Source organism: Streptomyces sp. STR69, assembly GCF_024519455.1.
Taxonomy (GTDB): Bacteria; Actinomycetota; Actinomycetes; order Streptomycetales; family Streptomycetaceae; genus Streptomyces.
Genome location: NZ_JALJRY010000009.1, coordinates 217168 through 274838 on the forward strand (window position 1 = coordinate 217168; position 57671 = coordinate 274838).

Below are 57671 nucleotides of genomic sequence, written 5' to 3' on the forward strand. Positions count from 1 at the left end.
CGACGGGGCATCCGCGTCACCCACCCGCGCCGCGACCGCCGCACCGTCCCCGGTGGCGAGCGCCACCCGGGTGCCGACCCCGGTCCCCAGCGCCACCACCGACCCGCGCGCGAGCGCCGAGCCCTCCGCCGAACCGACCGTGGCGCCGAGCCAGGTCGCCACCGTCCCCCGCGGCGCCCCGGACACCGGTGTCGCGCCGGCGTCGAAGTCGTCGGGCGACCTGTCGACCACCCTGATCGGCGGGGCAGCCGCCGCGGCCGTCGTCGGTGGCGGCGCCTTCGTCGTCGTACGGCGCCGGAGGGCGACCGGGGCATGACCTCGCTCTCCAGGCGCGCCTTCGTCACGGCATCGGCGGCGGCCCTGCTCACCGGCTGCGGCGGCGGACACGGGACCGCCCCGACCACGAACTCCGCCGCGAAGCAAGGGAGTTCGGGGCAGGGTGGTTCGCAGCCGGGGAGTCAGACGTCCTCGGCGCGGACCGGCACCAAGGCGGTGCACGCCCTCGCGCGGTCCGTCCCGGTCACCCTGCGCGTCCCGGCCATCGGGGTCGACACCCCGGTCATGCAGCTGGGGCTGGCCGCGGACGGCACCGTGCAGGTGCCGCCGATCACGGCGCACGACCGGGCGGGCTGGTACCGGTACTCGCCGACCCCCGGCCGGACCGGGCCGTCGGTGATTCTCGGGCATGTGACGGTCGGCGCGTACGGGGACGGGGTCTTCCGCCACCTCGCGCTGCTGCGCGTGGGGGAGCGGATCGACGCGGTCCTGGAGAACGGTACGACGGCCACGTTCACCGTCACCGCCGTACGGACGGTCGCCAAGGCCGACTTCCCGTCGGACGAGGTGTACGGGAACGTGGACCGCCCCGAACTGCGGCTCATCACCTGCGGCGGGACCCGTACCGGTACGGGATATCTCGACAACGTGATCGTCTTCGCGGCACTGACCTCCGCGAGCCCCTGACCCGGTCCGGATCCCGGACCGCCGGAACCCGTGCCGGCGGTCCGGGGTCTTCCCCGGTGAACCTCACCACCCCCCTACGGAGCATGTTGAAACGGTCCCGCGAGACGGCAGCGTCCGAACTGTTCGCCGCCGTCTACCCGCGCCTCGCCGGCTGGTGCCGCCGGCTCGTCGACGACGACGAGACGGCCCACGAGATCGCCTCCGAGGCCTTCACCCGGCTCTGGGCCCGCTGGACGAAGGTGGCGGAACCGCGCGGTTTCCTCTACGTCACCGCGGCCAACCTGGTCCGGGACCACTGGCGCAAACTGGAGCGCGAACGCCGGGCCGTGCGCCGCGCCACCACCGAGGAAGCGGTACGACCGCCCGCCGAACAGGCCGACCCGTCCGTACGGCTGCTCGTGCAGTCGCTGCCGGAACGACTGCGCGTCCCGATCCTCCTGCACTACTACGCTGACATGCCGATCCGGGAGGTGTCCGTGTTGACCGGGCGCAAGGAAGGAACCATCAAGGCCGACCTCCACGCGGCCCGCGAACTGCTCCGAGCCCATCTGAGGAGAAGCCTTGACCACACACTTTGACGAGGAGGACGAGGGGCGGGAGCCCGACTTCGCCCTCGACGACCCCCTCACGGTCATCCTGCGGCCCTCCTCCGCCGAGTACCTGGGCCCGCCCCCCGGCCGCTACGAGTCGATCCGCCGCGGCGCGCACCGCCGCCGCCTGCTCCGCGCGGCGGCCGGCGCCGGCGCGACCTGCGCGGTCCTCGTCCTCGCCGCCCTCCCGTTGCGCCTGGCCCACCACGACGCACCGGTGACCCCCACGGTCCCCCTCGCCCCACCCCCCGCGAGCAGCACTCCCACGACTCCGGCCCCCCTGCCCGCCACCAAGGCGCCCAGCGCCAGCGTGGACCCGAGTCGCACGAGCGCCCCCACCACGGAACCGTCCAGGACCCCCACGGCATCGGCCTCCGCCACGTCCCGAACCGTCGCCCCCTCGGCCGTACCGACCCGCACGCGGTAACTCCCGCACTCCTGACCCCTCGCAGCAGGCATTGCGCTGGGACGCGTGGTGACGGAGGACAGAGCCGCCGATTGTTTTGAACGTGTTCAATTATGGGCGTAGGCTGCCGCCATGAACGACAGAGCCGCCCTCCTGAAGGGCATCCGCGTCTGGCTTGGCCTGTTCGTCGTCTGTCTGGTGCTCAGCGGCGCCACCGCCTTCCCGCTGGTCCACGAACTCCGCTGGACCGAGGGCGTGTTGACGTCCCTGTCCGTACCGCACCACCTGCCCGCCCTCGCGGACTGGATCGAGCGCGTACGCCAGGGACTCGACACCGCCGACACCGACTACCCCTTCCTCCTCTACGGCACGGACTGGCTGGCCTTCGCCCACCTCGTCATCGCGGTCGCCTTCTACGGCCCCTACCGCGACCCCGTCCGCAACATCTGGGTCGTCGAGTTCGGGATGATCGCCTGCGCCGGAATCATCCCGCTCGCTCTGGTCTGCGGACCGATCCGCGGAATTCCCCTCTGGTGGACGGTGATCGACATGTCCTTCGGGGTCATCGGGATCGTCCCGCTGTACGTCGTACGGAAGAAGATCAAGCGCCTGGAAGCAGTACTCGCGCCAACTCCCGCCCCCGCACCGGCTACTTGAGCGCGGCCAGCGCGATCCGCATCGCGACCGCGTTCATCGACTCGCCCTTGGCGTCCGTCGAGTCGACCGAGTAGACGAGCGTGCGGGACAGGTCGCGGGTGGCGAGGACCACCGTGCTGTAGCCGTACCGGGCACCGGACTTGAGCCAGTACACCTTCCCGCCGTACTCGAAGCGCTGGAGCCCGGCGCTGTAACCGGCGCCCTCGACACCGGCAGGCACCGTGAACATCTCCTTCAGCTGCGGCCCCGGCACGATCCGCCCCCGGAACAGCGCCGTGACCAGCCGCTCCAGATCGGCGGTCGTCGAGATCATGTCGCCGGCCGCCCACCGGTCCGCCTGGTTCCAATCCGTGACGTCGACGAACTTCGTTGTGCCGTCGGCCTGTTGGACCACCTGGTAACCGTGGTTGTGCGGGCCGCGGATCCGCGGGTCGGTGCCGGGGAAGTACGTGTCCCGCATGCCTGCCGGCCGCAGCACGAGCCGGGTGGCCTCCGAGGCGTACGAGTGTCCCGTCACTCTCTCGACCAGCAGGCCGAGGATCGTGTAGTTGATGTTGAGGTAGTCCTGCCGCTCACCCGGCCGGAACTCCGGCCCCTTCGCCACCGCCGACGCCACCACCTCCCTCGGCGTGAGCGTGTCGAAGCGGTGCGCGTACTGGTCCTCGAAGGCGTCCCCGAAACCGTCACCGGCCTGGATACCACTCGTGTGGTTCAGCAACTGCCGTACGGATATGGGCTCGAAGGCCTTCGTGAGCAGCCCCGGCAGATAGTGCTGGACCGGTGTGTCCAGGTCGACCTTCCCCTGCGCCGCCAGCCGCAGCACGGTCGCAGCCGTCACGACCTTCGTCGTCGAACCGGCCCGGAAACGCGCGTCGGGATCGGCGGCGGCACCGCTCTCCAGATCGTGCACCCCGGCACTCCCGCGCCAGCTCCCGTCCGTCCCTCCCACCCGCACGAGAGCCGCCGTGGCATCCGCGTCCGGCAGCCCGGCGAGCGCCGCGCGCAGCGCCTCGGCGTCCGGACCGGCCGTCCCCCGTACGGCAGTCGAGGCGGACGAGGACACGGCGAACGCGGGTGCGGCCAGCGGCCCGGCCGCGAGCGCGAGGACGAGGGAGGCGGTGAGGACGGTGGTGCGGCGGCGGGCGCGCATCGGCTGCTCCTGGAATCTCCGGCGGGTGTCGGTGATCAGCCTCGTCCGGTACGCCCGTTCCCGGATCGTCGGCGAGGAGGGCACCCGCCCCTGGTGACACCCGGACCAACTCCCTTACAGGGCAAGGGATTTACCCGGGTTTCCCCCTACGGGATCCGACTCGGCGCCGTAGCGGCCGTAAAAACTGTTATCGCCGAACCCTTCACTCCGTCTCCCCCTGCGTCCCCAGTCCCCTCACGCACCGGAGCCACCCACATGGCCACGCATGCACCCGAGCCGACCAGCCCGTCCGAGCCGACCGGCGCCCGCAAGCCCGCGAACAGGCACCGCCTCACCCGCCGGGGCCTGTTCACGCTCGGTGGCGGAGTCGCGGCGGCGGGAGTCGTCGGCGGCGGGATCGCCGCGTTCTCCGGCGGCGGCGCGGATGCCGCGCAGCCCGGCACGGGCACGGCCATCGGCACCGCCACCGCCCGGCCGCAGGCTCTGATCCACCCGGGCATGCTGCACAACGCCGGTGACCTGCACCGCGCCAAGGTCCGCGTCGCCGCCCGCAAGGCCCCCTGGCTGAAGGGCTGGACGCGGCTCACCGACAACAGGCACTCCGCGAGCACCTGGCAGCCCCGCCCGCAGGCCGTCGTCGTCCGCGGCGGCACCGGCCAGAACTACGTCACCCTCTACAACGACATCCACGCCGCCTACCAGAACGCCCTGCGTTGGCAGATCGGCGGCACCAAGGCCAACGGCGACACGGCCGTCGCCATCCTCAACGCCTGGTCGGCCACGCTCACTTCGGTCAACGGCAACGCCGACCGCTTCCTCGCCTCCGGCATCTACGGCTACCAGTTCGCCAACGCGGCCGAACTCGTCCGCGACCACCCGGACTTCGAGTTCGCCCGCTTCAAGAAGATGCTGCGCACCGTCTTCATGCCGATGAACACCGACTTCCTGACCAACCACAACACCGCCAACATCACCAACTACTGGGCCAATTGGGACCTGTGCAACGTCGCCTCCCTCATGGCCACCGGCATCCTGTGCGACGACCGCGCCACCTTCGAACGCGCGGTGACCTACATGAAGTCCGGTGCGGGCAACGGCTCGTTCAAGCACGCCATCCCCTTCGTCTACGGCGGCCAGAACCTCGCCCAGTGGCAGGAGAGCGGCCGGGACCAGGGCCACACCATGATGGGCATGGGCCTCATGGGCGCGATCTGCGAGATGGCCTGGAACCAGGGCGTCGACCTCTACGGCCACCTCGACAACCGGTTCATGAAGGCCGCCGAGTACGTCGCCAAGTACAACCTCGGCGCGGCCGTGCCCTTCACGACGTACGCCTGGCGCAGCGGACAGGGCGCCGGACGATACATGGATCAACCTGTGATCTCCGACATAGCCCGGGGCGCCGTTCGCCCGGTTTGGGAGATTCTGTACAACCACTACGCCCGTCGACGGCGCCTGAGCACCCCGTTCATCACCCTCATGGCTGAGAAGGTGCGTGCGGAGGGCGGTGGCGGCGACTACGGGCCCAACAGCGGCGGCTACGACCAACTCGGCTTCGGAACACTGCTGTACAGCAAGTGACACCGTCGTCGACCACGTGACACCGGGGAGGGCGAAGGGCGACATGGACGGACGGCAGTGGCACTCGACCATCGCGGCGGCACAGGCCGGTGACCGGCGGGCCCTGGACGAACTGGTCGCGGGCTGGCTGCCGTTGGTCTACAACGTGGTCGGCCGCGCCCTCAACGGCCACGCCGACGTGGACGACGTGGTCCAGGAGACGATGCTCCGCGCAGTCGACCACCTCGGCTCGCTCCGTGACCCCGACAGCTTCCGGTCCTGGCTGGTCGCGATCGCCATGCGCCAGATCCGGGACCGGGCCCGCCGCCGCAAGTCCCCCGACCAACTCCCGGACGGGCTACCGGGCGACGCTGCCGACTTCGCCGAACTCACGGTCCTGCGGCTCCAGTTGGAGGGCCAGCGGCGCGAGGTCGCGGAGGCGGTGCGCTGGCTCGACGACGAGGACCGACAACTCCTCTCCCTGTGGTGGCTGGAGGTCGGCGGCGAACTCACCCGCCGCGAACTGGCGTCGGCGGTGGGCATCAGCCGCCAGCACGCGGCGGTCCGCGTCCAGCGCATGAAGGAACGCCTGGAGACGGCCCGGGGCATCGTCCGCGCTCTCGACGGCGCCTGCCCCGATCTCCGCGAGGTCACCGCCCGCTGGGACGGCCGCCAGGACTCGGTCTGGCGCAAACGCCTGGCCCGCCACCTACGAGGCTGCGCCTACTGCGGCGACCCCCGAGAGTCCGTCGTACCGGCGGAACGCCTCCTCGTCGGCATCGCCCTGGTCCCCCTCCCGCTCGGCTTCACCTTGTCACTGGCCTTCGGCGCGAAGACGGCGGCTGCGGCGGGAATGGCGGGGGCGGCCTTTGCGGCCGGGGCAAGTGGGACGGGTGGGGCGAGCGGGGCGGCTGGCGCGGTGGGGGCTGCTGGTGTCGTCGGGGCGGGCGGGTCCGTGGGGGCGGCAGGAGCGGCGGGCTCCGTGGGATCGGCGGGTGCGACGGGTGCGGTGCACGGGGCCGGGGCCGTGGGTTCGGCGGGCGCGGCCGGAGTCCCGGGTGTCGCGGGGGCCGCCGGTTCCGCCGGTACGCCCGCCGGGTGGTCGGCCAAGTTGCTGGGGGTGTTGACCAAGCCCGCCGTCGCCGTGGCAGCCGGTGCCACGATCGCCGCCGGCGGCCTGTACGCAGTCACCCACACCCCGGACGACCCGCCCCCGAAGGCCCTCACCCCCACAGTCACGGCTGGTACCTTCCCCGCCCCGTCCGCCACCGGAGCGCCCGCGTGGTCCACCGCTCCCTCGCCGACTCCCACCCCCTCCCCGTCGAAGACGACCACCACCCCCTACGGCTCGGTCGTCGACGCCGTGGACCGGGCCCCGAACCCCGACACCCCACCCGCAGCGCTCCCGCACCGCCCGGCCGCCGGCCTCACCAGCACCGGCGGAGCGCACGCCACCATGAACCACCGCGGGGACAACGTGACGCTCAGCGGCCAGGGTTACGTCCTCGTCCGCTGGCAGATCTCACCGCAGTACCGCTCCGGCGCGCTGGTCATGCCGAGTTGGACCGCTCTGAAGGGCAAGCTCTTCCACGTGGCCTCGGGCGGCGGTCGCCGCATGGACGACCCGGTCAGCACCACCGACCCCACCGCCACCGGCATGGGCAACAAGACCATCGGCTACGACGTCCTGCCCACCGGCACCCAACAGATGTGGCAGAACGAGTACTTCTACGTCGACGGCAGCGTCACCCTCACCGTCAACGAACGCGGCGCCGACTACGGCCTCAACGTCTTCCCCACCACCTGGGACGCCGTGGAGCAGGACATCACCACCGGCCCCACCCAGGGCGCGACCCGCTACGGCCTGACCCGCGACACCGGAAAGGACAACGCCCCGGTACCCCAGTACGTCACCCGCACCACCCCGGCCGACCCGGCGACGGTCGCTCAGGCCTCCCGGGTCTGACCACCCCGCGCGCAGTCGTCCTGCGCGGCCACGACCTCGTCCCCGTGCTCGAAGGCCCAGGCCCCGAACGCGTCGATCGGTTCGAGCAACGTCCGCCCCAGCGCCGTGAGTTCGTACTCCACCCGCGGCGGCGAACCACCGTAGGACCGCCGCGCCCACAGCAGCACTACGCAGTCCAGGTGTTGCCGAGCAGCTCGAAGGCGAGCCGGGCCCGGCAGTCGGCGAGAAACACGGGGTCGGAGGTCACGCACCACATGGTGCCCGAGCGGCTTCCTACTGTCGTGCCATGCGAAGAGGAACGGAACCGCGCGCCCCCGCCGCCGCCCTCACCCCTTCTTCCTGAGCCCGCACAGGACACCGACGCGGTTGGTGGTGATCGAGTCGACGCCCAGGTCGAGCAGACGGCGCATCGAGCGTCGGGTGTCCGGGGTCCAGACCGACAGGAGGTAGCCGTCACGGTGGACCCGGGCGACGAGGTCCCGATCGACCAGTGTGAAGCGGTAGTTGAGCCAGCGCGGCCGTACCGCTTCCAGTACCGCGGGGCGCGGCGGCGCGAGCGAGGTCCAGGTCAGGGCGATCTCGGCGGACGGGTCGGCCGCGCGCACGGCGAGCATCGAGTCGGCGCCCGCGCAGTAGTACGCCCGGTCGTCCGCCCCGTACTCGCGGATCACGTCCACGATCCGGCGCGCGGCCCGCGGGTCGGCCGCGCCGGGCAGGTCGACCATCACCCGGCTGCCCTCGGTCGCGGCCAGCGCCTCCACCAGCGTCGGCACCCCGCCGTCCGTGAGCCCGCGCACCTCGTCCACCGACAGCGACTTCAGCGGTCGGTCCACTTCCCACAGCCGTTGCAGCGTCTCGTCGTGCAGCAGCACGGGCACGCCGTCACGGGTCACTCGTACGTCGAACTCGACGGCGTCCGCGCCCTGTTCGAGCGCGGAACGCAGTGAGTCGACGGTGTTCTCACGGGCACGGTAGGGGTCGCCGCGATGGCCCACGGCGGTCACGTTCTCCATGGGCTCATTGTGCTGGTTGTCGCGGGAGCGCCGACCGTCAGGGCGCGAGCCACGCCGAGGTGTAGGTGTCGATCTCCTCGTTGATACGGGCCTTGCCCGCCGCGTCGAGGAAGGAGGCCGCCACGGCGTTCTTCGCGAGGTCGGCGACACCGCGCTCGTCGAGGTCGAGAAGGCGGGCGGCGACCGCGTACTCGTTGTTCAGGTCGGTGCCGAACATCGGCGGGTCGTCGGAGTTGATCGTCACGAGCACCCCCGCCCGGGTGAACTCCGTGAGGGGGTGCTCGTCGAGCGTGCGGACCGCGCGGGTGGCGATGTTCGAGGTCGGGCAGACCTCCAGCGCGATGCCGTGCTCGGCGAGATGGGCGAGCAGCTTGGGATCCTGCGCGGAACTGGTGCCGTGTCCGATGCGCTCGGCGCGCAGCTCGTTCAGGGCGTCCCACACCGTCTCGGGCCCGGTGGTCTCACCGGCGTGCGGCACGGAGTGCAGGCCGGCCGCGATGGCCCGGTCGAAGTACGGCTTGAACTGCGGCCGGGGCACCCCGATCTCCGGCCCGCCGAGCCCGAACGACACGAGCCCCTCCGGCCGCAGCCGGTCATCGGTCGCGAGCCGCACGGTCTCCTCGGCCGCCTCCAACCCCGCCTCACCGGGAATGTCGAAGCACCACCGCAGTACGGTCCCGAACTCGGCCTCGGCCGCCTTGCGGGCGTCCTCGATCGCGTCCATGAACGCCCGCTCGTCGATCCCGCGCCGCGTCGACGAGAACGGCGTGATGGTCAGCTCGGCGTACCGCACCTGCTGGCGGGCCATGTCCCGGGCGACTTCGTAGGTCAGCAGCCGTACGTCCTCCGGCGTGCGGATCAGATCCACGACCGACAAATACACGTCGATGAAGTGCGCGAAGTCCGTGAAGCTGAAGTAGTCGACCAGGGCCTCGGGGTCGGTGGGCACCGTGGAGTCGGAGTGCCGGGCGGCCAGCTCCGAGACGATCCGCGGGGAGGCGGAACCGACGTGATGGACATGCAGCTCGGCCTTGGGCAGCCCGGCGATGAAGGCATGCAGCTCGCGGGCCTGACCAGCGGCGGGTACGGCGCTGTGGTCGGACAAGGTTCCTCCCCGGAACGGCGCCCCGGGCAGTGCCGTACGGGACGCGGGTGATCGGCTGATCGATGACTCGGGATCATCGTAGGCCGGGGTGGGCGGGGACGAGGGTGGGGACGGAGTCGGGCGGGTTGGGGTGGGTTTGGGTGGTTTAGTTTGGGTTGGGTTGAGGTGGTGTGGAGTGGGCCGGGGCTGGTGGGGGGTGCCGGTGGCGGTGGACGGAGGGCGCCGGCCGGGATCGGCGGTGCAGTTCGTAGTGTCCGGTGGGGAGTGGGGAGCGGCGGGGGGTGATGGCACTGGTCGGGATCGATGGTGCTGTTCGTTGTTTCCAGCGGGCGGTGCGCGGTGGGCGGTGGGCGGCAGCCGGTCGCGTCGGCCCGGAGCGGAGCGGTGGGTGTCGTTCGTGGTGTCCGCCGGGCAGCGCGCGGCTGATCGCGCCCGGTCGGGACCCGTGGTGCCGCCCGTGGTGCCGTCCGTGATGTCCGGTCGGGCCGACGGCACCCGTGCCCGCCCGTGTAGCGGAACTGTCAGGGGAACGCTCTAGCATGGTTCGCCTGACGATCGACCAACGGGGACGGGGACGGGACATGGGGGACCAGACACAGCCGGACGGTGGCCCGGGCGCGAACGACGACCCGTGGGCGCCCCCGGAAAGCAGGCCATCACTGGAGAAGGGCGCACAGCCGCCCGCCCCCGGGCCACAGCCTTACCCACCCGCCTCCGGCCAGCACACACACCCGCAGGACCAGCCACCCGCCGCTGCCCAGTCCCAGCAGCCTCCGCCGCAGTCGCCGTCCCTGCACTACCAGCCCACCATGACCGCCCTCCCGACCGACGGCTTCGCCCCGCCTGCTTCCGGGACGCCTGGAACCCCACCCGCTTCAGGCGCACCCGGCTACGGCCACCCCGGCACACCCCCGGGCCTCCCCAGCTACGGCGCTCCCGGTTACGGCCCGCCCAACGCCCCCGCCGGACCCGGCATGCCGGGCGCCCCGGGAATGCCTGGCGGCTACGGCTACCCCGGCTACCCCGGCTACCCGCAGGCCTACGGCTGGCCCGGTATGCCGATGGCTCCGCAGAACAACCTGGGCACCGTGGCCCTGGTGCTGGGCATCCTGTCCTGCTGCCTCTTCTGCATCTACGGCATCGTCTCCGTGGTCCTCGGTGTCATCGCCATCGTTCTCGGTGTCAAGGGCAAGAAGCGGGCCGACCGGGGCGAGGCCACGAACCGGGGTCAGGCCCAGGCTGGTCTGATCACGGGCATCGTCGGAATCATCCTCGGCCTCGCCGTGATCGCCCTGCTGGGCATCAGCTTCGCGGCCTACGAGCACGAGCGGGACAACCAGGACTCCGACTCGACGTCGTCCTACAACTCGGCCCCGAGCCTGTCGGCACCGCCCCTGACACAGCGCTGACCACAACAACCGAACCCCTCCAACACACCCCCGGCGGCTCGCCCCCGCCCCCTACCCCAACCGCCCCCGCGCCTCCATCAACGCGAACCCGAGCAGGTTCGGCCCCCGCCACCGCTCGGGATCCTCCGCCGCCGGGTCGTCCGCTGCCAGGCCGATGCCCCATACGCGGTCCACCGGGCTCGCCTCGACCAGCACGCGCTCACCCGTGCCCAGCAGAAACGCCCGCAGTTCCTCGTCCGCGGCGAACTTGTGGACGCTCCCCTCGACGACGATCCCGAACCGCTCCCGCGTCCAGATCTCCTCGTCGAAGCCGCGTACCAGGCGCCCCGCCTTCTTGGCCGCGGACGGATGTCCCGCCGCCAGCACCCGCGCGAGAGCGTCCTCGTCGCCGAACAGCCGCGCCTTGCCCGCCATCATCCAGTGCTCGGCGGTCGCATAGGTCACCCCGTCCACTGTGAACGGCGACGGCCACCACTGGCTCAGACAACTCGCGCTCACGCGGCCGTCCGGGCGTGGCCGGTGGCCCCAGAAGTGCAGGTACTTGACCCTGGTCCCGGCGCGCACTTCCCTGATCAGGGCTTCCTGCGAATCGATCTTTTCCGCGGCGTCCGCCGCGAGCTTCCCCGTGATCCCGTCCATACGCGCGAGTCTTGCAGGCACCACTGACACTCCGTCCCCCCTTTTCCACACGGACTCGACACCTGGTCGAAGGATTCCGTCGCGTAACCAAAAGGCAACAACGGAATCACTTGTTGGAGTCCCTTTGCTCTGTCAGGATCGGCATTCAAATCGAGCTGGAGCTACGCCACCCGCCAGCGGACGAAGCGGGGCGAAGGCGGAGGAGAGCGACATGCACCACCCGGGCAGCGAGACCCCGGAACGATTCCCCGCTCAGGAGTTCTTCGCGGACGGCGCGCAGTTCATCGCGGGCCGCCTGACCAAGGGCACCTCGGGCCGTACCCACGCGGTCGTCGACCCCGCCACCGGCGAGGACGTGTACACGTACGAGCTGGCCGGCACGGCGGACGTGGACGCGGCCGTGGCCGCCGCCCGCGCCGCCTTCCCGGGCTGGTCGGGCGCCACCCCCGGCGAGCGCTCCGACGCGCTGCACCGCTTCGCCGCCGTGCTGGCCGAGCGCGCGGACGACTTCGCCCGCGCCGAGTCCCTGCAGTGCGGCAAGCCCCTCAAGCTGACCCGCGAGTTCGACATCCCCGGCACCATCGACAACACGGCCTTCTTCGCCGGTGCCGCACGGCATCTGCAGGGGCAGTCCGCCGGTGAGTACTCGGGCGACCACACGTCGTACGTACGCCGTGAACCCATCGGTGTCGTCGGCTCCATCGCGCCCTGGAACTACCCCCTCCAGATGGCCGCCTGGAAGATCCTTCCGGCGATCGCCGCGGGCAACACGATCGTCCTGAAGCCCGCCGAGCTGACCCCGCTCACCTCGCTGATGTTCGCGCAGGCCGCCACCGAGGCCGGCATCCCGGACGGTGTCATCAACATCATCACGGGGACGGGGAAGGTCGCCGGTGAGCATCTGGTCGGCCATCCCGATGTGGCCATGACGTCCTTCACCGGGTCCACCGCCGTCGGCAAGCGCGTCGCCGAGATCGCGACCGCCACCGTCAAGCGCATCCACCTGGAGCTCGGCGGCAAGGCACCCTTCGTGGTCTTCGACGACGCCGACCTCGAAGCCGCCGTCAACGGAGCCGTCGCCGGTTCGCTCATCAACACCGGGCAGGACTGCACGGCCGCCACGCGCGCGTACGTGCAAAGGCCCCTCTACGAAGCGTTCGTCCAGAAGACCGCCGCCCTCATGGCGAGTGTCAGGGTCGGCGATCCCTTCGCCCCGGGCACCGACCTCGGGCCGCTGATCTCGCACGTCCAGCGCGACCGTGTGGCCGGGTTCGTCGACCGGGCGCGTGGCTACGCGCGCGTGGTGACCGGCGGCGAGGCTCCTCAGGGAGATCTCAAGAACGGCGCGTACTATCGCCCCACCCTGGTCGCGGACGCCGCCCAGGACAGCGAGATCGTGCAGTCCGAGCTGTTCGGACCGGTCCTCGTAGTGCTGCCCTTCGACACCGACGACGAAGGCATCGCGCTCGCCAACGACACCCCGTACGGCCTCGCCGCCTCCGCCTGGAGCCGGGACGTCTACCGGGCCAACCGCGCGACCCGCGAGATCAGGGCGGGCTGCGTGTGGATCAACGACCACATCCCGATCATCAGCGAGATGCCCCACGGCGGCTACAAGGCGTCCGGCTTCGGCAAGGACATGTCCGCCTACTCGTTCGAGGAGTACACCCAGATCAAGCACGTCATGTTCGACAACACGGCGGTGGCCCGCAAGGACTGGCACCGCACGATCTTCGGGGACCGATAGCAGAACTGACGACCGCCCCAGCCGCGGCCGTCTCCTCCCGAAAGGGCAGCACGCGCATGAAGCAGTACGAGCCCGACCGCCTGACCCCGGCCGAAGTGGCCGCCGTGCGGCGCAGCTTCCGCAAGAGCAGGTCCGCGATGACCCGCCGTTCGGTGCTGCGCGCCTCCGCGGGCGGCGCGCTCGCCGTCGGCGGACTCGGGGCCCTGAGCGGCTGCGGGATCCCCGCGGCAGGCAAGACACAGGGCGGCGTGTCCGCCGACGACCACTCGGCCACGGAGAAGGAGATCGACTTCTCGAACTGGCCCGAGTACATCGACACGGACGACAGCGGCAAGCACCGTCCGACCCTGGACGCGTTCACCAAGCGGACCGGCATCAAGGTCAAGTACACCGAGGACATCAACGACAACGACGAGTTCTTCGGCAAGATCCAGCCGCAGCTCGCCGCCGGCCAGTCCACCGGCCGCGACCTGATCGTCCTCACCGACTGGCTGGCCGCCCGCATGATCCGGCTTGGCTACGTCCAGAAACTGGACGCGTCCAACCTGCCGCACGCCTACGCCAACCTGTCGGACCAGTTCCGCAGCCCCGACTGGGACCCGGGCCGGGCGTACTCGTACGTATGGCAGGGCATCTCGACCGTCATCGCCTACAACAAGAAGGCGCTCGACGGCGTCGAGGTGAAGTCGATCTCCGACCTGCTCGACAACGCCAAGCTCAAGGGCCGCGTCGGCTTCCTCACCGAGATGCGCGACAGCGTCGGCATGACCATGCTCGACATGGGCAAGGACCCGGCGAAGTTCACCACCGACGACTACGACGCGGTCATCGCCCGCCTCCAGAAGGCCGTCGACAAGGGCCAGATCCGCCGCTTCACCGGCAACGACTACACGTCCGACCTCACCAAGGGCGACTTCGCGGCCTGTGTCGCCTGGGGCGGCGACATCGTCCAGCTCCAGTCGGACAACCCGGACGTCGGCTACGTCATCCCCGAGGCCGGCTACATGACGTCGACCGACAACCTGCTGATCCCCAACAAGGCGCGCCACAAGACGAACGCCGAGCGGCTGATCGACTACTACTACGAGCCCGAACCGGCCGCCGAACTCGCCGCCTACGTCAACTACGTCAGCCCCGTCGCGGACGTGAAGCCGTATCTCGCGAAGATCGACAAGTCGGCGGCGAGCAACCCGCTGATCCTTCCCGACAAGGCCATGGCGGCCAAGTCCCACGCCTTCCGCTCCCTGAGCTCGAAGGAAGAGACGGCCTACCAGCAGAAGTTCGCAAAGCTCACAGGGGCGTGACGACGATGAACACCAAGGACAACAGCGGCGACGTCCGCCTCTCCGGTATCAGCAAGACCTACGACAACGGCTTCACCGCCGTACAGCCGCTCGACCTGACCGTGCCCCAGGGTTCCTTCTTCGCCCTGCTCGGCGCCTCCGGCTGCGGCAAGACCACCACCCTGCGCATGATCGCGGGACTGGAGGAACCTTCCTCCGGCACCGTTCACCTCGGCGACCAGGAGGTCACCAACCTCCCGCCGTACAAGCGGCCGGTGAACACCGTCTTCCAGTCCTACGCCCTCTTCCCGCACCTCGACATCTTCGAGAACGTCGCCTTCGGTCTGCGCCGGCGCGGCATCAAGTCGGTGAAGCAGCAGGTCGTCGACATGCTCGACCTCGTCCAACTCGGCGAGCAGGCACGGAAGAAGCCGCACCAGCTCTCCGGCGGCCAGCAGCAGCGGGTCGCGGTGGCCCGCGCGCTGATCAACCACCCCAAGGTGCTGCTCCTCGACGAGCCCCTCGGCGCCCTCGACCTCAAGCTGCGCCGCCAGATGCAGCTGGAGCTCAAGCGCATCCAGACCGAGGTCGGCATCACCTTCGTCCACGTCACGCACGACCAGGAGGAGGCCATGACCATGGCCGACACGGTCGCCGTGATGAACGCGGGCCGCGTCGAGCAGCTCGGCTCGCCCAGCGACCTCTACGAGAACCCGAACACCACCTTCGTCGCCAACTTCCTCGGCACCTCCAACCTCATCGAGGCCGAGGTCGACTCCAAGTCCGGCGACGACATCGTCCTCAAGGCGGGCGGCGGCAAGCTCGTCCTCCCCGAGTCGCGATGTTCCGCGCCCACGACGACCGGGGGCAAGGTCCTGGTCGGCGTACGGCCCGAGAAGATCACCCTGACGCACGCCGACGAAGCGGGCGAGATCCCGGCCGGCCGCAACCGCATCACCGGCAAGATCGTCGACTCCAGCTTCATCGGCGTCTCCACCCAGTACGTCATCGACAGCCCGGTCTGCCCCGAGTTCGAGGTCTACGCCCAGAACATCGACCGCGACGCCCGGCTGCGGCCCGGCGCCGACGTCGTCCTGCACTGGAACCCGGCCCACACCTTCGGCCTCGACGCGGCGCAGGACATCGACGCGGGCGTCGACACCGAGGAGGAGGCCGCCTGATGGCCGCTGTCACCGAGGCGCCGCCCCTGGCGCCCGCGCCGGAGGAGAAGCCTCCGCGCAAGAGGCGGGGCCGCTGGACGCCGTACTGGCTGCTGCTGCCCGGCATTCTCTGGCTGATCATCTTCTTCGCGCTGCCGATGATCTACCAGGGCTCCACGTCGATCCAGACGGGCTCCCTGGAGGACGGTTACAAGGTCACCTGGCACTTCGCGACCTACTGGGACGCGGTGTCCGAGTACTGGCCGCAGTTCGTGCGCTCGGGCCTCTACGCCGCCGCCGCGACCATCCTCTGTCTGCTGCTCGGCTACCCGCTCGCGTACCTCATCGCGTTCCGCGCGGGACGCTGGCGCAACCTGATCATGATCCTGGTGATCGCGCCCTTCTTCACCAGCTTCCTGATCCGCACGCTCGCCTGGAAGACGATCCTCGCGGACAGCGGCCCGGTCGTCGGCGCCCTCAACACGCTGCACGTCCTGGACGTCACCAACTGGCTCGGCTGGACCTCGGGCGACCGCGTCCTCGCCACTCCGCTCGCGGTGGTCTGCGGACTGACGTACAACTTCCTGCCGTTCATGGTCCTGCCGCTCTACACCTCGCTGGAGCGCATCGACGGACGGCTGCACGAGGCGGCCGGCGACCTCTACGCCAAGCCGTTCACCACCTTCCGCAAGGTCACCTTCCCGCTGTCGATGCCCGGCGTCGTCTCCGGCACCCTGCTGACCTTCATCCCGGCGGCCGGTGACTACGTCAACGCCGAACTCCTCGGCTCCACCGACACCCGCATGATCGGCAACGTCATCCAGACGCAGTTCCTGCGCATCCTGGACTACCCGACGGCGGCGGCACTCTCCTTCGTCCTCATGGCCGCCATTCTCGCCATGGTGACCATCTACATTCGCAAGTCCGGGACGGAGGATCTGGTCTAAATGGCAGTCGTACGCTGGTTCAAGCGCCATTTCGTCGTCATCGCCGGCCTGTTGACGCTCGGATATCTCCTTCTCCCGAACGTCATCGTCACGGTGTTCTCCTTCAACAAGCCGAAGGGGCGCTTCAATTACGAGTGGCAGCAGTTCTCGCTGGACGCCTGGAAGCAGCCGTGCGGTGTCGCCGACATGTGCGGCTCGCTCTCCATCAGCCTCCAGATCGCCGTCTGGGCGACCATCGGCGCCACCGTCCTCGGCACGATGATCGCCTTCGCACTGGTCCGCTACCGTTTCCGCGCCCGCGGCGCCGTCAACTCGCTGATCTTCCTGCCGATGGCGATGCCCGAGGTCGTCATGGCGGCCTCGCTGCTCACCCTGTTCCTCAACATGGGCGCCCAACTGGGCTTCTACACCATCCTGATCGCCCACATCATGTTCTGCCTCAGCTTCGTCGTCACCGCCGTCAAGGCGCGCGTGATGTCGATGGACCCGCGCCTGGAGGAGGCGGCCCGGGACCTCTACGCCGGCCCGGTGCAGACGTTCGTCCGAGTCACCCTCCCCATCGCGGCCCCCGGAATCGCGGCGGGCGCGCTGCTCTCCTTCGCGCTCTCCTTCGACGATTTCATCATCACCAATTTCAACGCGGGTTCGACCGTCACCTTCCCCATGTTCGTCTGGGGTTCGGCGCAGCGCGGGACACCCGTTCAGATCAATGTCATCGGTACGGCCATGTTCCTCGTCGCCGTATTGTTGGTGCTCGTTTCCATGGTGATCACCAACCGCCGCAACAAGGTAAAGGCATAACCGCAATAACCCTGTGAGCCCTGTAGGGAGTTGAAATCATGGCCCCAAGCGCCATGAGCCGTAACACCAATTGGACGAAGTCCCTGTCCGAAGCCCGGCCGGTCCCGTACTGGCTGGACGACCCCGGCAAGCCCCACCCCGAGCCCGCGCTCACCGGCGCCGAGACCTGCGACCTGCTGGTCGTCGGCGGCGGCTACAGCGGACTGTGGACCGCGCTCATCGCGAAAGAGCGCGACCCGCAGCGGGATGTCGTTCTGCTGGAAGGCCGCGAGGCGGGCTGGGCCGCCTCGGGCCGCAACGGCGGCTTCTGCGCCGCCTCCCTCACCCACGGCCTGTCCAACGGCCTCACCCGCTGGCCCGACGAGATCCACAAACTGGAGGAGCTGGGCGCCCGCAATCTCGACGAGATCGAGAGCGCGGTCGCCCGCTACTCCCTGGACTGCGAGTTCGAGCGCACCGGCGAGATCGACGTAGCCACCGAACCGCACCAGGCCGAGGAACTCCACGACTGGTACGGCGAGTTGGAGAGCAAGGGCCTCGCCGACGGGACCGAGTTCCTCGACGCCGAAGCGGTCCGTGAACAGGTCGACTCGCCGACCTTCCTGGCCGGCCTGTACGACAGCCGGGGCGTCGCGATGCTCAACCCGGCAAAGCTGGCCTGGGGGTTGAAGCGCGCCTGCCTCGGGCTCGGCGTCCGCGTCTACGAGCACACCCCCGCCCTCGCCCTCAAGCCGTACGGCGCCGGCATGGCCGTACGCACGCCGTACGGCTCGGTCCGCGCCCGCCGGGTCGCGCTCGGCACCAACATCTTCCCGAACCTGGTCAAGCGCGTCCGCTCGTACACCGTCCCCGTCTACGACTACGCGCTGATGACCGAGCCGCTCTCCGCCGACCAGTTGGCGTCGATCGGCTGGAAGAACCGTCAGGGGCTCGGGGATTCGGCGAACCAGTTCCACTACTTCCGGCTCTCCGCCGACAACCGCATCCTGTGGGGCGGTTACGACGCGATCTACCCGTACGGCGGCCGGGTGCGCGCCGAGTACGACGACCGGCCGGAGACGTACGCCAAGCTCGCGGAGCACTTCTTCACCTGTTTCCCGCAGTTGGAGGGGCTGGGCTTCTCGCACGCGTGGGGCGGCGCGATCGACACCTGCTCGCGCTTCTCGGCGTTCTTCGGCACCGCCCACCAGGGCAAGGTGGCCTACGCGGCGGGCTTCACCGGGCTCGGTGTCGGCGCGACCCGCTTCGGCGCGGACGTGATGCTGGACCTGCTCGCGGGGGAGCGGACCGAGCGCACGGAACTGGAGATGGTCCGCAAGAAGCCACTCCCCTTCCCGCCCGAGCCCTTCGCCTGGACCGGCATCGCGCTCACCAAGTGGTCGCTGGCGCACGCGGATGCGCACGGCGGCCGGCGCAACCTGTGGCTGAAGACGATGGACAAGCTGGGCCTCGGCTTCGACAGTTGAGTCCCGGCTGCTTCGGCGGGTGTGATCCGGTTCACTCCTTCGAGGAGCCGGAACCCGCGTAATGCCGACGGAAGACCTCCCTCTCTCCTGTGACGCGACCAGCGTCGACATGAGAAAGGGAGGTCTCCTCATGACTGGGGCGAAGACGGCCGTCGAGTGGCTGGCATCCGTGGCTCCGGATCCCGAGGCCTGCCGCTGGGAATGGGAGCGCAATCCCCTGGGGATCGCGCTGCTGCCCGCAGGCAAGGCCTGGGACGTACTCATCCTGCCGGGTGAGCTCGGTTATCCCACGCTCGACGTGCTCACCCGGGTCATCGATCAACCGGGCCCGGTACTCGTCGACTTCGGCGACGCGAGGATGGGTTTCCTGGTGCCGCCCGGTACCGCGGCCCGCTGGCTCGGCACCGGGATCCGTACGGCCGGACCCGGCACCTGGATCGTCGTACCGTACCCCGGCCGGTCGACCGGCGGAGTCCGCTGGCTGGTACCGCCGGACGGCTCCGGCACCCTCACCGATCCCGCACTCCTCGAACTCGCCATGCACGAGGCGGCGGCGGGGCTGGCGACGGAGGGGGAGCAGTGATGGACGGGTAGCCGGCAGATGCCTCGACAGCGGAGACAGCGGATGTCCTGACCGCGCATGTCTTGACAACGGCAATTGGTCTGGACCAAATTGGGCGCGCTCCACCCCTCCAATTCCCCCATGCCCGGAGGCACTTGTGGATCGCTCCAGACCCGTCCTCGCCATGCTCACGGCCGCCCTGCTGGCCGTACCCGGCATCACCGCACTCTCGTCGGCCGCCCGTGCGGCCGACGCGGATCTCGCGAAGAACGGAGGCTTCGAGTCCGGCCTCGACGGCTGGTCCTGTACCGCGAGCAGCGGTACGACCGTCAAGTCGCCCGTACACGGCGGCAGTTCGGCGTTGCAGGCGACCCCGGCCGGCAACGACTACGCCCAGTGCGCGCAGACGGTGACCGTGAAACCGAACTCTTCCTACTCGCTGGCCGGTTACGTCCGCGGCAGCTACGTCTACCTCGGCGCGAGCGGCACCGGCACCACAGACGTCTCCACCTGGACCCAATCGGCCCCCGACTGGCAGCGGTTGACGACGAGTTTCACCACCGGCCCGTCCACCACCAAGGTCACGATCTACACCCATGGCTGGTATGCCACCGGCGCCTACTACGCCGACGACATCTCCCTCACCGGCCCGGCAGTCGACCCGGGACAACCGCCGACCACCCCCACAGGCCTCGCCGTCGGCACCGTCACCTCCTCGTCCGTCGCCCTCTCCTGGTCCGCCGTCACCGGTGCGACGAGCTACGCGATCTACCGCGGCGGAGTGAAAGTCCAGACGGCGAGCGGCACTTCGGCCACCGTGAGCGGACTGTCGGCCGCGACGGCGTACAGCTTCCAGGTCACGGCGGTGAACGACGCGGGCGAGTCCGCGAAGTCGACGGCGGTCACCGCGACGACGTCCACCGGCTCGGGCCCGAGCACCGGACTGCCCACCCACGCCCTGGTCGGCTATCTCCACGCGAGCTTCGCCAACGGCTCCGGCTACACACGGCTGGCCGACGTCCCCGACAGCTGGGACGTCATCGACCTGGCCTTCGGTGAACCCACCTCGGCCACCTCGGGCGACATCCGCTTCAACCGCTGCCCGGCCAGCGAGTGCGCGAACGTCGAGAGCGACGCCGACTTCAAGGCGGCCGTCAAAGCCAAACAGGCGGCAGGGAAGAAGGTGCTGATCTCCATCGGCGGCGCCAACGGCCAGGTCCAACTGACCACCACGGCGGCGAGGGACACCTTCGTCTCATCCGTCTCGAACATCATCGACACCTACGGACTCGACGGCCTCGACATCGACTTCGAGGGCCACTCGCTCTCCCTCGACACGAGCGACACCAACTTCAAGAGCCCCACAACTCCCGTGGTGGTCAACCTGATCGCGGCCCTGAAGACCCTGAAGGCCAAGTACGGCTCGAAGTTCGTGCTCAGCATGGCGCCCGAGACCTTCTTCGTGCAGATGGGCTACCAGTTCTACGGCACCGGCAAGTTCGGCGGCCAGGACCCGAGGTGCGGGGCGTATCTGCCCGTCATCTACGCCCTGCGCGACGACCTCACCCTGCTGCACGTCCAGGACTACAACTCGGGCCCGATCATGGGCCTCGACGGGCAGTACCACACCATGGGCGGCGCCGACTTCCACATCGCGATGACCGACATGCTGCTCACCGGCTTCCCGGTGGCGGGCGACACGAACAACATGTTCCCGGCCCTGCGCCCCGACCAGATCGCCATCGGCATGCCGGCGTCGGTCAACGCGGGCAACGGCTACGTGGCCCCCGCCGAGGTCACGAAAACCCTGGACTGCCTGACGAAGAAGGTGAGTTGCGGCTCGTACCCGACCCACGGGACCTGGCCGACGCTGCGCGGCCTGATGACCTGGTCGATCAACTGGGACCGCTACTCGAACTGGGAGTTCCAGAAGACGTTCGACGGCTACTTCGGCTGAGGCCCGCTCGCAAAGCGGCCGAGGAACAGCCGCAGCGACGCGAGCAGCACGGTCCCGAGGCACCAGCTGGCCACCACGTCCAGCGGCCAGTGGTAGCCCCGCCGGACCAGCCCGAAGCTGACGCACGCGACGAGGAGGACGCAGATCGCGACGGCTCCGCGACGGGCGTACGACGTCCGGAGCCAAGGAAGGAGGACGAGCGTCGAGGCGCCGTACGCGATCATCGCGGTGGCCGTGTGGCCGGAGGGGTAGTAGCCGGTGCCGGGCGGGACGGCCGGGGTGCCGCCGCGGGCGATCAGTTCCTTGACCGGGACGATCAGCGCCGGGACCAGGGCCATCAGTACGGCCGCCGCGAGAGGTGGCACCCACCAGCGGTCCGTACCTGTGGCACGGCCGCGCAGGGCGACGTAGCCGAGCGCGACGACCAGGACGGGAACCGCGACCTGGATGTTGCCGAGGTCGGCGAGGAGTTCGGAGACGCGGTCCGGGTGGACGAGTGCGCGGCTCAGGCGCTCGTCCAGGCGGAGGAGCGGGCCGTCGGCGGCGACCTGCCAGGTGATCAGCGCGAAGAGGAGTGCGGGAAGGGCGAGAAACAGCCAGAGAAAGGAGGTCGGCCGACCTGGAACAGGGGGGGTAGTTCCAGGCCGGCCGTCCGGATCGGCGGGTCGGCCGCCCCGGGGGGTTTGGGGCGGGCGACTGTCCGATCGGTGAGGAGATTCGGAGCCAGAGGCTCCTGTTGTGTGCGCGAGGGCACGACCAGGGCGAAGCTGGGGAGGCCTCGTCCTGAAGTCGCCCACAGTCCCCTGTGGGCGGGGTGTATCTCTCATCTGGGTAGAACCTACGGCAGTGACTGGAGGGAAGACAGGCGGATTCGCGTCCCGTCATGCACCCCGCACACCTTCTTCACACGGCCTGACGCCCGCCGCCCCAGCCTGTGAATCACGGAGGACGAAAGGGCTGGGGCGGGTGGGACGCGTGAGGTGCGGCTTCTGTGCGGGAGCTGCGGGTTCCGTGTGGCCGGGAAGTACGGGAGAGGGTGGCTCAGATGCGTGCGAACGCCTGCTCGATGATGTCGAGCCCCTCGCTCAGCAGGTCGTCCCCGATGACCAGCGGGGGCAGGAAGCGGAGGACGTTGCCGTAGGTGCCACAGGTCAGGACCAGCAGGCCCTCCTGGTGGCAGGCCTTGGCGAGCGCGGCCGTGGCCTCCGGGTTCGGCTCCTTGGTCGTACGGTCCTTGACCAGCTCGATGGCGATCATCGCGCCGCGCCCCCGCACCTCGCCGATGATGTCGAACTTCTCGGCCATGGCGCCGAGCCGGGCCTTCATCACGGCCTCGATGTTCTTGGCCTTGGCGTTGAGGTCGAGTTCCTTCATGGTCTCGATCGCGCCGAGGGCACCGGCGCAGGCGACGGGGTTGCCGCCGTACGTACCACCGAGCCCACCGGCGTGCGCGGCGTCCATGATCTCGGCGCGACCGGTCACGGCGGCGAGCGGCAGCCCTCCGGCAATCCCCTTTGCGGTGGTGATCAGGTCGGGCACGACACCCTCGTCCTCACACGCGAACCACTGACCCGTACGGCAGAACCCGGACTGGATCTCGTCCGCGACGAAGACGATCCCGTTGGCCTTGGCGAATTCACTCAGCGCGGGCAGGAAGCCCTTCGCCGGCTCGATGAAACCGCCCTCGCCGAGCACCGGCTCGATGATGATCGCGGCGACGTTGTCGGCACCGATCTGCTTGTTGATCATGTCGATGGCCTGTGCGGAGGCCTCGGCACCGGCGTTGTCGGGACCGGTCGGCCAGCGGTAGCCGTAGGCGACGGGCACGCGGTACACCTCGGGCGCGAAGGGCCCGAACCCGTTCTTGTACGGCATGTTCTTCGAGGTCAGCGCCATGGTCAGGTTCGTCCGCCCGTGGTACCCGTGGTCGAACACGACGACGGCCTGCCGCTTGGTGTAGGCACGCGCGATCTTGACCGCGTTCTCGACGGCCTCGGCGCCGGAGTTGAACAGCGCGGACTTCTTGGCGTGGTCGCCCGGGGTCAACTCGGCGAGCGCCTCGGCGACTTCCACGTACCCCTCGTAGGGCGTGACCATGAAACAGGTGTGGGTGAAGTCGGCGAGCTGCGCGGTGGCCCGGCGGACGACGGCCTCGGCGGAGGCGCCGACACTCGTCACCGCGATACCGGAACCGAAGTCGATGAACCGGTTCCCGTCGACGTCCTCGATGATCCCGCCGCCCGCGCGCGCGGTGAACACGGGCAGCACGGAGCCCACACCGGCGGCGACCGCGGCGGTACGGCGGGCCTGCAGTTCCTGGGACTTCGGGCCGGGGATCGCGGTGACGACGCGGCGCTCCTGCGGAAGTGCGGTCATGAGGGGCTCCTGGGGGTGGTGCGGACGCTTACGCGCTTTCCTGTTTCTTTTTCTTCCTTTCTCGCAGGCTAGGACCGGGGGCGAGGGGTGGGCATGCTCCATGTGGGCGGTGTCGGCGCCGCGGGTTGTCCGCCGTGGACAGTGCCGGGTTCGCGGAGCTTGTCGCGGGCCCGGCCGCGTAAACGGTGAACTCCCCTTCCTGGCGCGTTAGATTGACTCGCTGACGGTGCACGGAACGGCTGGTCAAGGGGCGAGGGCGAGGACGATGGACAGCGACGGGACGCGGGACGCACGGGGCACGCATGCGAATCCTGTACCGCGTCCGGCGGGGCCTGCGGGCATGTCGGGGGAGCGCGTCGTACCGCCGAGGCCGGCGCACGCCCCGGGCGCGGTCGGCACCGCCGTGGCCGACTGGCTCAACGAGCCCAGGCCTGCCGCCGGACCTGGTGTCTGGCGGTTCGGGTACCGCAAGCCCAAGCCGGAGAAGACCACCGAGCGCCTGTCACCGATCACCGTCGTCGGCGTCGTCGTCCCGCTCGTCGTGGGCATGGTGCTGTGGTCGCTGTGGAAGCACGGCAGCATCCCTTACCAATGGGCACTGCTGAGGGTGCTCACACCGGGCGATTGGTGGTGGGCCGGCACCACGACGCCCAAAGGCAAGGGTGTCGACGCCGTGATTGTCGCCGACGGCGTATTTTTCGCCATCCTCGTCTACGGGATGGGGCGGCTGGGGAGCTGGCTGGACGTCATCCGGCATCTCGTCACCCGCCGCCCGCAGCCGGCGCGGGCGCTGCTCGCCCTGCTGGGCGCCGTGATCGCCCTGAACCTGGTCGTGGTTCCGAGCATCTTCCGCGGTGTTGGCTGGAGCGCGCTTCCGGTAGCACATCCGGTGTATCACCTCATCCTCCTTTTCCCGGGGGGCTACGACTTCATCTCCACGCCGCTGATGGGCAACGTGCTCTACGTGGTCATCGGCGTGCTGCTCGTCTGGCCGTTCGCCCGTATCGGCGGCTGGCTGCCACTCCTCCGGGAGCGGAACGCCCCGCCCGACACCGCGGCTCCGACGGCCGTCCCCGAGCAGGCGCCGGCCGCCGGGTCCCGGGCGCACTGGCCCGAGCTGCGGGAGGCGGGGCAGTTCGAGGCCGCGGACGTACTCACCCACGAGGTGCTGGCGGGGCGGATGAACGACGTGGACTGTGCGCGCGTCGAGCACGCCTGGAGGCGGGCGCGGCGGACCGGCGACCTCGCCTCCTTCACCCAGACTGTTCTGCGTACCGCCGGCGGTGCCTGGATCCACCCCTCCGGCGCCCGTGACCTGCCCGGCCGCATCGCGCGACACGACCTGCTCGTCGGTCAGGTGCGGATCGGGAGCTGGGCGCCGGGTGAGCGCACCCCGCTCGCCTACCGCGGCGTCGGCACCGCGCTCGGCCCGGACACGCTGGGGACCTCGCTGCTCGTCGTCGGACCCTCGGGCTCCGGAAAGACACGGCACGTGGTGCGGCCAGTGGTCGAGAACCTCACCCTCCAGGCCCTCACCGGCCGATGCGCCGTCGTTGCGGTGTGCGCGGCCGGTGCGCCGCTCGGCCCGGACGACGCGTTCGACGTGATCGTCCGGGTCGGGGACCCGGTGTCCGTCCACGACCTCGACCCGTACGCCGAGTCCGGCGACCCCGACGAGGCCGCCGCCCTGCTCGCGGAGGCCCTGGTCGGCGACCTCGACACGGTGGACACGCAGCGTGCCGCCGGCGCCCTGGCCCAGCTCCTCGGGCCCTACCGGGCCGCGTACGGGAGGTTTCCCGCACTGCCTGAGCTGCGCGAACTCCTTGAGGGTGAGCCGAGGGTGCTGGCGGCGCTGAGTGGGGCACTCACTGACGGCAAACACGCCATGATGCGGCGCGAACTCGACTCCCGCATGCGCCATGCCGGCGGTGGCAACGACCCCGGCCAGGCCCTCGCCGACCGGCTCGCACTGCTCGACCGCCCGGTGTTCGCCGAGTTCTTCGGAGCGGGGGGCGGGACCGTACGGCCGTTCTCGCTGCGAGCCGTCGCTCATCATCCGCTGCGGGTCCGTATCGACCTGCCCGAGCACGGGCACGACGAGGCGGCCCGGCTGCTCACCCGGCTGGTCCTCGCGCAGTTCACCGCGGTGGTGCGGGGTCGTGAGCGCGGCCACTTCGCCTGCCTCGTTCTCGACGACGCCACCGGCACCGTGACCACCGAGTCACTGCGCCGTATTCAGCGGCTGCGCTCCGAGGACGCGGGCGTCGTCCTTGCCCTGCGGACCGTCGGCGACGTGCCCGAGGCCCTGCACGGCCCGCTGTACGGCGCGGTCGGCTGCCGCATGGCGCTGGCCGGCGTCACGACCTGGGACGGCAGCCGCTTCGCGCAGGCCTGGGGTACCGAGTGGGTGGAGACCACGGATGTCGCCAAACACACCGTCTTCGCCGACCAGCCCATGACCCGCGCCATCCACGCCCTCCGCAAACTGATCACCGGCAAGGCCGTGACCACCGAAGCCGTCACCGTCCGCCAGGTAGAGCGCGAACGCTGGTCCGCGTCCGAGTTGGCGCACGGTGTGCCGGCCGGTCATGCCGTGTTGTCCCTGACCAGTGTGAAAGGGGAACACGCGCCGCCGCTGCTGGTGGACCTGCGCGGCCCGGGGCGCTGAAGCGGACATACGGGGGCGTCGTGACCGTACGGTGAGGCAGAATCGGGGCAGGCCGTTCATACGAGGCGGCCAAAAGATCGGCATGATCGCTCGTTCTCCCTTCCGAACTCCTTCCCACCGTTCTCCCTTCCCACCGCTGCTCTATCTGAAGGCCCCATGCCCCCCACGCTCGCCTCGCTCGTCCACCACTCCGCGCTCAAGCTCACCGTGCGCGCCGGCGAGGACCGCCTGGACGTGCCCGTGCGCTGGGCCCATGTCAGCGAGCTGGCCGACCCGGTGCCGTACATGGAGGGTGGGGAACTGCTGCTGATCACCGCGTTGAAGCTGGACGCGGAGGATCCCAAGGCCATGCGGCGGTATGTGAAGCGGCTGGTGGGCGCGGGGGTCGTGGGGCTCGGGTTCGCCGTCGGGGTCAATTACGACGAGATTCCGAAGGCACTGGTCGACACCGCGGCGGAGGAGGGGCTGCCGCTGCTCGAAGTGCCCCGGCGGACCCCGTTCATCGCGATCAGCAAGGCCGTCTCCGCCGCCATCGCCGCCGACCAGTACCGGGCCGTTACGGCGGGGTTCGCCGCGCAGCGGGAGTTGACCAGGCAGGCTCTCGCCGACGGCCCGGAGGGGCTGCTCGCCGCGCTCGCCGCGCAGGTCGACGGGTGGGCCGCGCTCTATGACACGTCCGGCGCCGTCGTCGCCACCGCACCGGAGTGGGCCGGCCGCCGGGCCGCCCGGCTCACGGCGGACGTGGAACGGCTGCGGGACCGGCCCGCCCCGGCCTCCTCCGTGGTGGGCGGCCCGGACAACGAGGACCGCGTCGAACTGCACTCCCTCGGCACCGGACGGCGGCCGAAAGCAGCCCTCGCGGTGGGCACCGCCGCCGCGCTCGGGACGGCGGAACGGTACGCCGTCCACTCGGCGATCGCCCTCCTCACGCTCACCACGGAGCGCTCACGGTCCCTGCAGGCCGCCGAGCAGCGGATCGGCGCCGCGGTGCTGCGGATGCTGCTCGCCGGGCAGCCGGACCATGCGCGGGCGGTCGCCGGGGAACTGTTCGGAGCGCTCCTCGACGCACCGTTCCGGGTGATCCTGGGGGAGGGCACCGGCGCGGACCGTGATCCGCTGGGCGGACTCGCCGAGGTCATCGAGTCGGCGGCGGCCCGCTCCGGGGAGGCCGTGCTCGTCGTACCGGAAGGACCGCAAGGGCTGCAAGGGCCGCAAGGGGCGCATCCGCCGGAGCGGCTCGTCGTGCTCGCCGTCGACGGTGGCGCGGCTGTCGAGGCCTGCCGGGAGTACGCGGCGGCGCTGGAGGCCGAGCGCGCATCCGCCGACGTACGGGAGCAGGGTGAGGACGACGAACCGGTCGTCGGGCTCTCGGCGCCGGCCGGGCCCAGCGCCGCCGCTGCCGCCTACAAACAGGCCGAGCAGGCGCTGTCGGTGGCCCGGCGGCGCGGGCGGGTGTTCGTCGAGCACGAGCAGCTGGCCGCCGGGTCGGTGCTGCCGTTGCTCGCCGACGACGCGGTACGGGCCTTCGCGGACGGGCTGCTACGGCCGCTCTCCGAGCACGACGCGACCGGGCGCGGGGACCTGGTCGCTTCGCTCCGGGCGTGGCTGTCCCGGCACGGCCAGTGGGACGCGGCGGCGGCCGACCTCGGCGTGCACCGGCACACGCTGCGGTACCGGATGCGGCGGGTGGAGGAGATCCTCGGCAGGTCGCTCGACGATCCGGACGTACGGATGGAGCTGTGGCTCGCGCTGAAGGCGACAGCCGAGGCGGAGTGACAGCCTCCGCCGAGTGAGGGCCCTGCCGAACTGTACTGTTCCCGTCCGGTACCACTACGACTCGGCTAAACGCACCGCAGCCTCCCCGCACCTACGGTTGACCGAGAAGCCCCAAGACCACCCCCAACGCGGAAGGGCCGGGACATGACTTCCACCCACGCCTTCTGGCTCGCCGGCCGTCAGGCCAACGGCGAGGACACCTTCGACGTCACCTCCCCGTGGGACGGACGCCTCGTCGGCAAGGTCAGCGTGCCGACCGACGCCCAGGTCGAGGAGGCGGTGGCCGCCGCGTACGCCGTACGGGACGAGTTCGCCGCGACCCCCGCCCACGTCCGCGCCGCAGCCCTCGACCACGTCAGCCGGCGTCTGGTCGAGCGCACCGAGGAGATCGCGCAGCTGATCTCCGCCGAGAACGGCAAGCCGATCAAGTGGGCGCGCGGCGAGGTCGGCCGGGCCGTGTCCGTGTTCCGGTTCGCCGCCGAGGAGGCCCGGCGTTTCAACGGCGGCGAGGCCCAGCGCCTCGACACCGACGCCGGCGGCCAGGGTCGGCTCGCCCTCACCCGGCGCTTCCCGAAGGGCGTCGTGCTCGGCATCGCGCCCTTCAACTTCCCGCTGAACCTGTGCGCCCACAAGATCGCCCCCGCGATAGCGGCCGGCGTGCCGATCATCCTCAAGCCGGCCCCGGCCACCCCGCTCTCCGGCCTGATCATCGGCGACCTGCTCGCCGAGACCGAACTGCCGACGGGCGCGTGGAGCATCCTGCCGGTCGCCAACGACCACATGCCCGCCCTCGTGCAGGACGAGCGGCTGCCGGTGATCTCCTTCACCGGTTCGGAGAAGGTCGGCTACGCGATCATGGACTCGGTGCCGCGCAAGCACTGCACCCTGGAGCTGGGCGGCAACGGCGCGGCCGTGGTCCTCGGGGACTACTCCTCCGACGCCGACCTCGACTGGGCCGCGACCCGCATCGCCACCTTCTCCAACTACCAGGGCGGCCAGTCCTGCATCTCAGTGCAGCGGGTCATCGCGGATGCCTCCGTCTACGACCGGCTGCTCCCGCGTATCGTCGCCGCTGTCGAGGCCCAGGTCACCGGTGACCCGTCCGACGCCAAGACGGACGTCGGTCCGCTGGTCAGCGAGGCCGCCGCGCAGCGCGTCGAGTCGTGGGTCCAGGAGGCCGTCGACGCCGGCGCCACCCTCCTCACCGGCGGCAAGCGCGACGGCGCCTCGTACGCGCCGACCGTGCTGACGGATGTACCGGCCGATGTGACGATCTCCTGCGAGGAGGTCTTCGGGCCGGTGCTGACCGTGACGAAGGTGGACGGCGAGGCCGCCGCCTTCGCCGCCGCCAACGACTCCAAGTACGGCCTCCAGGCAGGGGTGTTCACCCACGACGTGCAGGTCGCCTTCCGCGCCCACCGCGCCCTGGAGGTCGGCGGTGTGGTGATCGGCGACGTCCCGTCCTACCGTGCCGACCAGATGCCCTACGGCGGCGCCAAGCAGTCCGGTGTCGGCCGCGAGGGCGTGAAGTTCGCGATGGACGACTACACCTACGAGCGGGTGCTGGTGCTGACCGGGCTCGCGCTCTGACCGTTCTCTCACCCAACAGCTCTAGCTAATGGGAACCATTTTCATGTAATCTCCCCGTAGGGGCCCGGCGCCGATGCCTTCCGGTGCCGGGCCCCTACTTTTCGTCGGCCTGCTTCCGGACCCTCAGCCGGAGAAGCCGACGTGCGCGAGCCGCAACGGGCCGCGCAGCCTGATGTGCACGTCGTGCACGCCCTCGGCGACGATCCCGGCGCCGAGCGTGGTGTAGTCGTACGGCCCGGATGTGGCTGCGGGCAGGGCGAGTTCGGCGAGTGTCGGACCGCCGTCCAGCGACAGTTCCACGGCCCCCTCGCCCGCCACCTCCACGGTCACCTCCGTGACCCCGGCGCCGAAGTCGCAGTGCCGGTACGCCAGTTCGGCCGTGCCGCCGCCCGCCGGTGTCACCGCATCGCCCGCCGTCTTCGTCCGGTCGACGATCTCGCCGCCCGACTGCTCGTCGAAGTCGGCCGCGTCCAGGCCCTGTTGGAGGACGGCCCGGGGTGCGGCGGGCTCGCCGGTCAGCGTCACCGTCGTACGCAGGCGGATGTCCTCGCTGGAGGCGCCGACGAGTAGGTCGTAGGCACCCGGTTCCAGGCGGTGGCCGCCCCGCGCCACGTCCCAGAACTCGAAGGCGGACAGCGGGAGTTCGAAGGAGAGGTCCGCCGTCTCGCCCGGGGCGAGGGTCACGCGCCGGTGTGCGGCCAGTTCGCGGCGCGGGCGTGGGACCGACGGGTCGGTGGCGCGGGTGTACAGCTGCGCGACCTCGTCGGCCGTCACGTCCCCGGTGTTGGTGACCCTGAACTCGACGTGCACTGCCCCGAGTTCGGCCCGTGCGCTCAGGTCGCCGTAGGGGAAGGAGGCGTACGACAGGCCGTGGCCGAAGGGGAACAGGGGCGTGCCCTCGAAGTAGAGGTACGTCTGGCGGCTGCCGATCACGTCGTAGTCGAGGAGGTCGGGCAGGTCGGTGTCGGCCGTGTACCAGGTCTGGGGGACGCGGCCGGCGGGGGAGACATCGCCGGCGAGGACGCGCGCCAGAGCGGTGCCCGCAGCCTGGCCGCCGTGGGCGGTCCACAGGATCGCGGGGAGGCCGGGGAGGTCGGAGGGGTCGATCGTGTACGGGTACGCGGCGACCAGCGCCAGGACCGTGTTCGGGTTGGCGGCGCGGGCCGCGCGCAGCAGGCGCTGCTGGTGGGCGGGGAGTCGGAGCGTCGTACGGTCCTCGGTCTCGCGGCCGTTGATGTGCGGGTCGTTGCCCGCGACGACGAGCGCCACGTCGGCCGCCTCGGCGACCCGGGCCACCGCGTCCTCGCCGCGCTCCACGATCAGCAATTCGAAAACTTCCGCGCCCTCCTCGGCAACCTTCACACCGTCGGCGGCGACAGAGACGTGGCGACCCGTACCGATATGCAGCAGGAGGTGACCGTTCTCGTGGGGTTCCAGGCGGAATGTCTCCTGGACGACCCAGCCGCCGGGCTGGTCGGCGGAGGCGCGTACGTAGCCGTCCTCGGCGACCGAGAGGTAACGGCCGTCCGGGGCGCGGAGGGTGAGGACGCCCTCGCCCCAGTCGACGAGCGCGAATTCGGTGCCGGTGCCGGTGCCGGTGGCGTCGGTGGTCAGCGGGGGGAGGTCGGTGCGGCCCGCGAGGAGGGCGGGGTCCAACGCGCCCTCGGCGCCGCACACTTCGTCGGGTACGTCCGCCAACGGGACGTGCAGATAGGCGCCTTGGGAGGTCTTCAGCCTGACCCGGTCCACGCCCTCCGCGAACTCGACGCGCTCGGCGCCGAACCGCTCGTACAGGCCCTCCAGCGGAGTGGAGCGGTGGATCAACGTGCCGCTGTACCAGTCGAGTTTGCACTCGTCGGCGAGCAGTCCGACCACGGCGAGGCGGGTGTCGTGGGCGAGGGGCAGCAGGTCGCCGGCGTTCTTGAGGAGGACGACCGCTTGTTCGGCGGCCTCCTGGGCGAGGGCCCGGTGCGCCGGGGTGTCGAAGTCGTCGATGTCCGCGTGCGGGTCGTGCGCCGGGTCGAACTCGCCGAGCCGGAACCGGACCGAGAGCTGACGGCGCACTGCCGCGTCGAGATCCGCCTCGGTCAACAGGCCCTGATCCAGGGCACCTTGGACCCGCGCCACGATCGTCGAGCCGTCCGTGCCGTGGTCGGTGAAGCTGTCCACCCCGGCGAGCAGCGAGGCCGCCGTCGCCTCCTCGTGGGTGTCGAAGTAGTGCTCGGAGTCGACCAGGTTGGAGGGTGCGCCGGCGTCCGAGCAGACCAGCAGGTCCTCATCGGTCCAGGTGCGCAGGTGCTCGCGCAGATAGGGCGAGACGTGGTTGGGGCGGCCGTTGACCAGGTTGTACGCGGGCATCACCCCGGCCACCGTGCCCGCCTCGACCGTCTCGCGGAACGCGCGCAGGTCGTACTCGTGCAGCACGCGCGGGCGGACGGAGGACGAGGTGACGTCACGGCCCGTCTCGTTGTTGTGCGCCAGCCAGTGCTTGAGGACGGGCGCCGTGCGCCAGTACGTCGGATGGTCGCCGCGCAGCCCGCGCGTATACGCGGTGGCGATGGCCGAGGTCAGCTTCGGGTCCTCCGAGTAGCCCTCCTCGTTGCGGCCCCAGAGCGGGTGGCGCAGCAGGTTCACCGTGGGGGACCACACGTTGAGGCCGACACGGTCGTCGCGGGCGCGCATCGCGCGGACCTCCTTGGACACCGCGTCGCCGACCCGTCCTACGAGCTCCTCGTTCCAGGTCGCGCCCAGGCCCACCGCCTGCGGGAAGACCGTCGCCGGGCCCATCCACGCCACCCCGTGCAAGGCCTCCTGGCCGGTGCGGAACGCGGCGACGCCCAGGCGCTCCACGGCGGGCGCGTACTGGTGCAGAAATCCGACCTTCTCGTCGAGGGACAGCCGCGCCAACAGATCGTCGATGCGCTTCGCGAACGGCAGCTGCGGGTCGCGGAAAGGCGGCGTAGGCGGCGTTTGTGCGGTCACGTGGGGTTCCCCTTGCGATGGAGCGGCGCGGCTCTTTCGAAGCGCTTCGATGCTGATTCGATGCGCGGCAGGTGTCAAGAGACCTTCACCGTTATTTCAAGCAGCACATACGGACAGGTCACCCCGCACACCTCGGAGGAATCTTGGAAGCGACCCTTGTGCACCCTCGGGCGTTCACTTAACCTCGCAGCAACATCGAAGCGCTTCGACTAAGTGCTCTGTTCCACTCAAGACACCGCAGCCGACGGCTCCACCGCCGGGTGTCCTGGTGCGCCATGAAGGGTTGACGCAATGACGCCGAACGCCTCCGCCGCCTCCGCTCCCAGCCGGAGAAGCTTCCTCGCCTCCACGGCGGTCGTCGCCGCAGCGGTGGCGGGAGGAGTACCGCTGCTCTCCGCCTGCGGCGCCTCGGACAGCGGCTCGGGCGGGGGGAGTTCGGAGGGCAAGGGCGTCAAGAAGGTGTTGCCGGGCTTCGTCGCGAACAACGTGGTGACCCCGGACATCCCGGCGAAGAACGGCTCCGCGCTCGGCTTCACCAGCAAGCTCGACCTCGCGACCCTGAAGACCTCGGTGCCCAAGAAGCTCGGCAAGGGCGGCAAGGTCTCCATCATGTCGCCGTTCTGGGGCTCCCCGCCGAAGAGCGACAACGACTACTACAAGGCGATGAACGCCCTGATCGGCGTCGACGTGGCCTGGCAGAACCAGGACGGCAACACCTACGACCAGAAGCTCGGCGCGGTCCTCGCCTCCAGCGACCTCCCCGATGTCGTGGTCATCCCGGGCTGGAACATGGGCGGCAAGATACCCAGCGCCATCATCAACAAGTTCGCCGACCTCGGCCCCTACCTCTCCGGGGACGCGATCAAGGAGTACCCGAACCTCGCGGCGATCCCGACGGACGCCTGGCAACGCTCCGTATTCGGCGGCAAGTTGCGCGGCCTGCCGCAGCCGTCCCCGTACGTCACCGGCATCGTGCCCCTGTACCGCAAGGACATCTTCGACAAAGAGGGGTACCAAGTCCCCACCTCGGCCGACGAGTTCATGGCCCTGGCCAAGGAGATCACCAACGCCAAGGCCAAACGGTGGGCGTGCCTCGACATGAAGTGGACCGCCTTCCAGGCTTTCGGTGTGCTCTCGGGCAGCGAGAAGCCGCTCGGCTGGAACCTTGTCGACGGCAAGCTGATCAACCGCATCGAGACCCCCGAATACCTCGAAGCACTGGAGTGGACCCGCAAGCTCTTCGCCGCCGGATACGTCCACCCCGACGCCAGGCTGGGCAAGAGCGCGGCCACCGACCCGGGCCCCAAGTTCGCGGCAGGCGAGTTCCTCATCTACGCCAACAACATCTCGCAGTGGTGGAGCCGCACCGCCGAACAGGCCACCCAGAACCCGGCCTACAAGATCTGGGGCATGGACATCTTCGGCCACGACGGCGGCAACCCGAACCTCTGGGCCGAACAGCCCGCCGGCATCTTCGCCTTCATCAGCAAGAAGGCCTCCGAGTCCGTGATCCGCGACGCGCTGGCCGTCGCCAACGTCACCGCCGCGCCGTACGGCACCAAGGAGTACATGCTCACCAACTACGGCGTCGAGGGCACCCATTACACCGTCAAGGACGGTGTGCCCACCAAGACCACCCAGGGCAACAACGAGGTCATCAACGCCTACGTCATGGTCGCCAGCCCCGCCGCCACCATCGCCCACCCCGACTTCCCCGAGGTCGCCAAGGCGCAGGTCGAATGGCAGCAGCGGATGGGCGCGTTCACCAAGAAGTCCAGCTTCTACGGGCAGATGATCACCGAACCCTCCCGCTACACCAACCTCGGCAACGACTTCGAGCAGTTGGAGGACGACATCACCCGAGGCCGCAAGAAGATCAGCGACATGCAGCAGGCCGTGTCGGACTGGAAGAGCAAGGGCGGCGACCAACTCCGCGCCTGGTACCAGAAGTTGCTCGACGACAACGGCACCGCGACGAGCTGACCGGGTACCGAGGCAAGGAGAACGGCCGTGTCCCACAGCACGGTGCCTCGGAGCAGGACCGAGGCCGACACGACGGGAAAGACCCCGGTGGCGTCCGGCGGCGCCACCGGCACCCGGCACAACCGCCCCAAGGGAAAGCTCAGTTGGCGCCTCAGGTTCAGACGCGACCGCGTCCTGCTCCTGATGACCCTGCCGGCCGTCCTGCTCATCCTGGTCTTCAACTACCTGCCGATCCTCGGCAACATCGTCGCCTTCGAGGACTACGACCCCTACGTCAGCGACAACGGCATCGTCTCGATGCTGCACAGCTCCTGGGTCGGCCTGGAGAACTTCCAGCAGATCTTCGCGGACTCGGCGTTCTGGAGCGCCGTACAGAACACACTCGTCCTGTTCTTCCTCCAACTGATCCTGTTCTTCCCGATCCCGATCCTGCTCGCCCTGCTCATCAACAGCGTGGTCAGGCCCCGGGTCCGGGCGCTCTCCCAGGCGATCCTCTATCTCCCGCACTTCTTCTCCTGGGTGCTGGTCATCGCCGTCTTCCAGCAACTGCTGGGCGGGGCAGGGCTGTTCTCGCAACTCCTGCGGCAACACGGCTTCGACGGCCTCGACGTCATGACCGACCCCAACACCTTCAAGTTCCTGATCACCGCGCAGAGCGTGTGGAAGGACGCGGGCTGGGGGATCATCGTCTTCCTCGCCGCACTGTCCTCCGTCAGCCCCGACCTCTACGAGGCCGCCGCGATGGATGGCGCCGGCCGCTGGCGCCGCATGTGGCACGTCACGTTGCCCGCGCTGCGCCCGGTGATCGCGCTGCTGCTGGTGCTGCGCGTGGGCGATGCGCTGACCGTCGGCTTCGAACAGATCCTGCTCCAGCGCGACGCCGTGGGGCCGGGAGCGGCGGAGGTCCTCGACACCTTCGTCTGGTGGAACGGTGTCCGCAACCAGGACTTCGGCTACGCCGCCGCGGCCGGACTCGTCAAGGGCGTGATCAGCCTCGGCCTGGTCCTCGCCGCGAACAAAGTGGCCCACCTCATGGGCGAGCAGGGGGTGTACAAGAAATGACCGCCGTCATCGAAAAATCCGTCAAGCCCGCCAAGTCCGTACGACAGCCCGGCCGTTGGGCCGCGCCGCCCCGGCCGACCTGGGAGGAGGAACCCGGCAAGGCCGGCCTCGCGGGCAAGGGTCTCGTCCTCACCCTCGCCTGCCTCGCCATCCTCTTCCCCCTCTGGATCGTCCTCGTCACCAGCCTCTCCTCACGCAAGACCATCGATCAGGCGGGCGGCCTTGTCATGGTGCCCAAGGGCATCACCTTCGTCGCCTACAAGGAACTCCTCAGCGGCGGCCAGGTCACCCGCGCGGCGGTCATCAGCGTCCTCATCACCGTCGTCGGCACGGCGTTCTCCATGACGGTGTCCGTCCTGTGTGCCTACGGCCTCTCGCGTATCGGGTCGCTCGGGCATCGGTGGATTCTGATGATGATGCTGGCGACGATGTTCTTCAGCGCCGGGCTCATTCCGACGTACTTGCTGGTGCAGTCGCTCGGCCTGACCGACAGCTATCTCGCGTTGATCCTGCCCAGTGCGCTCAGTGTCTTCAACATCCTTGTGCTGCGCGGGTTCTTCATGGGCATCTCGCAGGAACTCGTCGACAGCGCGCGGATCGACGGGGCCGGTGACTTCCGCATTCTGTGGCAGATCGTGATGCCGCTGTCCCGTGCGGTGCTTGCCGTCATCACGCTGTTCTACGCCGTGGGGTATTGGAGCGCCTGGTTCAACGCGTCCCTGTATCTGAACGACCAGGACATGATGCCGTTGCAGAATGTCATGATCCAGTTGGTGCAGAAGCAGGAGGCTCCGGTGGGGCTCGGTCAGGCGATCAAGACGGGGGAGTTGTCGGGGCTGGCCGTGCAGATGGCGGTCATGGTGATGGCGTTGTTGCCGGTGGCTGTGCTTTCGCCGTTTGTGCAGCGGCATTTCAAGAAGGGGATGCTGACGGGCGCGGTGAAGGGCTGACCGGCGCCTATTGAAGAGGGCGCTTCGGTTGTTCGGCGGCTGCGGGTCGTTTGTGGCTGGTCGCGCAGTTCCCCGCGCCCCTTTAGGTATGTCTCCTTACCCCATCTCATACAGCGAGGTATGCGCATGCTTACGTCCCGACTGAGCCGCCGGGCCGTTCTTGCCGGGACCGCGGTTGCCGCCGCGCTCACCACCGTGCCGCTCCTCACGACGAGGGCGCACGCAGCGGAAGCCCCTGCCTACCGCTGGCGCAATGCCGTAATCGGCGGCACCGGTTTCGTCACCGGCGTCCTCTTCCACCCCTCCGTCCGCGGTCTCGCCTACGCCCGTACCGACATCGGCGGCGCCTACCGTTGGGACGCCCGGACCGACTGCTGGACCCCGCTCACCGATCAACTCGGCTGGGACGACTGGAACTTGCTCGGCGTGGAGGCCCTCGCCGTCGACCCGATCCACCCGGACCGGCTGTATCTCGCCGTCGGCACCTACGCCCAGTCCTGGGCGAGCAACGGAGCCATCCTGCGTTCCGAGGACCGTGGCGCCACCTGGACCCGCACCGATCTCACCGTGAAGCTCGGCGGCAACGAAGACGGACGTGGCACCGGAGAGCGGCTGCTCGTCGATCCGCGTGACAGTGACACCCTGTGGCTCGGGACCCGGCACGACGGGCTGCTCAAGTCGACCGACCGGGGCGCCACTTGGGCAGCCGTCAGCGGCTTCCCGGCGACCGCCAGTCAGAGTGGCCAGGGCGTCACCTTCCTCGTCGCCGTCGGCCGTGCCGTCTACGCCGGGTGGGGTGACGGCGACGGGACCGCCACCGCCGTCAACCTCTACCGCACCGCCGACGGCAGCAGTTGGACGGCCGTCCCCGGGCAGCCCACCGGAACCTCCGCCAAGGTCCCGATCCGGGCCGCGTACGACGCCCGCGCCCATGAGCTGTACGTGACGTACGCCGACGCCCCCGGCCCCAACGGGCAGTCCGCCGGCAGCGTGCACAGGCTCGCCACGTCCACCGGCCGGTGGACGGACGTCACCCCCGTCCAGCCCGGCGGCAGCGACACCTTCGGCTATGGCGGGGTCGCCGTAGACGCCCGTCGCGCGGGCACCGTCGTCGTCTCGACCAACAACCGCTGGGCGGCCGTCGACACCCTGTACCGGACCACCGACGGTGGCCTCACCTGGACGTCTCTCAAGGACTCCGCTGTCTTCGACGTGTCCGAGACTCCTTTCCTCAAGTGGGGTGCGGACCAGCCGAAGTTCGGCTGGTGGATCCAGGCCGTCGCTGTCGACCCGTACGACTCGAAGCACGTCGTCTACGGCACCGGCGCCACCCTCTACGGCACCCGTGACCTCACGCACTGGGCACCGCAAATTCGCGGACTGGAGGAGACGTCCGTGATCCAGCTGATCTCGCCCCCGGTCGGGGAGGCGCACCTGATCAGCGCCTCGCGGGACATCGGTGTGATGTACCACGAGCGGCTCACGGCGTCTCCGTCGCGCGGCATGGCGACGAACCCCGTGTTCGGGTCGGCGACGGGGGTCGCGCAGGCCGCGGGCAGGCCGGCGTATGTCGTCCGCACGGGCTGGGGCGACAACGGCAACGGTGCCTACTCGGGCGACGGCGGCCGGACCTGGGCGCCCTTCGCTGCCCAGCCCTCCCTCGCCCATGACGCACCGGGGCCGATCGCCACCAGCGCCGACGGCGGTACGCTGCTGTGGTCCTTCGTGCACTGGGACGGCACGAAGTACGCGGCTCACCGCTCGGCGGACAACGGCGCGACCTGGTCCGAGGTCTCCTCCTTCCCGAAGGGCGCCACGCCGGTCGCCGACCCGGCCGACCCGACGCTCTTCTACGCATACGACACCGACACAGGAACGCTATACGCCAGCACTGACAGTGGCCTTTCGTTCACTGCGCGTGCGGGCGGGCTGCCCGCCGGGGACAGTCAGTTCCAGTTGGTCGCGGCCCCCGGCAGGTCCGGTGACCTGTGGCTGAGCGTCAAGTGGAACGGGCTCTACCGGTCCGTCGACGGCGGTGCGAGCTTCAGCAAGGTCGCCAGCTGCTGGGCCTCCTACACCCTCGGCTTCGGCAGACCCGCCCCCGGCGCCGGCTACCCGGCGATCTATCAGGTCGGTTCGACCGAGGCCATCACCGCCGTCTACCGCTCCGACGACGAGGCCAAGACCTGGGTGCGGATCAACGACGACCGGCACCAGTGGGGTTGGACCGGGCAGTGCGTCACCGGTGACCCGCGCGTGTACGGCCGTGTCTACCTCGCCACCAACGGACGCGGCATCCAGTACGGGGAGCAGATCTGATGCCCGGGCTCGGTGACGCCACCCGTGGCCGCGTCCTCTTCGGCGGCGACTACAACCCCGAACAGTGGCCCGAGGAGACCTGGCACGAGGACGTCCGGCTGATGAAGGACGCCGGCGTCAACTCCGTCACCCTCGGCGTCTTCTCCTGGGCCAAGCTCGAACCCGACCCGGGGGCAAGGGAGTTCGGCTGGCTCGACCGGCTGATGGATCTGATGCACGACAGCGGCATCGGGGTCGTACTCGCCACCCCCACCTCCTCGCCGCCGCCGTGGCTGGGCCGGCTCCACCCGGAGACCCTGCCCCGGGACGCCGACGGTCGTATCGAGTGGTGGGGCGGACGCCAGCACTTCTCGCACTCCAGCGCCGTCTACCGACACCACGCCGCCGCCATCACCGAGGCCCTGGCCGCCCGTTACGCCGACCACCCCGCCCTCACGATGTGGCACATCAACAACGAGTACTGCACCTTCGACTACGGCGACGAGGCCGCCGTCGCCTTCCGTCGCTGGCTGCGCGCGCGGTACGGCACGCTCGACGGCCTCAACTCCGCCTGGGGCACGGCATTCTGGAGCCAGGGCTACGACACCTGGGACGGCGTCCTGCCCCCGCGCCACGCCCACTACCTCAACAACCCCACCCACGTGCTCGACTTCCGGCGCTTCACCTCCGACATGCTCCTGGAGTGCTACACCGCCGAGCGCGACATCGTCCGCCGGCACACCCCGCACATTCCGGTCACCACCAACTTCATGCCGCTGTGGGTCGGCCAGGACGCCTGGCGCTGGTCCGAGGAGGAGGACGTCGTCTCGGTCGACCTCTATCCTGATCCGCGCGATCCGCTCGGCGCCCAAAGCGCCGCCCTGGTGCAGGACTTGACCCGTTCGCAGGCGCGCGGGCCCTGGATGCTCATGGAGCAGGCGGCCGGACCGGTCAACTGGCGCGGGGTGAACCACCCGAAGCCGCGCGGCCTCAACCGCCTCTGGTCCCTCCAGGCCGTGGCCCGAGGTGCCGATGCCGTCTGCTACTTCCAGTGGCGCCAGTCCCGGCAGGGCGCCGAGAAGTTCCACTCCGGGATGCTCAGCCACGCGGGCGAGCGGGGCCGCACCTTCCAGGAAGTCAAGCAGCTCGGCGCCGAACTCGCAGGCCTAGGCGACGAGGTGACGGGTACTCACATCACCTCGGACATCGCGATCCTGCACGACTGGCACGCCTGGTGGGCCGGTGCCCAGGACGGCCGTCTCTCCACCGAGGTCGACCACCCCGAGGTCGTCCGTGCCTGGCACCGCGCCCTCTGGGAGTCCCACCTCACCACCGACTTCGCCCACCCCGAACACGACCTGTCCGCCTACGAGTTGGTCGTCGTCCCGCAGCTCTACCTCCTCACCGACGCCGCGATCGACAACCTCCTCGCGTACGTCCGCGGCGGCGGCACCCTCGTCTGCGGCTTCCTCACCGGCATCGCCGACGAGGACGACCGGGTGCGGCCCGGCGGCATGGACGCCCGCCTCCGCGAGCTGTTCGGCATCCGCACCCTGCACGAGTGGTGGCCGCTGGACCCGGGGGAGACCGTCGAGTGCGAGGGCTTCCGGGGGACGCTCTGGTCGGAGGAGATCGAGCCCGAGGACGGGGCCGCCGACGAGGCGATCCCCTACAAGGGCGGGGAGTTGGACGGTCTGCCGGCCGTGCTGCGCAAGGGCCGGGCCTGGTACGTCTCCACGCTCCCGGAGCCGTACGCGTTCCGCGCCCTGCTCGCCCGGGTCGCCGCCGAGGCGGGGGTCCGCCCGGTACTCGAAGGGCTCCCGGCGGGCGTCGAGGCCGTACGACGCGGCGAGCTGCTGTTCCTGCTCAACCACGGGCGCGAACCGGTGACCGTCGAAGTCCCGGGCGGACACGACGACTTGCTCACCGGCACGACCGTCGAGGGCGAACTCACCCTCGGCCGCTACGGCGTGGCGGTGCTACGGCCATGACCGGTCGGCCCACACCTGAGAGCCCCGTCCACGGCACCTGGGAACCCCTCCCCGCCGCCCGTTGGGAGGACGCCTACCTGAGCGGCAACGGCAAGCACGGCGCCCTCGTGTTCGGCGATCCTGACGACGACCGTGTCATCGTCACCCATCACACCCTCGTCCGCCCGAACGGCGCCGAGCACGCCCGGCCCCCGCGCCTCGCCGCCCAACTCCCCGCACTCCAGGACCGGTTGCTCGCCGGTGACCTCACCGCGGCCGAGGACTTCACGGACGGCCGCCCGCTCCAATGGGTCCAGCCCTTCCACCCGGCCTTCCAGACCCGACTGCGCGGACGACCTGCCGCCGACGCGGAGGGCGACTACCACCGGTCCGTCGACTTCACCAGCGGTGAGGTCATGGCCCATCGCGGCGACTGGCGCAGTCGCGTCTTCGTCTCCCGCGCCGACGACGTGATCGTCCAGCACGTCACGGCCGCCGACCTCACCCTCGACCTCGCCCAGGAGCATCAACTCCCGGGCGCACCGGCGGGGTTGGTTGTCGGCCACGGCACGTTTCTCACCCCCGACGGCGCCCTGCTCAACCTCCGTGTCCGCTACCCCGACAGCGACAGCGACCGCGCCTACACCGGAGTGACCCTGGCCGTGGTCACCGGCGGCACAACCCGACTCGCGCCGACCGGAGTTCGCATCGCCGGCGCCACCGAGGTCCTGCTCCTCACCCGCGTACGACGCCACACCGGCGAACTGGACGTCGCGGCGGAGACCCGCGCCCTACAGGCCCTGCTGCCCGACGAGCGGCTGCCTGACGAGCGGCGGCCCTACGACACCCTCCTCGACCGCCACCTCGCCCTCCATCGCACGGCCTACGCCCGCGTCACCCTCGACCTCCGGGCCGACGCCACCGAACGCGCCCTCCCCGGCTCCGAGTTGATCAAGCAACCTCGCAGCCCCGCCCTCCTGGAACGCCTCTTCGCCGCAGGCCGCTACCACCTCCTCTCCGCCAGCGGCCTGCTGCCGCCCCGCCTCACCGGCCTGTGGACCGGCGACTGGAACACGGCCTGGTCCGGCGCGTTCACCAACGACGCGAACCTCAACCTCCAGACCGCCTCCGCCGCGAGCGCCGCCCTCCCCGAAGTCACCGACGCCCTCGCCTCCCTGATCCATCGTCAGCTCGGCGACTGGCGGGAGAACGCCCGTGTCGTCTTCGGCGCCCGGGGCGTCGTCGCGCCCGCGCACACCGACGGCGAGTCCGGGCTGTCGTACCACTTCAGTCGCGAGTACCCGCTGCACCTGTGGACCGCGGGCGCCGACTGGCTGCTCAAGCCGCTCGTCGACCACGACGAGACCCGTGGCGAACGCGACCCGCGCACCGCCGCCGCACTCGCCGAAGTCGCCCTCTTCTACGAGGACTTCCTCACTCGCACCGCCCCCGACGGCCAACTGGTCCTCGTCCCCTCCTACTCGCCCGAGAACCGTCCTGCGAACGCCAGTTGGGGTGCGGTCAACGCGGCGATGGACCTCTCCGCCGCCCGGCACGCGTTGCGCACCGCCGCCGTCTACCACCCGGGCACCCCGGAGGCCGACCGCTGGAGTGCCCTCGCCGACCGGCTCCCGCCGCACCGTGTCAACGCGGACGGCGCCCTCGCCGAATGGGCGTGGCCGGGCCTGGACGACGCCTACGACCACCGCCACTTGAGTCACCTCTACGGCGTCTGGCCCCTCGACGAGATCAACCCCTACGACACCCCGGAGCTCGGGGAAGCCGCCCATCGTGCCCTCCAACTCCGGGGCGCCGAGAACGATTCGGCGCACGGCCACCTCCACCACGCGCTCGTCGCCGCCCGTCTGCGCGACGGCGAGCGGGTCGCGCACGCCCTCGGCCAGGTCCTCGACGGCGACTTCTTCCACGTCTCGCTGATGAGCGCGCACTACCCGAACCGCGATGTCTACAACGCGGACGCCGCACACACCCTGCCCGGGGTGCTGATCGAGACGCTGGTGCAGTCGACGCCGGACCGGCTGGTCCTGCTGCCCGCGCTGTCGGCGGCGTATCCGCAGGGCCGACTCACCGGCGTTCGCACGAGGTTCGGGGCGGAACTCGATCTGACCTGGACGCCGGACACGGCCGTGGCCGTCCTCCGTCCCTCCCGCACCCACCGCGTCGAACTGCGGACTTCCTCCGGCACTCAGCCGCTCGAACTCGTCGCCGGAGAAGACCGCGTCCTCACCCTGGGGGCGCGGTAGCCACACCCAACTCCCCCCACCCATGGAAGGGACACCATGGCAACACGCACCCGCAGCAGGCTTGTTATGGCCCTGCTGGCCCCCGCCCTGGCGCTCGGCGCCACCGTCGGCCTCGCCTCGGCCCCCGCTTCCGCCGCCGTCTGGAGCTCATGCGACCAGTGGGGCAGCACGACCCTGAACGGCTACACGCTCTACAACGACATCTGGGGCTCCGGCGCAGGCACCCAGTGCATCTGGGCCAACTCCGGTACCAACTGGGGCGTCACCGCCAACCACCCCAACACCGGCGGCATCAAGGCCTACCCCAACGCCAAGAAGGTGATCGGCAAGTCGATCACCTCGCTCGGTTCGCTCAAGAGCAGCTACAACGTCACGGTGCCGTCGTCCGGCGCGTACAACACGTCGTACGACATCTGGGACACCAACTACGCCTACGAGATCATGCTCTGGGTCAACAAGACCGGCGCGGTCGGCCCGCTCGGCACCTCGCAGGGCAGCCTGACGCTGGGCGGTTCCACCTGGACCGTCTACAAGGGCAACAACGGCAGCAACGACGTGTTCTCGTTCGTGCGCAGCTCCAACTCGTCGTCCGGCACGATCGACATCCTGCCGATCCTCAAGTGGATCAAGGACACCAAGGGCTGGTTCGGCAACGTGACCATCGGGGACCTGCAGTTCGGCTTCGAGATCACGTCCTCGTCCGGCGGGCTCGCCTTCACCACCAACAGCGAGAGCGTCACGAGTAGTTGACCCACCCCGGCACCGCTCAGCCGCCCGGTCCCCGCACACCGCGGGGGCCGGGCGGCTCCGCGACGACGAGCCCCGCGACCCAGCAGCCGAGAGCCGCGAGCACGAGGGCGCCGACCGCCGGGTTGACGTAGTCGGGAACGGTGTCGGACACGAAGCCGCCGCCGTCCTTGGTCTCGCAGACGAACCGCAGTGGGACGTAGTCCACCGAGTAGCTGATGACGTTCGAAGTCCGCTCGTCGTACTGCCCGTCGACCGTACGACAGGGCGGCAGCGGCGCCGAGCCGGTGCCGCCGTCCCCCACCTCCAGCAGCGCGCCCATGATGTGGAGCAGACCCCAGAGATACAGGGCGAACGCGGCCAGGCCCGCCCCGCCGGCGAGCTTGCGTAAGACCATCGGAGGAGTCCACCAGAACAAGATCGGCACGGCTGTGACGGAGCCCACAGTTCCGCGCAACGGAACCGTCACGGCCCGGAGGGGAGGCCCAACTCCCCTCCGCACACGGCTACTCCGTCACAGGCAGCGTCGCCCCGTCCCGCAGGAACAGCGGGATGCGGTCCAGCGGGGCGTCGACCGTCACGGCCGTGCCGCCCTCGTACGTCTCGCCCGTCCACGCGTCCGTCCACCAGGCGCCCGCCGGGAGATAGGCCGTACGGGCCGTCGCGCCCGCCGTCAGCACCGGGGCCACCAGCAGGTCGGGGCCGAAGAGATACGCGTCGTCCACCGACCAGGCCGCCGGGTCCTCGGGGAACTCCAGGAACAACGGCCGCATCACCGGCAGGCCCTCCTCGTGCGCGGCCCGCATCACGTCGAGGACGTAGGGCTTCAGGCGCTCGCGCAGCCGCAGGTACTTCTCCAGGATGGGGAGGGCCTGATCGCCGTACGACCAGACCTCGTTGGGGCCGCCCGTCATGTCGGGGCCGAGCGGCATGCCCGGGTCGCGGAAGCCGTGCAGGCGCATCAGCGGGGACAGCGCGCCGAACTGGAACCAGCGGACCATGACTTCCTGGTACGCCGGGTCGTCCGGGTCGCCGCCGTGGAAGCCGCCGATGTCCGTGTTCCACCAGGGGATGCCGGACAGCGCGGTGTTGAGGCCCGCGGCGATCTGGCGGCGCAGGGTCGGGAAGTCGGTGCCGATGTCACCCGACCACAGCGCGGCCCCGTAGCGCTGACTGCCCGCCCACGCCGAGCGGTTGAGGGTGATGATCTCCGACTCCCCCTCGGCCAGCAGTCCTTCGTGGAACGTGCGGGAGTTCTCGGCCGGGTAGAGGTTGCCGACCTCCAGGCCAGGGCCCGCCCAGTAGCGCAGGTTCTCCTGGAAGCCCGGCTTCAGCTCGGGCTCGCAGGCGTCCAGCCAGAAGGCCGTGATGCCGTACGGCACAAGGTAGTTGTCGCGGATCTTCGACCACAGGAAGTCACGGGCCTCGGGGTTCGTGGCGTCGTAGAACGCCACCTGGACCGTCGACGCGACCCCCTTGTCCGGCCAGTCGGCGTGGGCCATCGGCCCGTACTGGGTGCCGATGAGATGGCCGCGCTGCTCCAGCACCGAGTGGTTCTCGCTGAGCGGGGAGACGGACGGCCAGACGCTCACCACCAACTTGACGCCCAGCTCGTCGAGTTCGCGGACCATGGCCGCCGGGTCGGGCCATTCCGCGAGGTCGAACTTCCAGTCGCCCAGATGCGTCCAGTGGAAGAAGTCGCAGACGATCGCCGACAGGGGCAGCCCGCGGCGCTTGTACTCCCGTGCCACGGCGAGGAGTTCGGCCTGGGTGCGATAGCGCAGCTTGCACTGCCAGAAGCCCGCCGCCCACTTCGGCAGCATCGGCGTACGGCCCGTCACCGCGCTGTAGCGGCGCTGGCCGTCGGCCGGGTCGCCCGCGGTGATCCAGTAGTCGATCTGCCGGGCCGAATCGGCCACCCAGCGCGTGCCGTTGCCGGCCAGCTCCACCCGGCCGATCGCCGGGTTGTTCCACAGCAGCGTGTAGCCGCGGCTGGAGACGAGCACCGGGATGCCGACCTCGGCGTTGCGCTGGACCAGGTCGAGGACCAGCCCCTTCTGGTCCAACTGCCCGTGCTGGTGCTGCCCGAGGCCGTACAGCTTCTCGTCCTCGTACGTGGCGAAGCGCTGCTCAAGCCGGTGGTGGCCGTTGCCGACCGCCGTGTAGAGCCGTGAGCCGGGCCACCAGAAGTGGGCGCGGGCCTCCGCGAGGAGTTCGGCGGAGTCCTCGGTGCGCAGAAAGCGGATCAGGCCCTCGGCGTCGACGTGGACCGTCAACGCGCCCACGGTCAGGGTCCCTTGGCCCTCCTCGATCTTGACGCTCGCCTCGGTGGGCGGGGCCTCGTCCAGGAGCGCGCCGGGCAGCCCGTCGAGCAGTGGGCCGCCGAGCCGGGCCCTGACCCGGACCGCGTCCGGACCCCAGGGCTCGATCCGTACGGTCTCCTGACGCCCGCTCCACTCCAGCGCGCCGTCCCGCTCACGGAAGGTGCCGAGGGTGGGGGAGGACTGCGCGAGGCTGACCTTGGGCTGGATTTCGGCAGGCTGAGTCACGAGAGGGCTCCTGTGAGGAGTGCAGACAGAGGAGTTGCAGACATGGCGGTGCCCTGGCGGCGGCGCAGGGGTGGAACTCCGGGTACGGAACAGGCTCAGGACGCGGCGGGTGCCGGCCCCGTACTCGCCCGCACCGTCAACTCCGGTGCGATCAGCACGACTTCGTCACTGCCGCGGCCGTCCAGCTTGGCCACCAGGTGCTCCACGGCGTAACGGCCCATCTCCTGCGCGGGGATGGCGACGGACGTCAGCCGCACCGAGGCCTGGGTGGCGACCTGGTCGGGGCAGACCGCGACCACCGACACGTCCTCCGGCACGGCCCGGCCCTGCTGGCGCAGCAGCGCGAGGAGCGGCTCGACCGCCGACTCGTTCTGCACGACGAAGCCCGTGGTGCCGGGGCGCTCGTCGAAGATCCGGGCCAGTGTCACCGCCATCGCGTCGTACCCGCCCTCGCACGGCCGGTGCAGTACCCGGAGGTCCAACTCCCGTGCCCGGGACCGGAGTCCGTCGAGGGTGCGCTCGGCGAAACCGGTGTGCCGCTCGTAGACCGCGGGCGCCTCACCGATGACAGCGATGTCGTGGTGACCGAGCTTCGCGAGGTGCTCGACGCACAGCGCGCCGGTCGCCCCGAAGTCGAGGTCGACGCAGGTCAGTCCGGTGGTGTCGGCGGGGAGGCCGATGAGTACGGACGGCTGGTCGGTGCCGCGCAGCAACGGCAGCCGCTCGTCGGCGAGTTCGACGTCCATCAGGATCATCGCGTCGGCGAGCCCGCTGCCGGTGACCCGGCGTACCGCGTCGGGGCCCTCCTCGCCGGTGAGCAGCAGCACGTCGTAGCCGTGCAGGCGGGCGGTGGTCGCCACGGCGATGGCGATCTCCATCATCACCGGTACGTACATGTCCGTGCGCAGCGGCACCATCAGCGCGATGATGTTCGACCGGCTGCTGGCCAGGGCGCGGGCGCCCGCGTTCGGGTGGTAGCCCAGCTCGCGGATGCTCTGCTCGACCCGCTGCCGGGTGGCTCCGGAGATGGACCGCTTGCCGCTGAGGACATAGCTCACCGTGCTCGCCGAGACTCCGGCGTGCTGGGCGACCTCGGCGAGGGTGACCATCCAGCTCTCCAAGCTTTGTGAAGCGCTTCGACAGTGCGCGTTGCTGACAAGGGCGAGTGAGGGTGGTTCGACATTAGCTTCAGGCGGTGTGGGTGTCCATAGGTTGTCGAAGCGCTTCGACACTTTCTCGTCCGAGTCCGTCCAGCGTGATTCTCCGCGAGGGAAGGCAACCTCCGGGCGGGTCGGCGGCCACTGGGAGGTCGTAGACGAACCGTCCCCCGGAAGGACCCCCGATGCAACACCGCAGACCCCGTCTCTCGAAGAAGGCGAAGGTGCTGGCCGCCGCCTCGGTCGCGCTCACGGCGCTCGTCGGAGTGACCGTCGCCCAGGCGGGCGAGACGAACAAGAAGTGCGGGGCCTTCGACACCGTCACGCTCGGCAAGTACTACGTGAACAACAACCTCTGGGGCCAGGACAAGGCCACCGGCAGCCAGTGCGTCTGGGACAACTCCCGGTCGGGGTCCACCATTTCGTGGGGTACGTCCTTCAGCTGGGCCAACAACAGCAAGGGCACCGACGCGGACGTGAAGTCTTACGCCAGTACCGTCCTCGGCTGGCACTGGGGCTGGAAGGTCGACAAGGCGACCACCGGGCTGCCGATCCGGGTCGGCGACCGCAAGCCGGTGAAGACGACCTGGGACTTCTCGCTCAGCTCCAACCCGGGCACCCTCGATGTCGCCTACGACCTGTGGCTGCACGCCAAGAACACGGCGGACTGGGCCGACCAGCCCACCGACGAGATCATGATCTGGCTCAACCGGCAGGGCGGCGCGGGCCCGCTCGGCACCAAGTACGGCAGCGTCAGCCTCGGCGGCGCGATGTGGGACATCTACCAGGGCAACATCGGCTGGAACGTGTACTCCTTCGTCCGCACCGCCAACACCACCAGGGCGACCCTGAACATCGACGACTTCACGCAGGCCCTGGTCCGCCGCAAGCTGCTGAACAACGACAAGTACCTCTCCGGCATCGAGTCCGGCACCGAGGTCTTCAAGGGCTCGGGCCGCCTTGACACAAAGGCGTACTCCGTCGACATCGGCTGAACGGCCGCGCGAAGGGTGGCCGCTTCGCGGCGGATCGGGTACATACGAACGGGTAGCACCCATCGGTAACCACACGGCGCCGAGGGCCCGATTCGCGGCGAGGTGAGCCTCATGTCCGCTCCATCCAGCAAACCCACCGTCACCGAGCGAGAAGCCCGGCAGGTGGCGGAGGCCGCCCGGGAACAGGACTGGCGCAAGCCCAGCTTCGCCAAGGAACTGTTCCTCGGCCGCTTCCGGCTCGACCTCATCCACCCCCACCCGCTCCCGCCCGACGAGGACGTGCGGCGCGGCGAGGAGTTCCTCGCGAAGCTGCGCGTCTTCTGCGAGACCGAGATCGACGCCGCCCGCATCGAACGCGAGGCCCGCATCCCCGACGAGGTCATCGCCGGCCTCAAGCAGCTCGGCGCCCTCGGCATGAAGATCGACACCAAGTACGGCGGCCTCGGCCTCACCCAGGTGTACTACAACAAGGCGCTGGCGCTGGCGGGCTCGGCCTGCCCGGCGGTCGGTGTGCTGCTCTCGGCACATCAGTCGATCGGCGTACCGCAGCCGCTGAAGCTGTTCGGCACGGACGAGCAGAAGGCGGAGTTCCTGCCGCGCTGCGCCCGCACCGACATCAGCGCCTTCCTGCTCACCGAACCGGACGTCGGCTCCGACCCGGCACGCCTGGCGACCAGCGCGGTGCGGGACGGGGACGCGTACGTCCTCGACGGGGTGAAGCTGTGGACCACCAACGGCGTGGTCGCCGATCTGCTGGTCGTGATGGCCCGGGTGCCGAAGACCGAGGACAGCAGGGGCGGCATCACGGCGTTCGTCGTGGAGGCCGACTCGCCCGGCATCACCGTCGAGAACCGCAACGCCTTCATGGGCCTGCGCGGTATCGAGAACGGCGTCACCCGTTTCCACCAGGTCCGGGTCCCGGCCGCCAACCGCATCGGCCCCGAGGGCGCGGGCCTGAAGATCGCCCTCACCACCCTCAACACCGGCCGCCTCTCCCTCCCCGCGTCCTGCGTCGCGGCCGGCAAGTGGTGCTTGAAGATCGCCCGCGAATGGTCGGCGGCCCGTGAGCAGTGGGGCAGGCCCATCGCCGAGCACGAGGCCGTGGGCAAGAAGATCTCCTTCATCGCGGCCACGACCTTCGCCCTGGAGGCCGTACTCGACCTGTCCTCGCAGATGGCCGACGAGGACCGCAACGACATCCGTATCGAGGGCGCGCTCGCCAAGCTCTTCGCGTCCGAGATGGGCTGGCTGATGGCCGACGAGCTGGTCCAGATCCGCGGCGGCCGGGGCTTCGAGACGGCCGAATCCCTCGCGGCCCGCGGCGAGAAGGCGGTCCCCGCCGAACAGGTCCTGCGCGACCTCCGGATCAACCGCATCTTCGAGGGCTCGACGGAGATCATGCACCTCCTCATCGCCCGCGAGGCCGTAGACGCCCACCTCAAGGTCGCCGGCGACCTCATCGACCCCGACAAGTCCCTCCAGGACAAGGCGAAAGCGGGCGCGAACGCGGGTGTCTTCTACGCCAAGTGGCTCCCGAAACTGGTCGCGGGCAGCGGCCAACTCCCGGGCACGTACGGCGAGTTCCGCCACGGCATCGACCTCTCCAAGCACCTTCGCTACGTCGAGCGCAGTGCCCGCAAACTGGCCCGCTCCACCTTCTACGCCATGTCCCGCTGGCAGGGCCGGATGGAGACCAAGCAGGGCTTCCTGGGCCGGATCGTGGACATCGGCGCCGAGCTGTTCGCGATGAGCGCGGTCTGCGTACGGGCCGAACTCCTGCGCACCCAGGGCGAACACGGCCGCGAGGCCTACCAACTCGCCGACGCCTTCTGCCAGCAGTCCCGCATCCGCGTCGAGGAACTCTTCGGCCGACTCTGGACCAACACCGACGACCTCGACCGCAAGGTGGTCAAGGGAGTCATGGGCGGCGCGTACACGTGGCTGGAGGAGGGCATCGTCGACCCGTCGGGCGAAGGACCCTGGATCGCCGACACGACCCCGGGCCCGTCCAAGGCGGACAACGTGCATCGCCCGGTCAACTGACCCCGGATCAGCAGTACTTGTCGCTCGGATCCCGTGTCGTCCAGGAGCAGGTGTCGACCTTGCTGCCGGTCGATCTGGTCAGCGTCGCCGTGTCCTTGGTGTTGTTCCAGACGTACCAGCCGCGGTTCTGGTAGGTGTTCGACGCGGTGTCCCTGCCGGTGCCGGTGTGCACCTTGATGTACTTGCCGGCGCCGATCTTGATGTTCTTGAAGACGTAGCGGTGGTTCGAGACGTCCTTGAGGACCCATCCCTTGAGGGAGATCGCCGACCGGCTGGTGTTCTTGATCTGCACCCACTCGGCGTTGAGGCTCGTGTTGGAGCCGTGGTCCGAGCCCGGGCTGTCGAACCAGACGTGGTAGATCGTGACCCCGCCGGCGGCCTCGGCCGGGGTGCTCAGCAGTGTGCCGGTGAGTATCGCGGCGCCCGCGAGCGCGGGCAGAGCAGCGCGTATCCGCATGGAGAATCCCCCCAGGATGTCGTCCACTGGCCGGTCGTCCACCGGCGCAGGACTGAAGTGTTATCACAAGACCTTCACGCCGTATTCACAAAGGGGGATTTCCCTTCAATCACCGACGAGAGCTGATAAGCCACCCACCCGAGGGAACCGCTGTCCACCTGGCCACCCGTTGCGGCAACAATGGAGGGATGAGCGACAGTCCAGCACCCCTCGCCGACCCACATCTCGTCTACGACCCCGTCGTGGGCGACGGTCCCAAGGCCCTGGTGATCCTCGGCTCCACCGGATCCATCGGCACCCAGGCCATCGACCTGGTGCTGCGCAACCCGGACCGCTTCCGGGTCACCGCACTCTCCGCCAACGGCGGCCGGGTCGGACTCCTCGCCGAGCAGGCGTACCAACTGAGGGTGCGGACGGTCGCGGTCGCCCGCGAGGACGTCGTACCGGCACTGCGTGAAGCGCTCACCGCGCAGTACGGCACCGGGGAGCCGCTGCCCGAGATCCTGGCGGGCCCGGACGCGGCCACGCAGCTCGCGGGCTCCCCGGACTGCCACACCGTGCTGAACGGCATCACCGGGTCCATCGGCCTCGCGCCCACCCTCGCCGCCCTGGAGGCGGGCCGCGTCCTCGCGCTCGCCAACAAGGAGTCGCTCATCGTCGGCGGCCCGCTGGTGAAGGCGCTCGCCAAGCCCGGACAGATCATCCCGGTGGACTCCGAACACGCGGCCCTCTTCCAGGCGCTCGCGTCCGGCACCCGCGCCGACGTCCGCAAGCTCGTCGTCACCGCGTCCGGCGGCCCCTTCCGGGGTCGTACGAAGGCGGACCTGGCGCGAGTGACCGTAGAAGAGGCCCTCGCGCACCCCACCTGGGCGATGGGCCCGGTGATCACGATCAACTCGGCGACCCTGGTGAACAAGGGGCTCGAAGTGATCGAGGCACACCTGCTGTACGACATTCCCTTCGATCGCATTGAGGTGGTCGTGCACCCGCAGTCGTATGTCCACTCGATGGTGGAATTCACGGACGGATCGACGATCGCCCAGGCGACGCCCCCCGACATGCGGGGGCCGATCGCCATCGGGCTCGGCTGGCCCGAGCGGGTCCCGGACGCGGCGCCCGCGTTCGACTGGAGCAAGGCGTCGACGTGGGAGTTCTTCCCGCTCGACACCGAGGCGTTCCCCTCCGTCGGCCTCGCCCGGCATGTGGGACAGCTCGCGGGCACGGCTCCGGCGGTGTTCAATGCGGCGAACGAGGAGTGCGTGGAGGCGTTCCGCGCGGGCGCGCTGCCGTTCAACGGAATCATGGAGACGGTGACACGGGTGGTCGAGGAACACGGGACACCGGCCACGGGAACCTCGCTCACCGTGCCGGACGTCCTCGAAGCGGAGACCTGGGCGCGCGCCCGGGCCCGCGAACTGACAGCGCAGACGACCACGGCGAACGCGGAGGCGCGTGCATGACAGCCCTGATGATGATCCTCGGCATAGTCGTCTTCGCGGTCGGCCTGCTGGTGTCGATCGCCTGGCACGAGCTGGGGCATCTCTCGACGGCGAAGCTCTTCGGCATCCGGGTGCCCCAATACATGGTCGGCTTCGGCCCGACCATCTGGTCCCGGAAGAAGGGCGACACCGAGTACGGGTTCAAGGCCATCCCGTTCGGCGGCTACATCCGCATGATCGGCATGTTCCCGCCCGGCGACGACGGCCGGATCACCGCCCGCTCCACCTCGCCCTGGCGCAGCATGATCGAGGACGCCCGCTCGGCGGCCTTCGAGGAACTCCAGCCCGGCGACGAGACCCGCCTCTTCTACACCCGCAAACCCTGGAAACGGGTCATCGTGATGTTCGCGGGCCCCTTCATGAACCTCATCCTGGCGGTGGCGCTCTTCCTCACCGTCCTGATGGGCTTCGGGATCTCGCAGCAGACCAACACGGTCAGCTCGGTCTCCCAGTGCGTGATCGCGCAGAGCCAGAACCGCGACACCTGCAGGTCGACCGACCCGGCCTCCCCGGCCGCCGCGGCAGGCCTCAAGGCGGGCGACAAGATCCTCAGCTTCAACGGCGTGAAGACGACGGACTGGAACAAGCTCTCCGACCTGATCCGCGCGGCCCCCGGCAAGACGGTCCCGATCGTCGTCGAGCGCAAGGGCCAGGAAGTCACCCTGCACGCGAAGATCGCCAGCAACCAGGTCGCCAAGAAGGACTCCAGCGGCCAGATCGTCCAGGGCAAGTACGTCACCGCCGGCTTCCTCGGCTTCAGCGCGGCCACCGGCATCGTCCGCCAGGACCTCGGCGACTCGGTCACCTGGATGACCGACCGCATGGGCGAGGCCGTCGACTCCATCGCGGCCCTCCCCGGCAAGATCCCGGCCCTGTGGAACGCGGCCTTCGACGGCGCCCCCCGCCAGGCCGACTCCCCGATGGGCGTGGTCGGCGCGGCCCGCGTCGGCGGCGAGATCTTCACCCTCGACATTCCGCCCACCCAGCAGCTGGCCATGGCCCTGATGCTGGTCGCCGGCTTCAACCTCTCCCTGTTCCTCTTCAACATGCTCCCGCTGCTCCCGCTCGACGGCGGGCATGTCGCGGGCGCGCTGTGGGAGGCGCTGCGCCGCAACCTGGCGAAGGTGCTCAAGCGCCCGGACCCGGGCCCGTTCGACGTGGCGAAGCTGATGCCGGTCGCATATGTCGTGGCAGGGATCTTCGTCTGCTTCACGTTGCTCGTCCTCGTGGCGGACGTGGTTAACCCGGTGAAAATCTCCTAGCCACCCCTGGTTCGTGGCGGCCTCGCATCCTTGGTGCGGGGCCGCCCTCCATTGAGTGGGTTTACGGGCGATGGGGGTCCCCCCGCCGAGTGGATTCGAGGTGGGGGAGTGCTCGGGCCCGCACGCTTGACGTAATCTCGAAGCCTGGAGCCCGCTGTTCCGGGACCGGGGCCTTGATCCACGACTTGGGGTTGCACAGCAGATGACTGCGATTTCTCTCGGCATTCCGTCCGTTCCGACCAGGCTCGCCGAGCGCCGCAAGAGCCGGCAGATCCAGGTCGGGTCCGTGGCGGTCGGCGGCGACGCGCCGGTGTCCGTGCAGTCCATGACGACCACCCGCACGTCGGACATCGGCGCCACGCTCCAGCAGATCGCCGAGCTGACCGCGTCCGGCTGCCAGATCGTCCGCGTGGCCTGCCCCACGCAGGACGACGCCGACGCCCTCGCGACCATCGCCCGCAAGTCGCAGATCCCGGTGATCGCGGACATCCACTTCCAGCCGAAGTACGTCTTCGCCGCGATCGAGGCCGGCTGCGCGGCGGTCCGCGTGAACCCGGGCAACATCAAGCAGTTCGACGACAAGGTCAAGGAGATCGCGCGGGCCGCGAAGGACCACGGCACCCCGATCCGCATCGGCGTGAACGCGGGCTCGCTGGACAGCCGACTGCTGAAGAAGTACGGCAAGGCGACCCCCGAGGCGCTGGCCGAGTCCGCCCTCTGGGAAGCGTCCCTCTTCGAGGAGCACGGCTTCCAGGACATCAAGATCTCGGTGAAGCACAACGACCCGGTCGTGATGGTCGAGGCCTACCGCCAGCTCGCCGCCCAGTGCGACTACCCCCTCCACCTCGGCGTCACCGAGGCGGGCCCCGCCTTCCAGGGCACGATCAAGTCGGCCGTGGCTTTCGGCGCCCTCCTCTCGCAGGGCATCGGCGACACGATCCGGGTGTCGTTGTCCGCCCCGCCGGTCGAGGAGGTCAAGGTCGGCAACCAGATCCTGGAGTCGCTGAACCTCAAGCCCCGCCGCCTGGAGATCGTCTCCTGCCCCTCCTGCGGACGCGCCCAGGTCGACGTCTACAAGCTGGCCGAGGAGGTCACGGCGGGCCTGGAGGGCATGGAGGTCCCGCTGCGCGTGGCCGTCATGGGCTGCGTGGTGAACGGTCCGGGCGAGGCCCGCGAGGCCGACCTCGGCGTCGCCTCCGGCAACGGCAAGGGCCAGATCTTCGTGAAGGGCGAGGTCATCAAGACCGTCCCCGAGTCGAAGATCGTCGAGACCCTGATCGAGGAGGCGATGAAGATCGCCGAGCAGATGGAGGCGGACGGGGTGGCTTCGGGCGAGCCGACGGTCGCGGTGGCGGGCTGAGTCGGTTCGCTTCGCAGCGCGCCCTGGCACTGACAGCCCGTCCGGCGTTTGAGGACGAGGCCGTCCAGGCCGACAGCGGGGGTCTGGGGGCGGCAGCCCCCAGAGACGCCCAGCTGTCCCGCCTCCGCGGAAAAGCAAGCGGCACGGGGCGGCACCGCTCAGCTTCCGCAGGTACAGTGCGGAGATCAGCAGACCCTCAGGGTGAGGTCCCGTACGTGTTGACCCAGACCACCTCTCGGGTGCTCGAACCGAGCGACCTGGACGCCGCGCTCGCCGTACTGGACCGCGAGCCGGTCACGAACGCCTTCGTGACCTCGCGCGTGCAGGTCGCGGGCCTGGACCCGTGGCGCCTCGGCGGCGAGATGTGGGGCTGGTACGAGGACGGCATGCTGACGTCCCTCTGCTACGCGGGCGCCAACCTCGTCCCGATCTGCGCCACCCCTCGGGCGATCCGCGCGTTCGCGGACCGCGCCCGCCGGGCGGGCCGCCGCTGCTCCTCCATCGTCGGCCCCGCCGAGGCCACCGCCCAACTCTGGCGCCTCCTCGAACCGAGCTGGGGCCCGGCCCGAGAGGTCCGCGCCCACCAGCCCCTGATGGTCGCCGACCGCATGCCCACCGACATCGCTCCCGATCCCTACGTCCGTCGCATCCGCAAGGACGAGATGGAGACGATCATGCCGGCGTGCGTGGCGATGTTCACCGAGGAGGTCGGCGTCTCCCCGCTGGCAGGCGACGGCGGTCTCCTGTACCAGGCCCGAGTGGCCGAACTCGTGGGCTCCGGCCGCTCGTTCGCCCGCCTCGACGAGTACGGCAAGGTCGTCTTCAAGGCCGAGATCGGCGCCGCGACGACCCAGGCCTGCCAGATCCAGGGCGTGTGGGTGGCCCCCGAGTACCGGGGCAGAGGAGTGGCGGCCCCGGCGATGGCATCGGTACTGCGCTACGCCCTCGCAGACGTGGCCCCGGTCGTCAGCCTCTACGTCAACGACTTCAACACGCCAGCGAGAAGGGCGTACTTGAGGGTGGGCTTCCAGGAGATCGGCGCCTTCATGAGCGTCCTCTTCTGAGGTGCTCAGGGGCGAACACTCCAGGGGCGCGGGGAACTGCGCGCCCAGCCACATACGGCCCGCACTCACAAGACAACCGCCACCCCCCTGTACTCTCCCCACATGCGATTTCCCGGTCACGGCCACCGCCACCCCGACGACGTCGTGATCGGCCCCTTGGACCTCTCGGCCCGCGTCGACGAAGCCCTCGCCGTACAGGCCATCGCATTCGGCCTGGGCGCAGACGAGGTGGCCGTACGCAGGCAAATCGTCCTGCGCCACATGACCTACCCAGGTGCAAGAGCTCTCGGCGCCACCTCAGCGGAGCGTCTCGTCGGGTTCGTCTACGGCATGCCCAACAACCGCACCCACTGGTGGTCCACGGTCGTAGAGCCGTACCTCCGCGCCGACGGTCACGACATCTGGCTCGACAACTCCTTCGTGATCACCGAGCTGCACGTCCACCCGCACTTCCAGAACCGTGGCCTCGGTCGTTCCCTGATCACCACCATCACGGACGCCGCCGCCGAACCCCGCTCGATCCTCTCCGCGATCGACACCGACAGCCCGGCCCGCGGCCTCTACCGCTCCCTCGGCTACGAGGACCTGGCCCGCCAGGTCCTGTTCCCCAGCGCCCCGAAGCCGTACGCAGTGATGGGCGCCCCGCTGCCCCTCCGCCGTCGCTAACCGATTTCCACCGGCACAGCGAGCCCGGCTAACCTCCTAGCCATCACCCTTTCCCGGCAGGAGTACAGGAACCATGGCGAACGCACCGGTCCAGCGCATGTCCCAGTTGATGGCGAAGACGCTGCGCGACGACCCGGCGGACGCCGAGGTCCTCAGTCACAAGCTGCTCGTGCGGGCCGGCTACGTCCGCCGTACCGCCGCCGGCATCTGGTCCTGGCTGCCGCTGGGCAAGAAGGTCCTCTCGAACGTGGAGCGGATCGTGCGTGAGGAGATGGACGCGATCGGCGCCCAGGAGGTGCTGCTTCCCGCGATCCTGCCCCGCGAGCCCTACGAGGCGACCGGCCGCTGGGACGAGTACGGCCCCGAGCTGTTCCGCCTCAAGGACCGCAAGGGCGGCGACTACCTCCTCGGCCCCACCCACGAGGAGATCTTCACGCTGATCGTGAAGGACCAGGCGTCCTCCTACAAGGACCTGCCGGTCATCCTCTACCAAATCCAGCACAAGTACCGCGACGAGGCCCGCCCCCGCGCCGGCATCCTGCGCGGCCGTGAGTTCCTGATGAAGGACTCGT

44 protein-coding genes and 2 pseudogenes (1 of these 46 running past the window's edge) are annotated in these 57671 nt (G+C 69.8%); 34 read left to right on the forward strand and 12 right to left on the reverse strand.

The annotated features are described in order from the left end of the window. From OC490_RS19115 to OC490_RS19135, 5 genes are all read left to right on the forward strand, one after another. A partial coding sequence (locus OC490_RS19115) for a Tat pathway signal sequence domain protein (protein ID WP_262059156.1) occupies positions 1–316 on the forward strand: 316 nt, incomplete at its 5' end. Next, complete coding sequence (locus OC490_RS19120; RefSeq protein WP_262059157.1) at positions 313–963, forward strand: class F sortase; 651 nt, start codon at positions 313–315, stop codon at positions 961–963. The genes OC490_RS19115 and OC490_RS19120, both read left to right, overlap by 4 nt. 86 nt (positions 964–1049) lie before the next feature. After that, a complete protein-coding gene (locus OC490_RS19125) occupies positions 1050–1541 on the forward strand; it encodes an RNA polymerase sigma factor (protein ID WP_262059250.1) in 492 nt (163 codons plus the stop codon). After that, positions 1525–1980, forward strand: a complete 456-nt coding sequence (locus tag OC490_RS19130; protein WP_262059158.1) for a hypothetical protein — start codon at positions 1525–1527, stop codon at positions 1978–1980. Before OC490_RS19125 ends, OC490_RS19130 begins: the two co-directional genes overlap by 17 nt. Before the next feature lie 111 nt (positions 1981–2091). Then, positions 2092–2616, forward strand: coding sequence for a hypothetical protein (locus tag OC490_RS19135; RefSeq protein ID WP_262059159.1), 525 nt, complete (start codon positions 2092–2094; stop codon positions 2614–2616). Here OC490_RS19135 and OC490_RS19140 read toward each other — a convergent pair. Beyond that, entirely contained in the window at positions 2609–3766 is a 1158-nt protein-coding gene (locus OC490_RS19140; RefSeq protein WP_262059160.1) for a serine hydrolase domain-containing protein, read from the reverse strand. The two genes, OC490_RS19135 and OC490_RS19140, sit on opposite strands and share 8 nt — an antisense overlap. Before the next feature lie 255 nt (positions 3767–4021). Here OC490_RS19140 and OC490_RS19145 point away from each other — a divergent pair, with 255 nt between their 5' ends. Both OC490_RS19145 and OC490_RS19150 read left to right on the forward strand, forming a co-directional pair. After that, complete coding sequence (locus tag OC490_RS19145; protein WP_262059161.1) at positions 4022–5347, forward strand: alginate lyase family protein; 1326 nt, start codon at positions 4022–4024, stop codon at positions 5345–5347. 43 nt (positions 5348–5390) lie between these two features. Then, a complete protein-coding gene (locus tag OC490_RS19150; RefSeq protein ID WP_262059162.1) occupies positions 5391–7292 on the forward strand; it encodes an RNA polymerase sigma factor in 1902 nt (633 codons plus the stop codon). Here OC490_RS19150 and OC490_RS19155 read toward each other — a convergent pair. From OC490_RS19155 to OC490_RS19165, 3 genes and pseudogenes are all read right to left on the reverse strand, one after another. Next, positions 7274–7539 (reverse strand): annotated as a pseudogene (locus OC490_RS19155) (winged helix-turn-helix transcriptional regulator). The gene OC490_RS19150 and the pseudogene OC490_RS19155 sit on opposite strands and share 19 nt — an antisense overlap. Before the next feature lie 79 nt (positions 7540–7618). Further along, positions 7619–8305 (reverse strand): glycerophosphodiester phosphodiesterase, encoded by a 687-nt coding sequence (locus tag OC490_RS19160; protein ID WP_262059163.1) that lies wholly within the window; start codon positions 8303–8305, stop codon positions 7619–7621. 37 nt (positions 8306–8342) lie between these two features. After that, a pseudogene (locus OC490_RS19165) lies at positions 8343–9497 on the reverse strand (adenosine deaminase); the annotation flags it as partial. Positions 9498–9991: 494 nt separating this feature from the next. Here OC490_RS19165 and OC490_RS19170 point away from each other — a divergent pair. Then, a complete protein-coding gene (locus OC490_RS19170; RefSeq protein ID WP_262059164.1) occupies positions 9992–10819 on the forward strand; it encodes a DUF4190 domain-containing protein in 828 nt (275 codons plus the stop codon). A 51-nt stretch (positions 10820–10870) separates the two neighbouring features. Here OC490_RS19170 and OC490_RS19175 read toward each other — a convergent pair whose 3' ends face one another. Next, positions 10871–11458: an NADAR family protein gene (locus OC490_RS19175; protein WP_262059165.1), complete on the reverse strand. Its 588-nt coding sequence runs from the start codon at positions 11456–11458 to the stop codon at positions 10871–10873. A gap of 211 nt (positions 11459–11669) precedes the next feature. Between OC490_RS19175 and OC490_RS19180 the strand changes: the two genes are divergently transcribed. From OC490_RS19180 to OC490_RS19215, 8 genes are all read left to right on the forward strand, one after another. Further along, positions 11670–13205 carry a gamma-aminobutyraldehyde dehydrogenase gene (locus OC490_RS19180; RefSeq protein WP_262059166.1) on the forward strand — a complete coding sequence of 512 codons (1536 nt, stop codon included), beginning with the start codon at positions 11670–11672 and terminating at the stop codon, positions 13203–13205. A gap of 56 nt (positions 13206–13261) precedes the next feature. Continuing rightward, a complete protein-coding gene (locus tag OC490_RS19185; RefSeq protein WP_262059167.1) occupies positions 13262–14509 on the forward strand; it encodes a PotD/PotF family extracellular solute-binding protein in 1248 nt (415 codons plus the stop codon). 5 nt (positions 14510–14514) lie between these two features. Continuing rightward, entirely contained in the window at positions 14515–15669 is a 1155-nt protein-coding gene (locus OC490_RS19190; protein ID WP_262059168.1) for an ABC transporter ATP-binding protein, read from the forward strand. Beyond that, the gene (locus OC490_RS19195) at positions 15669–16595 is read left to right on the forward strand and encodes an ABC transporter permease (protein WP_262059169.1); all 927 of its coding nucleotides are present in this window, start codon (positions 15669–15671) and stop codon (positions 16593–16595) included. Before OC490_RS19190 ends, OC490_RS19195 begins: the two co-directional genes overlap by 1 nt. Next, the gene (locus OC490_RS19200; protein ID WP_262059170.1) at positions 16596–17396 is read left to right on the forward strand and encodes an ABC transporter permease; all 801 of its coding nucleotides are present in this window, start codon (positions 16596–16598) and stop codon (positions 17394–17396) included. 38 nt (positions 17397–17434) lie between these two features. After that, on the forward strand, positions 17435–18862 hold the full coding sequence (locus OC490_RS19205; protein ID WP_262059171.1) for an NAD(P)/FAD-dependent oxidoreductase: 1428 nt from the start codon (positions 17435–17437) through the stop codon (positions 18860–18862). 130 nt (positions 18863–18992) lie between these two features. Continuing rightward, positions 18993–19445: a bifunctional DNA primase/polymerase gene (locus OC490_RS19210; protein ID WP_262059172.1), complete on the forward strand. Its 453-nt coding sequence runs from the start codon at positions 18993–18995 to the stop codon at positions 19443–19445. A gap of 163 nt (positions 19446–19608) precedes the next feature. Further along, the gene (locus tag OC490_RS19215) at positions 19609–21381 is read left to right on the forward strand and encodes a glycoside hydrolase family 18 protein (protein WP_262059252.1); all 1773 of its coding nucleotides are present in this window, start codon (positions 19609–19611) and stop codon (positions 21379–21381) included. Here OC490_RS19215 and OC490_RS19220 read toward each other — a convergent pair. After that, positions 21369–22208 (reverse strand): phosphatase PAP2 family protein, encoded by an 840-nt coding sequence (locus OC490_RS19220; protein ID WP_262059173.1) that lies wholly within the window; start codon positions 22206–22208, stop codon positions 21369–21371. The two genes, OC490_RS19215 and OC490_RS19220, sit on opposite strands and share 13 nt — an antisense overlap. 214 nt (positions 22209–22422) lie before the next feature. Then, positions 22423–23757 carry a 4-aminobutyrate--2-oxoglutarate transaminase gene (gene gabT / locus OC490_RS19225; protein ID WP_262059174.1) on the reverse strand — a complete coding sequence of 445 codons (1335 nt, stop codon included), beginning with the start codon at positions 23755–23757 and terminating at the stop codon, positions 22423–22425. A gap of 265 nt (positions 23758–24022) precedes the next feature. Between gabT and OC490_RS19230 the strand changes: the two genes are divergently transcribed. The 3 genes from OC490_RS19230 to OC490_RS19240 all read left to right on the forward strand — a co-directional run bounded on the left by OC490_RS19230 (position 24023) and on the right by OC490_RS19240 (position 29791). After that, positions 24023–26425: an ATP/GTP-binding protein gene (locus OC490_RS19230; protein WP_262059175.1), complete on the forward strand. Its 2403-nt coding sequence runs from the start codon at positions 24023–24025 to the stop codon at positions 26423–26425. Between the two features lie 156 nt (positions 26426–26581). After that, positions 26582–28201 carry a PucR family transcriptional regulator gene (locus OC490_RS19235; protein ID WP_262059176.1) on the forward strand — a complete coding sequence of 540 codons (1620 nt, stop codon included), beginning with the start codon at positions 26582–26584 and terminating at the stop codon, positions 28199–28201. A gap of 144 nt (positions 28202–28345) precedes the next feature. After that, positions 28346–29791 (forward strand): aldehyde dehydrogenase family protein, encoded by a 1446-nt coding sequence (locus tag OC490_RS19240; protein ID WP_262059177.1) that lies wholly within the window; start codon positions 28346–28348, stop codon positions 29789–29791. 123 nt (positions 29792–29914) lie between these two features. Here the strand turns inward: OC490_RS19240 and OC490_RS19245 are convergent, their stop codons facing one another. Beyond that, positions 29915–32773, reverse strand: coding sequence for a glycoside hydrolase family 3 protein (locus tag OC490_RS19245; protein WP_262059178.1), 2859 nt, complete (start codon positions 32771–32773; stop codon positions 29915–29917). Positions 32774–33064: 291 nt separating this feature from the next. Here OC490_RS19245 and OC490_RS19250 point away from each other — a divergent pair, with 291 nt between their 5' ends. The 7 genes from OC490_RS19250 (at position 33065) to OC490_RS19280 (ending at position 44050) form a co-directional block, all read left to right on the forward strand. Then, the gene (locus OC490_RS19250; protein WP_262059179.1) at positions 33065–34756 is read left to right on the forward strand and encodes an extracellular solute-binding protein; all 1692 of its coding nucleotides are present in this window, start codon (positions 33065–33067) and stop codon (positions 34754–34756) included. Positions 34757–34783: 27 nt separating this feature from the next. After that, positions 34784–35818 (forward strand): ABC transporter permease, encoded by a 1035-nt coding sequence (locus OC490_RS19255; protein WP_262059180.1) that lies wholly within the window; start codon positions 34784–34786, stop codon positions 35816–35818. Next, a complete protein-coding gene (locus OC490_RS19260; protein ID WP_262059181.1) occupies positions 35815–36768 on the forward strand; it encodes a carbohydrate ABC transporter permease in 954 nt (317 codons plus the stop codon). The genes OC490_RS19255 and OC490_RS19260 overlap by 4 nt, the downstream gene beginning before the upstream one ends. Before the next feature lie 126 nt (positions 36769–36894). Beyond that, a complete protein-coding gene (locus OC490_RS19265; RefSeq protein ID WP_262059182.1) occupies positions 36895–39087 on the forward strand; it encodes a sialidase family protein in 2193 nt (730 codons plus the stop codon). Then, positions 39087–41057: a beta-galactosidase gene (locus tag OC490_RS19270; RefSeq protein WP_262059183.1), complete on the forward strand. Its 1971-nt coding sequence runs from the start codon at positions 39087–39089 to the stop codon at positions 41055–41057. Before OC490_RS19265 ends, OC490_RS19270 begins: the two co-directional genes overlap by 1 nt. Then, positions 41054–43300, forward strand: coding sequence for a glycoside hydrolase family 95 protein (locus tag OC490_RS19275; protein WP_262059184.1), 2247 nt, complete (start codon positions 41054–41056; stop codon positions 43298–43300). Before OC490_RS19270 ends, OC490_RS19275 begins: the two co-directional genes overlap by 4 nt. A gap of 36 nt (positions 43301–43336) precedes the next feature. After that, positions 43337–44050 carry a glycoside hydrolase family 12 protein gene (locus tag OC490_RS19280; RefSeq protein WP_019074788.1) on the forward strand — a complete coding sequence of 238 codons (714 nt, stop codon included), beginning with the start codon at positions 43337–43339 and terminating at the stop codon, positions 44048–44050. Positions 44051–44066: 16 nt separating this feature from the next. Here the strand turns inward: OC490_RS19280 and OC490_RS19285 are convergent, their stop codons facing one another. From OC490_RS19285 to OC490_RS19295, 3 genes are all read right to left on the reverse strand, one after another. Further along, complete coding sequence (locus OC490_RS19285; RefSeq protein WP_262059185.1) at positions 44067–44444, reverse strand: hypothetical protein; 378 nt, start codon at positions 44442–44444, stop codon at positions 44067–44069. A 109-nt stretch (positions 44445–44553) separates the two neighbouring features. Next, on the reverse strand, positions 44554–46596 hold the full coding sequence (locus OC490_RS19290) for a TIM-barrel domain-containing protein (protein WP_262059186.1): 2043 nt from the start codon (positions 46594–46596) through the stop codon (positions 44554–44556). Between the two features lie 95 nt (positions 46597–46691). After that, positions 46692–47705 carry a LacI family DNA-binding transcriptional regulator gene (locus OC490_RS19295; RefSeq protein WP_262059187.1) on the reverse strand — a complete coding sequence of 338 codons (1014 nt, stop codon included), beginning with the start codon at positions 47703–47705 and terminating at the stop codon, positions 46692–46694. Positions 47706–47938: 233 nt separating this feature from the next. Between OC490_RS19295 and OC490_RS19300 the strand changes: the two genes are divergently transcribed. Both OC490_RS19300 and OC490_RS19305 read left to right on the forward strand, forming a co-directional pair. Then, a complete protein-coding gene (locus tag OC490_RS19300; protein ID WP_262059188.1) occupies positions 47939–48748 on the forward strand; it encodes a GH12 family glycosyl hydrolase domain-containing protein in 810 nt (269 codons plus the stop codon). Positions 48749–48859: 111 nt separating this feature from the next. Then, positions 48860–50791 (forward strand): acyl-CoA dehydrogenase family protein, encoded by a 1932-nt coding sequence (locus OC490_RS19305; protein ID WP_262059189.1) that lies wholly within the window; start codon positions 48860–48862, stop codon positions 50789–50791. Between the two features lie 7 nt (positions 50792–50798). Here the strand turns inward: OC490_RS19305 and OC490_RS19310 are convergent, their stop codons facing one another. After that, positions 50799–51248: a lamin tail domain-containing protein gene (locus OC490_RS19310; RefSeq protein ID WP_262059190.1), complete on the reverse strand. Its 450-nt coding sequence runs from the start codon at positions 51246–51248 to the stop codon at positions 50799–50801. Positions 51249–51436: 188 nt separating this feature from the next. Here OC490_RS19310 and dxr point away from each other — a divergent pair, with 188 nt between their 5' ends. The 6 genes from dxr to OC490_RS19340 form a co-directional block, all read left to right on the forward strand. Next, entirely contained in the window at positions 51437–52708 is a 1272-nt protein-coding gene (gene dxr, locus OC490_RS19315) for a 1-deoxy-D-xylulose-5-phosphate reductoisomerase (RefSeq protein WP_262059191.1), read from the forward strand. Between the two features lie 8 nt (positions 52709–52716). Further along, a complete protein-coding gene (locus tag OC490_RS19320; protein ID WP_262059253.1) occupies positions 52717–54009 on the forward strand; it encodes a M50 family metallopeptidase in 1293 nt (430 codons plus the stop codon). Positions 54010–54211: 202 nt separating this feature from the next. Then, positions 54212–55369 (forward strand): flavodoxin-dependent (E)-4-hydroxy-3-methylbut-2-enyl-diphosphate synthase, encoded by a 1158-nt coding sequence (ispG, locus tag OC490_RS19325; RefSeq protein ID WP_200678245.1) that lies wholly within the window; start codon positions 54212–54214, stop codon positions 55367–55369. A gap of 215 nt (positions 55370–55584) precedes the next feature. Continuing rightward, the gene (locus tag OC490_RS19330; protein WP_262059192.1) at positions 55585–56433 is read left to right on the forward strand and encodes a GNAT family N-acetyltransferase; all 849 of its coding nucleotides are present in this window, start codon (positions 55585–55587) and stop codon (positions 56431–56433) included. 102 nt (positions 56434–56535) lie between these two features. Continuing rightward, the gene (locus tag OC490_RS19335) at positions 56536–57099 is read left to right on the forward strand and encodes a GNAT family N-acetyltransferase (RefSeq protein ID WP_262059193.1); all 564 of its coding nucleotides are present in this window, start codon (positions 56536–56538) and stop codon (positions 57097–57099) included. A gap of 73 nt (positions 57100–57172) precedes the next feature. Then, positions 57173–57671 carry the 5' portion of a proline--tRNA ligase gene (locus tag OC490_RS19340; RefSeq protein ID WP_262059194.1) on the forward strand. It continues 1217 nt past the right edge of the window, so only the first 499 of its 1716 coding nucleotides appear in the window; its start codon is at positions 57173–57175; its stop codon lies beyond the right edge, outside the window.

What these genes read in the sequence shown, in the direction of transcription:
- OC490_RS19250 (WP_262059179.1), top strand. Translation starts at nt 33,065, where the DNA reads ATGACGCCGAACGCCTCCGCCGCCTCCGCTCCCAGCCGGAGAAGCTTC.
- OC490_RS19320 (WP_262059253.1), top strand. Translation starts at nt 52,717, where the DNA reads ATGATGATCCTCGGCATAGTCGTCTTCGCGGTCGGCCTGCTGGTGTCG.
- OC490_RS19265 (WP_262059182.1), top strand. Translation starts at nt 36,895, where the DNA reads ATGCTTACGTCCCGACTGAGCCGCCGGGCCGTTCTTGCCGGGACCGCG.
- OC490_RS19285 (WP_262059185.1), bottom strand. Translation starts at nt 44,444, where the DNA reads ATGGTCTTACGCAAGCTCGCCGGCGGGGCGGGCCTGGCCGCGTTCGCC.
- OC490_RS19220 (WP_262059173.1), bottom strand. Translation starts at nt 22,208, where the DNA reads ATGAGAGATACACCCCGCCCACAGGGGACTGTGGGCGACTTCAGGACG.
- OC490_RS19180 (WP_262059166.1), top strand. Translation starts at nt 11,670, where the DNA reads ATGCACCACCCGGGCAGCGAGACCCCGGAACGATTCCCCGCTCAGGAG.
- OC490_RS19190 (WP_262059168.1), top strand. Translation starts at nt 14,515, where the DNA reads ATGAACACCAAGGACAACAGCGGCGACGTCCGCCTCTCCGGTATCAGC.
- OC490_RS19235 (WP_262059176.1), top strand. Translation starts at nt 26,582, where the DNA reads ATGCCCCCCACGCTCGCCTCGCTCGTCCACCACTCCGCGCTCAAGCTC.
- OC490_RS19295 (WP_262059187.1), bottom strand. Translation starts at nt 47,705, where the DNA reads ATGGTCACCCTCGCCGAGGTCGCCCAGCACGCCGGAGTCTCGGCGAGC.
- gabT (WP_262059174.1), bottom strand. Translation starts at nt 23,757, where the DNA reads ATGACCGCACTTCCGCAGGAGCGCCGCGTCGTCACCGCGATCCCCGGC.
- OC490_RS19260 (WP_262059181.1), top strand. Translation starts at nt 35,815, where the DNA reads ATGACCGCCGTCATCGAAAAATCCGTCAAGCCCGCCAAGTCCGTACGA.
- OC490_RS19195 (WP_262059169.1), top strand. Translation starts at nt 15,669, where the DNA reads ATGGCCGCTGTCACCGAGGCGCCGCCCCTGGCGCCCGCGCCGGAGGAG.
- OC490_RS19210 (WP_262059172.1), top strand. Translation starts at nt 18,993, where the DNA reads ATGACTGGGGCGAAGACGGCCGTCGAGTGGCTGGCATCCGTGGCTCCG.
- OC490_RS19300 (WP_262059188.1), top strand. Translation starts at nt 47,939, where the DNA reads ATGCAACACCGCAGACCCCGTCTCTCGAAGAAGGCGAAGGTGCTGGCC.
- OC490_RS19170 (WP_262059164.1), top strand. Translation starts at nt 9,992, where the DNA reads ATGGGGGACCAGACACAGCCGGACGGTGGCCCGGGCGCGAACGACGAC.
- OC490_RS19215 (WP_262059252.1), top strand. Translation starts at nt 19,609, where the DNA reads ATGCTCACGGCCGCCCTGCTGGCCGTACCCGGCATCACCGCACTCTCG.
- OC490_RS19275 (WP_262059184.1), top strand. Translation starts at nt 41,054, where the DNA reads ATGACCGGTCGGCCCACACCTGAGAGCCCCGTCCACGGCACCTGGGAA.
- OC490_RS19280 (WP_019074788.1), top strand. Translation starts at nt 43,337, where the DNA reads ATGGCAACACGCACCCGCAGCAGGCTTGTTATGGCCCTGCTGGCCCCC.
- OC490_RS19145 (WP_262059161.1), top strand. Translation starts at nt 4,022, where the DNA reads ATGGCCACGCATGCACCCGAGCCGACCAGCCCGTCCGAGCCGACCGGC.
- OC490_RS19160 (WP_262059163.1), bottom strand. Translation starts at nt 8,305, where the DNA reads ATGGAGAACGTGACCGCCGTGGGCCATCGCGGCGACCCCTACCGTGCC.
- OC490_RS19305 (WP_262059189.1), top strand. Translation starts at nt 48,860, where the DNA reads ATGTCCGCTCCATCCAGCAAACCCACCGTCACCGAGCGAGAAGCCCGG.
- dxr (WP_262059191.1), top strand. Translation starts at nt 51,437, where the DNA reads ATGAGCGACAGTCCAGCACCCCTCGCCGACCCACATCTCGTCTACGAC.
- OC490_RS19270 (WP_262059183.1), top strand. Translation starts at nt 39,087, where the DNA reads ATGCCCGGGCTCGGTGACGCCACCCGTGGCCGCGTCCTCTTCGGCGGC.
- OC490_RS19200 (WP_262059170.1), top strand. Translation starts at nt 16,596, where the DNA reads ATGGCAGTCGTACGCTGGTTCAAGCGCCATTTCGTCGTCATCGCCGGC.
- OC490_RS19175 (WP_262059165.1), bottom strand. Translation starts at nt 11,458, where the DNA reads ATGGACGGGATCACGGGGAAGCTCGCGGCGGACGCCGCGGAAAAGATC.
- OC490_RS19335 (WP_262059193.1), top strand. Translation starts at nt 56,536, where the DNA reads ATGCGATTTCCCGGTCACGGCCACCGCCACCCCGACGACGTCGTGATC.
- OC490_RS19230 (WP_262059175.1), top strand. Translation starts at nt 24,023, where the DNA reads ATGGACAGCGACGGGACGCGGGACGCACGGGGCACGCATGCGAATCCT.
- OC490_RS19185 (WP_262059167.1), top strand. Translation starts at nt 13,262, where the DNA reads ATGAAGCAGTACGAGCCCGACCGCCTGACCCCGGCCGAAGTGGCCGCC.
- OC490_RS19240 (WP_262059177.1), top strand. Translation starts at nt 28,346, where the DNA reads ATGACTTCCACCCACGCCTTCTGGCTCGCCGGCCGTCAGGCCAACGGC.
- OC490_RS19135 (WP_262059159.1), top strand. Translation starts at nt 2,092, where the DNA reads ATGAACGACAGAGCCGCCCTCCTGAAGGGCATCCGCGTCTGGCTTGGC.
- ispG (WP_200678245.1), top strand. Translation starts at nt 54,212, where the DNA reads ATGACTGCGATTTCTCTCGGCATTCCGTCCGTTCCGACCAGGCTCGCC.
- OC490_RS19120 (WP_262059157.1), top strand. Translation starts at nt 313, where the DNA reads ATGACCTCGCTCTCCAGGCGCGCCTTCGTCACGGCATCGGCGGCGGCC.
- OC490_RS19150 (WP_262059162.1), top strand. Translation starts at nt 5,391, where the DNA reads ATGGACGGACGGCAGTGGCACTCGACCATCGCGGCGGCACAGGCCGGT.
- OC490_RS19205 (WP_262059171.1), top strand. Translation starts at nt 17,435, where the DNA reads ATGGCCCCAAGCGCCATGAGCCGTAACACCAATTGGACGAAGTCCCTG.
- OC490_RS19140 (WP_262059160.1), bottom strand. Translation starts at nt 3,766, where the DNA reads ATGCGCGCCCGCCGCCGCACCACCGTCCTCACCGCCTCCCTCGTCCTC.
- OC490_RS19310 (WP_262059190.1), bottom strand. Translation starts at nt 51,248, where the DNA reads ATGCGGATACGCGCTGCTCTGCCCGCGCTCGCGGGCGCCGCGATACTC.